This is a genomic window from Mesorhizobium sp. MC2-1-1 (assembly GCF_057597255.1).
In genome coordinates, this window is the sequence record NZ_CP195205.1 from 3792501 (window position 1) to 3848149 (window position 55649).

Annotated in this window: 55 protein-coding genes and 1 tRNA gene (1 of these 56 only partly in view); 27 read left to right on the top strand and 29 right to left on the bottom strand. The window is 63.9% G+C overall.

Annotated elements, in window-relative coordinates:
* A protein-coding gene (locus ACR64R_RS18735) for a M23 family metallopeptidase (protein WP_487357791.1) crosses the window boundary here: on the top strand, positions 1 to 602 show its 3' portion. The gene continues 1378 nt to the left of window position 1, outside the view; only the last 602 of its 1980 coding nucleotides appear in the window; its start codon lies off the left edge, out of view; it ends in the stop codon at positions 600 to 602.
* A gap of 158 nt (positions 603 to 760) precedes the next feature.
* Here ACR64R_RS18735 and ACR64R_RS18740 read toward each other — a convergent pair whose 3' ends face one another.
* The 9 genes from ACR64R_RS18740 to ACR64R_RS18780 all read right to left on the bottom strand — a co-directional run bounded on the left by ACR64R_RS18740 (position 761) and on the right by ACR64R_RS18780 (position 14455).
* The gene (locus ACR64R_RS18740) at positions 761 to 2314 is read right to left on the bottom strand and encodes an MFS transporter (protein WP_487357792.1); all 1554 of its coding nucleotides are present in this window, start codon (positions 2312 to 2314) and stop codon (positions 761 to 763) included.
* Positions 2315 to 2605: 291 nt separating this feature from the next.
* Positions 2606 to 4111 carry a L,D-transpeptidase family protein gene (locus tag ACR64R_RS18745; protein ID WP_487357793.1) on the bottom strand — a complete coding sequence of 502 codons (1506 nt, stop codon included), beginning with the start codon at positions 4109 to 4111 and terminating at the stop codon, positions 2606 to 2608.
* Between the two features lie 133 nt (positions 4112 to 4244).
* The gene (locus ACR64R_RS18750; protein WP_487357794.1) at positions 4245 to 4610 is read right to left on the bottom strand and encodes an MmcQ/YjbR family DNA-binding protein; all 366 of its coding nucleotides are present in this window, start codon (positions 4608 to 4610) and stop codon (positions 4245 to 4247) included.
* Positions 4611 to 4725: 115 nt separating this feature from the next.
* On the bottom strand, positions 4726 to 7332 hold the full coding sequence (clpB, locus tag ACR64R_RS18755; protein WP_487357795.1) for an ATP-dependent chaperone ClpB: 2607 nt from the start codon (positions 7330 to 7332) through the stop codon (positions 4726 to 4728).
* A gap of 224 nt (positions 7333 to 7556) precedes the next feature.
* Entirely contained in the window at positions 7557 to 8555 is a 999-nt protein-coding gene (locus ACR64R_RS18760; protein ID WP_487357796.1) for a DUF4167 domain-containing protein, read from the bottom strand.
* A gap of 332 nt (positions 8556 to 8887) precedes the next feature.
* Positions 8888 to 9766 carry a peptide chain release factor N(5)-glutamine methyltransferase gene (prmC, locus tag ACR64R_RS18765; protein ID WP_487357797.1) on the bottom strand — a complete coding sequence of 293 codons (879 nt, stop codon included), beginning with the start codon at positions 9764 to 9766 and terminating at the stop codon, positions 8888 to 8890.
* The gene (prfA, locus tag ACR64R_RS18770) at positions 9759 to 10838 is read right to left on the bottom strand and encodes a peptide chain release factor 1 (protein WP_487357798.1); all 1080 of its coding nucleotides are present in this window, start codon (positions 10836 to 10838) and stop codon (positions 9759 to 9761) included. The genes prmC and prfA overlap by 8 nt, the downstream gene beginning before the upstream one ends.
* A gap of 9 nt (positions 10839 to 10847) precedes the next feature.
* Positions 10848 to 13118 (bottom strand): phosphoenolpyruvate--protein phosphotransferase, encoded by a 2271-nt coding sequence (ptsP, locus tag ACR64R_RS18775; protein WP_487357799.1) that lies wholly within the window; start codon positions 13116 to 13118, stop codon positions 10848 to 10850.
* Between the two features lie 83 nt (positions 13119 to 13201).
* On the bottom strand, positions 13202 to 14455 hold the full coding sequence (locus ACR64R_RS18780) for an aspartate kinase (RefSeq protein WP_127865825.1): 1254 nt from the start codon (positions 14453 to 14455) through the stop codon (positions 13202 to 13204).
* Positions 14456 to 14666: 211 nt separating this feature from the next.
* Here ACR64R_RS18780 and ACR64R_RS18785 point away from each other — a divergent pair, with 211 nt between their 5' ends.
* Together ACR64R_RS18785 and ubiG are read left to right on the top strand one after the other, a co-directional pair.
* Positions 14667 to 14969, top strand: a complete 303-nt coding sequence (locus ACR64R_RS18785) for an antibiotic biosynthesis monooxygenase family protein (RefSeq protein WP_487357800.1) — start codon at positions 14667 to 14669, stop codon at positions 14967 to 14969.
* Positions 14970 to 15089: 120 nt separating this feature from the next.
* Positions 15090 to 15839: a bifunctional 2-polyprenyl-6-hydroxyphenol methylase/3-demethylubiquinol 3-O-methyltransferase UbiG gene (gene ubiG, locus ACR64R_RS18790; protein ID WP_487357801.1), complete on the top strand. Its 750-nt coding sequence runs from the start codon at positions 15090 to 15092 to the stop codon at positions 15837 to 15839.
* A 25-nt stretch (positions 15840 to 15864) separates the two neighbouring features.
* Here ubiG and ACR64R_RS18795 read toward each other — a convergent pair whose 3' ends face one another.
* Entirely contained in the window at positions 15865 to 16779 is a 915-nt protein-coding gene (locus tag ACR64R_RS18795; protein WP_487357802.1) for a DMT family transporter, read from the bottom strand.
* Positions 16780 to 16886: 107 nt separating this feature from the next.
* On the opposite strand from ACR64R_RS18795, the gene ACR64R_RS18800 reads away from it, so the two are divergent.
* Positions 16887 to 17384, top strand: coding sequence for a MarR family winged helix-turn-helix transcriptional regulator (locus tag ACR64R_RS18800; protein ID WP_487357803.1), 498 nt, complete (start codon positions 16887 to 16889; stop codon positions 17382 to 17384).
* Between the two features lie 243 nt (positions 17385 to 17627).
* On the opposite strand, the gene ACR64R_RS18805 is transcribed toward ACR64R_RS18800, so the two are convergent.
* From ACR64R_RS18805 to ACR64R_RS18820, 4 genes are all read right to left on the bottom strand, one after another.
* On the bottom strand, positions 17628 to 18053 hold the full coding sequence (locus ACR64R_RS18805) for a DUF1178 family protein (protein WP_487357804.1): 426 nt from the start codon (positions 18051 to 18053) through the stop codon (positions 17628 to 17630).
* Complete coding sequence (locus ACR64R_RS18810) at positions 18050 to 18916, bottom strand: carbon-nitrogen hydrolase family protein (RefSeq protein WP_487357805.1); 867 nt, start codon at positions 18914 to 18916, stop codon at positions 18050 to 18052. The genes ACR64R_RS18805 and ACR64R_RS18810 overlap by 4 nt, the downstream gene beginning before the upstream one ends.
* Before the next feature lie 2 nt (positions 18917 to 18918).
* On the bottom strand, positions 18919 to 19182 hold the full coding sequence (gene grxC / locus ACR64R_RS18815; RefSeq protein WP_487357806.1) for a glutaredoxin 3: 264 nt from the start codon (positions 19180 to 19182) through the stop codon (positions 18919 to 18921).
* A 72-nt stretch (positions 19183 to 19254) separates the two neighbouring features.
* Positions 19255 to 20055, bottom strand: a complete 801-nt coding sequence (locus tag ACR64R_RS18820; RefSeq protein WP_487362487.1) for a ComF family protein — start codon at positions 20053 to 20055, stop codon at positions 19255 to 19257.
* 65 nt (positions 20056 to 20120) lie between these two features.
* On the opposite strand from ACR64R_RS18820, the gene ACR64R_RS18825 reads away from it, so the two are divergent.
* Positions 20121 to 21005: a methyltransferase domain-containing protein gene (locus ACR64R_RS18825; protein WP_487357807.1), complete on the top strand. Its 885-nt coding sequence runs from the start codon at positions 20121 to 20123 to the stop codon at positions 21003 to 21005.
* Between the two features lie 9 nt (positions 21006 to 21014).
* On the opposite strand, the gene ACR64R_RS18830 is transcribed toward ACR64R_RS18825, so the two are convergent.
* The 5 genes from ACR64R_RS18830 to argJ form a co-directional block, all read right to left on the bottom strand.
* Complete coding sequence (locus ACR64R_RS18830) at positions 21015 to 21200, bottom strand: Flp family type IVb pilin (protein WP_487357808.1); 186 nt, start codon at positions 21198 to 21200, stop codon at positions 21015 to 21017.
* Positions 21201 to 21292: 92 nt separating this feature from the next.
* Entirely contained in the window at positions 21293 to 21613 is a 321-nt protein-coding gene (locus ACR64R_RS18835) for a hypothetical protein (RefSeq protein WP_487357809.1), read from the bottom strand.
* Positions 21614 to 21770: 157 nt separating this feature from the next.
* Positions 21771 to 22193, bottom strand: coding sequence for a (deoxy)nucleoside triphosphate pyrophosphohydrolase (locus tag ACR64R_RS18840; RefSeq protein WP_487357810.1), 423 nt, complete (start codon positions 22191 to 22193; stop codon positions 21771 to 21773).
* Positions 22190 to 22969, bottom strand: coding sequence for a GNAT family N-acetyltransferase (locus tag ACR64R_RS18845; RefSeq protein WP_487357811.1), 780 nt, complete (start codon positions 22967 to 22969; stop codon positions 22190 to 22192). The genes ACR64R_RS18840 and ACR64R_RS18845 overlap by 4 nt, the downstream gene beginning before the upstream one ends.
* A complete protein-coding gene (gene argJ / locus ACR64R_RS18850) occupies positions 22969 to 24210 on the bottom strand; it encodes a bifunctional glutamate N-acetyltransferase/amino-acid acetyltransferase ArgJ (RefSeq protein ID WP_487357812.1) in 1242 nt (413 codons plus the stop codon). Before argJ ends, ACR64R_RS18845 begins: the two co-directional genes overlap by 1 nt.
* A gap of 185 nt (positions 24211 to 24395) precedes the next feature.
* Here argJ and ACR64R_RS18855 point away from each other — a divergent pair, with 185 nt between their 5' ends.
* Entirely contained in the window at positions 24396 to 24992 is a 597-nt protein-coding gene (locus tag ACR64R_RS18855) for a TetR/AcrR family transcriptional regulator (RefSeq protein ID WP_487357813.1), read from the top strand.
* A 51-nt stretch (positions 24993 to 25043) separates the two neighbouring features.
* Here the strand turns inward: ACR64R_RS18855 and ACR64R_RS18860 are convergent, their stop codons facing one another.
* Complete coding sequence (locus ACR64R_RS18860) at positions 25044 to 25961, bottom strand: peptidylprolyl isomerase (protein WP_487357814.1); 918 nt, start codon at positions 25959 to 25961, stop codon at positions 25044 to 25046.
* 263 nt (positions 25962 to 26224) lie between these two features.
* Here ACR64R_RS18860 and secA point away from each other — a divergent pair, with 263 nt between their 5' ends.
* A complete protein-coding gene (gene secA, locus ACR64R_RS18865) occupies positions 26225 to 28957 on the top strand; it encodes a preprotein translocase subunit SecA (protein WP_487362488.1) in 2733 nt (910 codons plus the stop codon).
* Positions 28958 to 29161: 204 nt separating this feature from the next.
* Here the strand turns inward: secA and ACR64R_RS18870 are convergent, their stop codons facing one another.
* Positions 29162 to 31747, bottom strand: a complete 2586-nt coding sequence (locus tag ACR64R_RS18870; protein ID WP_487357815.1) for a helix-turn-helix transcriptional regulator — start codon at positions 31745 to 31747, stop codon at positions 29162 to 29164.
* A 230-nt stretch (positions 31748 to 31977) separates the two neighbouring features.
* Here ACR64R_RS18870 and ACR64R_RS18875 point away from each other — a divergent pair, with 230 nt between their 5' ends.
* From ACR64R_RS18875 to ACR64R_RS18900, 6 genes are all read left to right on the top strand, one after another.
* Positions 31978 to 32256, top strand: a complete 279-nt coding sequence (locus ACR64R_RS18875; RefSeq protein ID WP_487357816.1) for a DUF4242 domain-containing protein — start codon at positions 31978 to 31980, stop codon at positions 32254 to 32256.
* Between the two features lie 384 nt (positions 32257 to 32640).
* Complete coding sequence (locus ACR64R_RS18880) at positions 32641 to 33147, top strand: hypothetical protein (protein WP_487357817.1); 507 nt, start codon at positions 32641 to 32643, stop codon at positions 33145 to 33147.
* A gap of 229 nt (positions 33148 to 33376) precedes the next feature.
* Positions 33377 to 34780 carry a lipopolysaccharide biosynthesis protein gene (locus ACR64R_RS18885; protein WP_487357818.1) on the top strand — a complete coding sequence of 468 codons (1404 nt, stop codon included), beginning with the start codon at positions 33377 to 33379 and terminating at the stop codon, positions 34778 to 34780.
* Positions 34780 to 36060: a GNAT family N-acetyltransferase gene (locus ACR64R_RS18890; RefSeq protein ID WP_487357819.1), complete on the top strand. Its 1281-nt coding sequence runs from the start codon at positions 34780 to 34782 to the stop codon at positions 36058 to 36060. The genes ACR64R_RS18885 and ACR64R_RS18890 overlap by 1 nt, the downstream gene beginning before the upstream one ends.
* 80 nt (positions 36061 to 36140) lie before the next feature.
* Complete coding sequence (locus tag ACR64R_RS18895; RefSeq protein ID WP_487357820.1) at positions 36141 to 36920, top strand: creatininase family protein; 780 nt, start codon at positions 36141 to 36143, stop codon at positions 36918 to 36920.
* Positions 36917 to 38080, top strand: coding sequence for a YncE family protein (locus tag ACR64R_RS18900; RefSeq protein ID WP_487357821.1), 1164 nt, complete (start codon positions 36917 to 36919; stop codon positions 38078 to 38080). The genes ACR64R_RS18895 and ACR64R_RS18900 overlap by 4 nt, the downstream gene beginning before the upstream one ends.
* Before the next feature lie 44 nt (positions 38081 to 38124).
* Here ACR64R_RS18900 and ACR64R_RS18905 read toward each other — a convergent pair.
* Positions 38125 to 38209: transfer RNA gene (locus ACR64R_RS18905), tRNA-Leu, on the bottom strand.
* Between the two features lie 277 nt (positions 38210 to 38486).
* On the opposite strand from ACR64R_RS18905, the gene ACR64R_RS18910 reads away from it, so the two are divergent.
* Both ACR64R_RS18910 and ACR64R_RS18915 read left to right on the top strand, forming a co-directional pair.
* Complete coding sequence (locus ACR64R_RS18910; protein WP_487357822.1) at positions 38487 to 39077, top strand: YqaA family protein; 591 nt, start codon at positions 38487 to 38489, stop codon at positions 39075 to 39077.
* A gap of 22 nt (positions 39078 to 39099) precedes the next feature.
* The gene (locus tag ACR64R_RS18915; RefSeq protein WP_487357823.1) at positions 39100 to 39618 is read left to right on the top strand and encodes a disulfide bond formation protein B; all 519 of its coding nucleotides are present in this window, start codon (positions 39100 to 39102) and stop codon (positions 39616 to 39618) included.
* Between the two features lie 161 nt (positions 39619 to 39779).
* Here ACR64R_RS18915 and ACR64R_RS18920 read toward each other — a convergent pair whose 3' ends face one another.
* On the bottom strand, positions 39780 to 40337 hold the full coding sequence (locus ACR64R_RS18920) for an HNH endonuclease (protein WP_027167440.1): 558 nt from the start codon (positions 40335 to 40337) through the stop codon (positions 39780 to 39782).
* Positions 40338 to 40448: 111 nt separating this feature from the next.
* Complete coding sequence (locus ACR64R_RS18925; protein ID WP_487357824.1) at positions 40449 to 41108, bottom strand: DNA-3-methyladenine glycosylase family protein; 660 nt, start codon at positions 41106 to 41108, stop codon at positions 40449 to 40451.
* Between the two features lie 89 nt (positions 41109 to 41197).
* On the opposite strand from ACR64R_RS18925, the gene gluQRS reads away from it, so the two are divergent.
* Positions 41198 to 42067 carry a tRNA glutamyl-Q(34) synthetase GluQRS gene (gluQRS, locus tag ACR64R_RS18930; RefSeq protein WP_487357825.1) on the top strand — a complete coding sequence of 290 codons (870 nt, stop codon included), beginning with the start codon at positions 41198 to 41200 and terminating at the stop codon, positions 42065 to 42067.
* Here the strand turns inward: gluQRS and ACR64R_RS18935 are convergent, their stop codons facing one another.
* Entirely contained in the window at positions 42068 to 42355 is a 288-nt protein-coding gene (locus ACR64R_RS18935; protein ID WP_487357826.1) for a hypothetical protein, read from the bottom strand. It abuts the gene before it with no gap.
* A gap of 153 nt (positions 42356 to 42508) precedes the next feature.
* Between ACR64R_RS18935 and ACR64R_RS18940 the strand changes: the two genes are divergently transcribed.
* Positions 42509 to 43399 carry a DMT family transporter gene (locus tag ACR64R_RS18940; protein WP_487357827.1) on the top strand — a complete coding sequence of 297 codons (891 nt, stop codon included), beginning with the start codon at positions 42509 to 42511 and terminating at the stop codon, positions 43397 to 43399.
* Between the two features lie 50 nt (positions 43400 to 43449).
* On the opposite strand, the gene ACR64R_RS18945 is transcribed toward ACR64R_RS18940, so the two are convergent.
* Positions 43450 to 44301, bottom strand: coding sequence for a YihY/virulence factor BrkB family protein (locus tag ACR64R_RS18945; protein WP_487357828.1), 852 nt, complete (start codon positions 44299 to 44301; stop codon positions 43450 to 43452).
* Positions 44302 to 44359: 58 nt separating this feature from the next.
* Between ACR64R_RS18945 and ACR64R_RS18950 the strand changes: the two genes are divergently transcribed.
* The 7 genes from ACR64R_RS18950 (at position 44360) to ACR64R_RS18980 (ending at position 49891) form a co-directional block, all read left to right on the top strand.
* Positions 44360 to 45226, top strand: coding sequence for an SDR family oxidoreductase (locus tag ACR64R_RS18950; protein ID WP_487357829.1), 867 nt, complete (start codon positions 44360 to 44362; stop codon positions 45224 to 45226).
* A gap of 25 nt (positions 45227 to 45251) precedes the next feature.
* Positions 45252 to 45443, top strand: coding sequence for a twin transmembrane helix small protein (locus tag ACR64R_RS18955; RefSeq protein ID WP_487357830.1), 192 nt, complete (start codon positions 45252 to 45254; stop codon positions 45441 to 45443).
* 76 nt (positions 45444 to 45519) lie between these two features.
* On the top strand, positions 45520 to 46101 hold the full coding sequence (locus ACR64R_RS18960) for a cob(I)yrinic acid a,c-diamide adenosyltransferase (RefSeq protein ID WP_487357831.1): 582 nt from the start codon (positions 45520 to 45522) through the stop codon (positions 46099 to 46101).
* Positions 46102 to 46134: 33 nt separating this feature from the next.
* Complete coding sequence (locus ACR64R_RS18965; protein ID WP_487357832.1) at positions 46135 to 46944, top strand: rhomboid family intramembrane serine protease; 810 nt, start codon at positions 46135 to 46137, stop codon at positions 46942 to 46944.
* A gap of 163 nt (positions 46945 to 47107) precedes the next feature.
* Entirely contained in the window at positions 47108 to 47857 is a 750-nt protein-coding gene (locus ACR64R_RS18970; RefSeq protein WP_487357833.1) for an electron transfer flavoprotein subunit beta/FixA family protein, read from the top strand.
* 24 nt (positions 47858 to 47881) lie between these two features.
* Positions 47882 to 48811 (top strand): electron transfer flavoprotein subunit alpha/FixB family protein, encoded by a 930-nt coding sequence (locus tag ACR64R_RS18975; RefSeq protein WP_487357834.1) that lies wholly within the window; start codon positions 47882 to 47884, stop codon positions 48809 to 48811.
* Positions 48812 to 49012: 201 nt separating this feature from the next.
* Positions 49013 to 49891: a 3-hydroxybutyryl-CoA dehydrogenase gene (locus tag ACR64R_RS18980; protein ID WP_487357835.1), complete on the top strand. Its 879-nt coding sequence runs from the start codon at positions 49013 to 49015 to the stop codon at positions 49889 to 49891.
* Between the two features lie 226 nt (positions 49892 to 50117).
* On the opposite strand, the gene ACR64R_RS18985 is transcribed toward ACR64R_RS18980, so the two are convergent.
* From ACR64R_RS18985 to ACR64R_RS18995, 3 genes are all read right to left on the bottom strand, one after another.
* Positions 50118 to 50756, bottom strand: a complete 639-nt coding sequence (locus ACR64R_RS18985; RefSeq protein WP_487357836.1) for an NrsF family protein — start codon at positions 50754 to 50756, stop codon at positions 50118 to 50120.
* Position 50757: 1 nt separating this feature from the next.
* A complete protein-coding gene (locus ACR64R_RS18990; protein ID WP_487357837.1) occupies positions 50758 to 51294 on the bottom strand; it encodes a sigma-70 family RNA polymerase sigma factor in 537 nt (178 codons plus the stop codon).
* Positions 51295 to 51420: 126 nt separating this feature from the next.
* Entirely contained in the window at positions 51421 to 52440 is a 1020-nt protein-coding gene (locus ACR64R_RS18995; protein WP_487357838.1) for a hypothetical protein, read from the bottom strand.
* A 92-nt stretch (positions 52441 to 52532) separates the two neighbouring features.
* Between ACR64R_RS18995 and ACR64R_RS19000 the strand changes: the two genes are divergently transcribed.
* From ACR64R_RS19000 to ACR64R_RS19010, 3 genes are all read left to right on the top strand, one after another.
* The gene (locus ACR64R_RS19000) at positions 52533 to 53186 is read left to right on the top strand and encodes a GNAT family N-acetyltransferase (protein WP_487357839.1); all 654 of its coding nucleotides are present in this window, start codon (positions 52533 to 52535) and stop codon (positions 53184 to 53186) included.
* Positions 53183 to 54400 (top strand): cytochrome P450, encoded by a 1218-nt coding sequence (locus ACR64R_RS19005; RefSeq protein ID WP_487357840.1) that lies wholly within the window; start codon positions 53183 to 53185, stop codon positions 54398 to 54400. Before ACR64R_RS19000 ends, ACR64R_RS19005 begins: the two co-directional genes overlap by 4 nt.
* A 144-nt stretch (positions 54401 to 54544) precedes the next feature.
* Positions 54545 to 55549, top strand: coding sequence for an iron ABC transporter substrate-binding protein (locus tag ACR64R_RS19010; protein ID WP_487357841.1), 1005 nt, complete (start codon positions 54545 to 54547; stop codon positions 55547 to 55549).
* Positions 55550 to 55649 lie beyond the last annotated feature (100 nt).

The following is a 55649-nucleotide window of genomic DNA, read 5'->3' on the forward strand; positions in this document are numbered from 1 at the left end:
ACTTCTACCGTTTCCAGATGCAGGACGGCAGCACCGACTATTTCGATGAGAACGGGTCGAGCGCCAAGCAGTTCCTGCTGCGCAACCCGTTGCCCAACGGTCGCTTCACCTCGGGCTTCGGCGCGCGCCGGCACCCGATCCTGGGTTATGTTCGCATGCATACCGGCACCGACTGGGCCGCGCCGATCGGATCGCCGATCATCGCCGCTGGCAACGGCGTCGTCGAGAAGGCCGGCTGGGCCGGAGGCTACGGCAAGCAGATCATCATCCGTCATGCCAATGGCTACGAGACCTCCTACAACCACCAGAGCGCTTTCGCCAAAGGCATAGAACCTGGCGTTCACGTCCGGCAGGGTCAGGTGATCGGCTATCTCGGCCAGACCGGCCTGTCCACCGGACCGCATCTTCACTACGAGCTGATCGTCAACGGCACCAAGGTCGATTCGATGCGCGTGCGCCTGCCGGTCGGCAAGGTGCTCAAGGGTGACGATCTCGTGGCCTTCAAGAAAGAGCGCGAGCGCATCGACGATCTTCTGAAGCAGGAAGACGGCAACTCGCTGAAGGTTGCCAGCGCCAAGACCGACTCGCAGCTTCCGAACTAGAGCAATTCCAGGAAAAGTGTGAGCGGTTTTCCGTCCGGAATTGCGTGAAAACAAAGAGATAGAGCGGTTCGCCGTTTCTATGAAACGGTGAAACGCTCTAGACTTCGCATCGGAATGGATGCAGGGCCGGGCTGGAGCGCAAATCCGCGCGGCATGCATCAATCACGCGAATCGTTTGATTGCCGCGGCCAGGGCGACGCCTGCCCGGGAACCGTGAACCAGGCGGTGAGTGAAGAGATCACGCAAAGCAGGGTCGTTGTCGCCGCGACAGCGGTGAATGCCGAATTGCTTGCTGCGACCCTGGCCGCGTCGAGACTGGCGGCAAGACCGAGCGCGGGTGGCTCGCCGAACCCGGGCATACCTGGGATATTGCCTGTCATCCGCGCGTAAACCCAGGCCGCCACAGAACCCATCGCCGCCACCGCTATCAGGCCGCCGACGCGCGAGACAGCGTTGTTGATGCCGGACGCCGCCCCGGTATCCTTGTCCTCGACGGAAGTCATGACCGCGGTCGACAGCGGCGACACGACCTGCGCCATGCCAAGCCCCATCAGCGCCATCAGCGGAAAGGTCCCTGTCCAGAAATTGTGGATGCCGAAATGCGTGAGCAAAGCGAGCCCGGCGAAGGCGATGGCCACGACCATGCTGCCGCTGGCGATCGGAAAGCGCGGACCGATCCGATCCGACCACCGGCCGACCGGCCCGGACAGAAGCGCGATCGATGCCGACAGCGGCAGGAAGATGAAACCGGCTTCGGCCTCGCTCAGTCTCCAGCCCGCGATCAGAAGCATCGGCAGGTAGAACAAGTTGGCCGACAATGCGAAATAGAGGAAGAATGTCGCCAGGTTGGCGCCTCCAAAGGCCCTGATCCGGAACAGACCGAGATCGATCATCGGGTCGCGCAGCCTGAACTCATGAAGGACGAAGACGAAAAGCAGGACCGCGCCGGCGACGATCGAGGGACCGGACATCGACGCGGCGCCTTCGGCATTCATTGCCGTCAACCCGTAGGCGAGCAAGCCGAACGCAAGTGTCGCCAGCGCCGCGCCCCCGAGATCGAGGCCGCGCTTTTCGGTTGGCTTGTCGGCCGGCACCTTGGCCAGAAGCAGGTAGATCGAGATCAGCCCGAGCGGCAGGTTGATGGCAAAGATCGCGCGCCAGACGCCGCTGCCGAAGGTGGAGAGCACAAAGCCGCCCAGCACCGGCCCAAGCGCCGTGGTCAGCGCGGAAGCGGCGGCCCAGATGCCTATCGCGCGGCCGCGCTCCTTCTTCGGATAGGCCTTGGCGATGATGGCGAGGCTGCCCGGAACCATGATCGCCGCGCCGACGCCCTGGATGGCGCGGAAGGCGATCAACACTGACGGGTCGGGCGCCACTGCGCAGGCGAGCGATGCCACGACGAACAGCGCGATCCCGGTGACGAAGGCGCGCCGCAGCCCGAACCGGTCACCGGCGGCACCGCCAGCCAGAATCAGCGCCGACAGCGTCAGCGCATAGGCGTTGGAAATCCACTGCGCCTCCGCCAGGCTGGCCCCGAGATCCGCGCGCAACGCCGGCATGGCGATCGCCAGAATCGAACCGTCGATGAAGCCGAGCGCCGAGGCAAGGATGGCCGCGACCAGCACGAATTTTCGCTGTGTCGGAGGACAGAACGTGCCGTTCGCCCGAGCGAACGGACGCGAATCGGCGGCGGTTTCGTTCGCGGACGACATGGATCCCTGCTTAGCCCCCTGGCGCGTGCGCAACAACAAGCCAGACCAGCGCTGTTCTTGAAACCAGACGACACGTGCGCATCATGCTGGAAAGTGCGAAGCGGAACGGGGTGGCATCTTGGAGAAGGGCGTGAAAACGCCGCCGCCCAAGCGCGGCACGCCCTATGAAAACGCATCGTCGAGGCCCAGCCCTGTGGGCAGTTGGCTCGGCGCTTTGCCTGACCAAGCCGCGGCCGAGCATCAGCTTTATGTTGCTGCTGAAACTTGTTTACGGCCGTGGCGCCGCGCAGTTCACTGCTGCGCCACGTAATCGGCTGAAGAACCGCCGACGAACTCCACCGTGACGCCCGGCGAGACCAGTTTGGCAAGCTCGCGCGCATCCCAGTTGGTCAGACGCACGCAGCCATGGCTCTCGGTCTTGCCGATCTTGGAGGGATCGGGCGTCCCGTGGATGCCGTAGGTCGGCTTGTCGAGCGCGATCCACACCGAGCCGACCGGACCGTTCGGTCCCGGCGGGATGGTCAGGATCTTGTCGTTCTGGCCCTGCTTGAAATTGATGTTCGGGTTGTAGGTGTAGTTCGGATCTAGCGCGATGCGCGAGACGGCGTGAATGCCGGTTGGCGACGGCGTGTCGGCCGAGCCGATGGTCGCCGGATAGGCCGCGACCAGCTTGCCGCTCCCATCATAGGCATAGACTTCCTTCTTGGTCTTGTCGGCGACGATGCGCGTCACTGGCGTCGACACCAGCTTGCCGAAATTGGCGACCTTGATAATCGTGCCCGGGCGATTGAAGTCCACGCCCTTGTTGAGCGACTTCAGATAGGTCTCGTCCATGTGGAAGCGTTCGGCCAGCGCCTCTGTAACCGAGGTGTAGCACATGCAGTCGAGCTTGGCCTTCTGGCTATAGTCCTCGGGGATCGAGGCAACGTAAGGGCCGGCCACATCTTCCGGCGTGATCGTGTAGGAAGCGAAGGCGTCGCCGCCTGATTGGGCGAGCGCCGTCTGTATACCGACCGCGTCGGTCGATTTCAAATTGCTGCCGTTTATTTCGTTATACGCGGCCAGCGCCTTGTCGACATTGGAGCCGAAGCGCCCGTCGATCACACCCGGCGAAGCGCCGCCGCGATCGAGCAGCACCTGCAGCGCGGCAACATCCTGGCGCACGCCAAGCGAGAGCGACGGATCGACAGCGGCCTTGCCGCCTGGCGGCAAAGAAGCCTCCGGGTTGGCCTGGATCACTTCGCCCTGATCAGTCTGCTTCGGGTCGATCGAGGCCTCGTTCAGCGGCTGGTGCGTGGGTGAGTTGGACTTCGGTTCCTCCGGATAGGTGGTGGCATAGCCGTCCTCACCGTTTGGCGCCGGCGGATAGGCATCGACGGAATTGTCGCCGTTGGGGTCGTATTCATCGACCGGAGGCGGGATCACCCGGCCGTTCTCCTCCAGTTGCCGACGCCGTAAGCGAGCCATGTCCTCGGGATTGTCGAGATAGTAGCGGTCGTCTTCCTGGGCCGGCGCTCGGCCGAGCTCCTGCATGCGCATCTGCCGGCGAAGCGCACGGCGGTCGAGCCGGCTACCTGGCGGCTGGATGGCGATGACCTTGCCGGTGTCGGCATCGACCAGCACCCGGTTGCCCCTCGCGTCGTAGTAGATATCGATATTGCCTTCCTGGGCCAGTATCAGCGCGCCGCGCTCAGCCCGGCGGGCGCTTTGCGGGCCATCCAGGGTCGGCGCGGCGAACGCACCGGAAGACGCCAGCCCGGCCGCGAGTGCCGAAAGGGAAAAGATCAAACGCAGCATGGGGTCAAAGCTCTCCGGTCGACTCTGGCTACTGGCGGGCGAATCTTTGTCAGCAAACCAGTTACCCAGACTAAGGTTCCAACATGAACCGGGCATGAAGATGGCGGCTTTCCAGTGCCTTGAGGGGCATTGGCTAGCCCGCGGCGAGCCCCAACTGCCTGCGTGCCTGCCTAGTCAGCTTGAGGACGACCAGGCGATGGCTTTCGCGTAGATAGTCCTCCAGCGCCGCATCATCCACGCTTTGGCTTGTCTGACGCTGGATCCATTTCATGCCGCGCGAGGCGAGATAAGGTGCCGGCCGGCAGCCCGGCTGATCCTTCAACACGTCATAGGCGATCTCGGAACATTTGAAGGTGACGGACAACTGGCCGCCATCGTTCCAGCCGCCGATTGCGAACACCTTGCCGCCGACCTTCCAGACATGCGCGCCGCCCCACTGCACGACATGGGTCGTCGCCGGCAGCGAAGCGCAGAAGCCGTTATAGTCGTCGAGGTTCAAGGCTGCCCCTTCTCGTGCGCCAGCACCGACAGCCGGATATGCCGGCTCACCGTCAATGACAAGGCGCGCCGCACCGGTCCGGTGCGACGCGCCAGTTCATTCCAACTGCCCGGGATCAGGCGGCGGCTTCCGTCGTCACCACGGTCGGCTTCGAGCGGAAGTTCAACCGATCGGAGCCAGCCGTGACCTTGACGGTCGAACCGTCGAGTATCTCGCCGAGCAGGATCTTCTCCGCCAGGGGGTCCTGAAGTTCCTTCTGCATCACCCGCTTGAGCGGCCTGGCGCCATAGGCCGGGTCGTAGCCCTTGGACGCCAGCCACTCGATCGCATCGTGATCCAGCGTCAGCGTGATCTTGCGGTCGACGAGCAGGTTCTCCAGCCGCTTGAGCTGGATCTCGACGATGCGGTCCATGTCCTGCCGGCGCAGCCGGTGGAACAGGATCACTTCGTCGACGCGGTTGAGGAATTCCGGCCGGAACGAGGCTTTCACCACGGCCATCACCTCGTCGCGCACGGCATCGACATCCTGGTCGTCGCTGAGACTGACCAGATATTCGGCGCCGAGGTTGGATGTCATGATGATCAGCGTGTTGCGGAAGTCCACCGTGCGGCCCTGGCCATCGGTCAGCCGGCCGTCGTCGAGCACCTGCAGGAGGACGTTGAACACATCGGGATGGGCTTTCTCGATCTCGTCGAAAAGCACGACCTGATAGGGCCGGCGCCGTACCGCTTCGGTCAGCGCTCCGCCTTCTTCGTACCCGACATAGCCGGGAGGCGCGCCGATCAGCCGGGCGACCGAGTGCTTCTCCATGAACTCCGACATGTCGATGCGCACCAGCGCCGTCTCGTCGTCGAACAGGAAGCTCGCCAGCGCCTTGGTTAGCTCGGTCTTGCCGACGCCGGTCGGCCCGAGGAACATGAAAGAGCCGATCGGCCTGTTCGGGTCCTGCAGCCCGGCGCGGGCGCGCCGCACGGCCTTGGACACCGCCTGCACGGCTTCGCCCTGGCCGACGACGCGCTTGCCGATCTCGTCTTCCATGCGCAACAGCTTCTCGCGCTGGCCCTCCAGCATCTTGTCGACCGGGATGCCGGTCCAGCGCGACACGACATGCGCGACGTGGTCAGGCGTGACCACTTCTTCCACCATGCTGGTCTTGCCGTCCTGGGCCTCGGCTTCCTTGAGCTTCTTCTCCAACTCCGGAATCTTGCCATAGGCAAGCTCGCCGGCGCGCTGGAACTCGCCCTTGCGCTGCGCGATAGCCAGTTCGTTGCGCGTTTCGTCGAGCTGCTTCTTCAGGTCGGCGGCCAGGCCGAGCTTCTGCTTTTCGGCCTGCCACTTCGTGGTCAACCCGGTCGATTCCTCCTCGAGGCCGGCGAGTTCCTTCTCCAGTCGGGCAAGCCGGTCCTTCGAGGCCTCGTCCTTCTCGACCTTCAGCGCCTCGCGCTCGATCTTCAACTGCATGATGCGGCGGTCGATCTCGTCCAGCGCCTCGGGCTTGGAGTCGACCTGCATGCGCAGCCTGGAAGCGGCCTCGTCGACCAGGTCGATCGCCTTGTCCGGCAGGAAGCGGTCAGCGATGTAGCGGTTGGAAAGCGTCGCCGCCGACACCAGCGCGGAATCGGAGATGCGCACCTTGTGGTGCTGCTCGTACTTCTCCTTCAGGCCGCGCAGGATCGAAACCGTGTCTTCCACAGTCGGCTCGTCGACGAAGACCGGCTGGAAACGCCGGGCAAGCGCGGCATCCTTTTCGACATGCTTGCGGTATTCGTCGAGCGTGGTCGCGCCGACGCAGTGCAACTCGCCGCGCGCCAGCGCGGGTTTCAACAGGTTGGACGCGTCCATCGCGCCATCCGCCTTGCCGGCGCCGACCAGGGTGTGCATCTCGTCGATGAACAGGATGATGTTACCGCTGGCCGAGGTGACCTCGTTGAGCACGGCCTTCAGCCGCTCCTCGAACTCGCCCCTATACTTGGCGCCGGCAATCAGCGAGCCCATGTCCAGCGCCATCAACTGCTTGTCCTTCAGCGACTCCGGCACGTCGCCGTTGACGATGCGCAGCGCCAGACCCTCTGCGATCGCTGTCTTGCCGACGCCCGGCTCGCCGATAAGCACGGGATTGTTCTTGGTGCGCCGCGACAGCACCTGGATGGTGCGGCGGATCTCGTCGTCGCGGCCGATGACCGGATCGAGCTTGCCCGCGCGGGCATCCGCGGTAAGATCGCGCGCGTATTTCTTGAGCGCGTCATAGCCCTGCTCGGCGCTGGCCGAGTCGGCGGTGCGACCCTTGCGGATGTCGTTGATGGCCTGGTTGAGCGCCTGTGCGGCGACACCCGCCTTGGACAGGATATCGGCGGTCTTGGCGGACTTCTCCATGACAAGCGCCTGCAACAGTCGCTCGACGGTGACGAAGCTGTCCCCGGCCTTCTTGGCCAGGTCCTCGGCGGTGGAAAACACCTTGGCGAGCGGCTGGGCAAGATAGAGTTGGCCGTTGCCGCCCTCGACCTTGGGCATGGCTTCCAGCGCCGCCTCGACGCCGAGCTTGACGTCACGGACATTGCCGCCGGCACGCTCGATCAGGGACGCCGCGAGGCCCTCGTCATCATCGACGAGCACCTTCAGCATATGTTCAGGCGTGAATTGCTGGTGGTTGCGCGAGAGCGCCATGGTCTGCGCGGACTGGATGAAGCCGCGCACGCGCTCCGAGTACTTTTCGAGGTTCATTCCGTGTCTCCTTCCATCACCGGCCCGCTTTGCGGCACCGGATCAGATTGCGGTGACGGGCCCGCCCATAAGAGCCGAACCCTGTTCAGCCGAGATATGGTGTATGGGCCGAAGTCCCTCAAGACGCGTTGATGTTGATCAAAGAAGAATATTCCAGCTACGCACGAACGAAAACGGCGGAGATTGCTCTCCGCCGTCTGCGATGCCCTGGAACGGTGTTTAGATCAGTTGTTCGCGTCGGCGGCCACGGGCTCGCCGGGCGCTTCGCCGGCAACCGGCGCCGGTTCGCGGGCCGCAGGCTGGCCCGCAGGGTTCACCTCCTGGACGGGCTTGGGCGCGACGGCATCGCCGACGGTCGCCGCGTTGCGCTCCACGCCCGGATTTTCGGAGCCTGAGCTTTCGGGGCTCACGGCTTCCGGCTGCCCGCCATTGGTCGCTTGATCCGCGTAACTGCCGCGCGGGCGGCGCGGGCGCCGCGGCCGGCGACCGCCATTGTCCATGGCAGCTTCATTGAGCTCGGCCTGGGCGGCGAGCGCCGCCGGCGAGAAACTGTCGAACTGCGGCGCCTGCTCGGCCTGGGGGCCGGCCTCGCCCGCAGCCTCGGGCTGCGCCTCGTTACGGCGATTCTGGTCGAACTGCTGGCCGGCATGCTCGCCGCGCTGGCCGTTTTCGCCACGCTGACCGTTCTGGCCATACTGGCCGTAGCCGCCGTTGCGGCGGTCACGGTGCCGGTCTCGGCCATTGTTGTCCCGGTTGTCGCGCTGGTTATTGTCGCGCCGGTTGTTGTCGCGGCCGTTTTCCTGGTTGTAGGCGAGTTCCGCCGGCGTACCTTCGATCACGGGCTGCGGCCCGGAGCCATTCGCCGCGGCCGGGGCCTCGGCGCCGGTGTTGCCGACGGCATCGAACTCGTCACGATCTTCATCGAGATCTTCGTCGAAGTCGTCGCGGTTCTGCTGGGCATTCTGGATCGGCATCTGCGCCTGCGCGGCGGCGATGATGCGATTGTAGTGTTCCGCATGCTGGAGATAATTCTCCGCCATCACCCTGTCGCCGGAGCTCTGCGCGTCACGGGCGAGCGTGGCGTATTTTTCGGCGATCTGCTGTGCCGATCCGCGGATCTTCACATCCGGGCCATTGCTCTCGTAGGTGCGGGTGAGGGGATTAGGCCCCTTACGGTTGTTATTGTTGCCACCGCCGCCGCCATTGTTGTTGCGACCGCGCATGCGCCTGTTCTGCTGTTGTGGCCTCATTAGACTCTCTTCATAGTGAATTTTCGAAAAAACTCTTCACGAACGGAGGCGCTCATGCAGCCAGCCGTTTCGTTTCTTCACCGGCGTTCGCCCGCATCAATTGCGTTGGCGCCACGTGCCATCCTGTTCCGGTTACATCACTTGCCGGACGATTCCCGCACGAAGCTTGGGCGTCGTTTGCGCAAGAAGGCAGCTATTTCCAAGGAAAACCGAATCGCTGGGAGCACTGCCTGCTTCGTCTCATCCGGTTGAGCGGGACCCTAACTGCATTCCCTGGTATTGCCAAGCGGTTTTTTCGCACTGGATCAGGGCTTTCGCCGCTCGAACACAAGAACCCTGTCATTATCGGCGAGGTCACGATGTGCGGCGTTTAACGTATAGCCGGCCACCGCGAAAATCCCGATGACCTCGTTTTTCTGCGTGTGGCCGATCTCAACCGCTATCTTGCCTTGCGCTTCCAGAAATCCTGCCGCCTCGGAGGCGATGACCCTATAGGGGTCCAAACCATCCACACCGCCATCAAGGGCCCGATGCGGGTCGAAATCGCGGACTTCGCCCTGCAGATTTCCAATGTCTCCACCGGGTATATAGGGGGGGTTCGAGGCAATTACATGGTAGCGGCCCAAAACTTTTTCGAACCAGTTGGAATGCAAGGCTTTGAAGCGCCCGCCTAGCCCCAGATCCTCGGCGTTACGCATGGCGGTCGCCAGCGCGCCGGGATCAATATCGACCCCGGTCGCGGTCGCCACCGGAACGGCCCTGAGCAGCGCCAGCGCGATGGCGCCGGTTCCGGTGCCGAGATCGAGGACACGGCACTCGCCGAGCCTCTCGGCCGTTGCCATGGCGAAGGGCAGGACCGCGTCGACGAGCGTCTCGGTATCCGGGCGCGGCTCCAGCGTCTCGGGCGAAAGCGACAGGCGCAGCCCATAGAATTCGCGATAACCGAGGATGCGGTGCACCGGTTCGCCTGCGACGCGTCGTCTCAGGGCAGTCTCGATGGCCGAAAGCGCCGCTGCTCCCACCTCCTGTGCCGGCTCGGCAATGGCCTGGGTGCGGGTCGTGTTGGAGAAATGTTCGACGATCAGCCGGGAATCGAGCGCCGGATCGGCGATGCCGGCGGCGGCCAGACGCGTTCGCGCTGCCCTGAGCAGCGGCCCGAGCGCGGCGGGCAGTTGATCAGCCATCGAGGCTCATATCGGCAAGCAGCTTCGACTGATGGTCGGCGATCAGCGCGTCGATCACCTCGTCGAGCTCGCCCATCATCACGCGGTCGAGCTTGTAGAGCGTGAGGTTGATGCGGTGGTCGGTGACGCGCCCTTGCGGGAAATTATAGGTGCGGATGCGTTCCGACCGGTCGCCCGATCCGACCTGCGACTTGCGCGACTCCGAGCGCTCCTCGTCGGCGCGGCTGCGCTCCAGGTCATAAAGACGCGCACGCAGGATCTGCATGGCGCGCGCCCGATTCTGATGCTGCGACTTCTCCGCCTGCACCACCATGATGCCTGTCGGCAGGTGCGTGATGCGCACAGCCGAGTCGGTGGTGTTGACGTGCTGGCCGCCGGAGCCCGACGCGCGCATCGTGTCGATGCGGATGTCCTCGGGCCTTATGTCGATGTCGACTTCCTCCGCCTCCGGCAGCACGGCGACCGTCGCCGCCGAGGTATGGATGCGCCCGCCGGCCTCGGTTGCCGGCACGCGCTGGACGCGATGCACTCCGGATTCGAACTTCAGATGTGCGAAAACTCCCTTGCCCGACACCGAGGCGATGATTTCCTTGTAGCCGCCGACCTCGCCCTCGCTGGCCGAAACGACCTCGAAACGCCAGCCGCGCGAGGCGGCATAGCGCTCATACATCCGGAACAGGTCGCCGGCGAACAACGCCGCCTCGTCGCCGCCGGTGCCGGCGCGGATCTCGAGGATCGCGTTCCTCTCATCGGCCGCGTCCTTGGGCAGGAGCAGGATCTGGATATCCTTCTGCAGCGTCTCGATGCGGCTCTGCACCTGAGGCAGGTCCGCCTCGGCCAGAGCCCGCATCTCGGCGTCGGTCGCTTTGTCGGCGAGCATCGCTTCGAGATCCGCCTGCTCAAGCTCGGCGGCCCGCAACGACCGGATCTTGCCCACCATCTCCTGGATGTCGGCGTATTCGGAAGCCATTTTGACGTATTGATCGGCGGCGGGCCCGGCCGCCATCTGCGCCTCGAGCATATCGAAACGCTTGACGACTTGATCCATACGGTCGCGGGGCAAGTTGATCATGATGGTACGCTATAGCGGTATGGAACGGTCGTCGGCAAAGGCCTGCAGCAGCGCCCGCATAGGCGTCCCCTGGACCGGCGCCATCAGATTGTCCCTGAAGAAGGCCTGCAGCTCCTGCAGCGGCAGTTCGGTCAGCATCGCCTTGACCGGGCCGATCGAGGCCGGCGACATCGAGATCGAGCGGAAGCCGAGGCCGATCAGCGCCATCGCCGAGATAGGCTTGCCGGCAAGCTCGCCGCAAAGCGTCACGGGCGTGTGATTGCGGGCGCCGGCATCGGCGATCGTCTTCAGCACCCGCAGGAACGGCGCCGAAAGCGTGTCGAAGCGGTCGGCAAGTTGCGTGTTGCCGCGGTCGACCGCCATGATGAACTGGAAGAGGTCGTTGGAGCCGACCGAAACGAAATCCACCGCCTTCATCAGCTCGTCCAGCTGGAACAGGAGCGAGGGCACTTCCAGCATAGCGCCGAGCTTGAGGCTGGTGGGCAGGTGGTGCGCAAAGCGCGACAGGTGCCGGACTTCGCGGTCGATGATCTCGCGCGCCTGCGCGATTTCCGACAGCTCGGTCACCATCGGCAGCATCAGCTTCAGCTCGCGGCCGCCGCTGGCCTTCAGCAGCGCCCGGATTTGCGTCCTGAGCAGGCCGGGACGATCGAGCGTCAGGCGGATCGCCCGCCAGCCGAGCGCCGGGTTTTCTTCCTGGATCGCGCCCTTGAAATAGGGCAGCACCTTGTCGCCGCCGATATCGATGGTACGGAAGGTGACCGGCTTGCCGCGCGCGGCGTCGAGCACGTCGCGGTAAAGCCGCTCCTGCGCCTCGGCGCGCGGGAAGGTCGAGGCAACCATGAACTGCAACTCGGTGCGGAACAGGCCAATGCCTGCGGCGCCCGATTCGCTCAACTGCGGCAGGTCGACGGCAAGGCCTGCGTTCATCAGGAGATCGACAGGAACCCCGTCCTTGGTCAGCGACGGCTTCTTGCGCAGCTCGCGGTAGACCTCTTGCCGCCGGGCCCGGAAACGTACCTTTTCGGCATAGGCGGCTTCCAGGTCGGATTGCGGCCGCAGATGAATGGCGCCTTCCTCGCCGTCGACGATGATGGCGTCGCCGTTTTCCGCCATGGAAACGGCGCCCTTCATCTGGCCGGCGACGGGGATGCCCATGGCGCGGGCGACGATCACGACGTGGCTGGTCGCGGCCCCATCCTCCAGCACCAGGCCGCGCAGCTTGTCGCGCGGATAGTCGAGCAGCTCGGCCGCGCCCATCGAGCGGGCGACGATGATGGCGTCCTTGGGCAGCGAGGCCGCGACATCCTCCGGCCCGCGCCCCATCAGCTGGCGCAGCAGGCGGTTGGCAAGATCGTCGAAATCGCTCATCCGCTCGCGCAGATAGGGGTCGGTCATATGCAGCATGCGGGCGCGCATGTCGCTCTGCACCTTCTCGACCGCGGCCTCCGCCGTCAGGCCGTTGCGGATCGCCTCTTCCAGCCGGCGCACCCAGCCACTGTCATTGGCGAACATGCGGTAGGCCTCGAGCACCTCGCGGTGCTCGCCCTCGAAGGCGACCTCGCGACGCTCCAGCATGTCGTCGATAGAGAGCCGCAGGGAGCCGAGCGAGGACTGCAGCCGACGCACCTCTTCCTCGCTGTCCTCGTTGAAAAGGTTGGTGACGACGATGCGCGGCTCGTGCAGCACGACATGGCCGAGCCCGACGCCTTCGTTGAAGGAAAGGCCGGTGAAACTCACCGGGCGGCGCAGGTCGAGTTCCAGTCCCGGCCGGGTGAGGCGCGCCAGATCGCCGGTCGCGATCATTTCGGCGATCACCATCGCCGTCGTTTCAAGCGCCTCGACCTCATCGTCGCGATAGTGGCGCATGGTCTTGTTCTGCACGACCAGGACGCCCAGCGTGCGCCCTGCCCTCAGCACCGGCACGCCAAGGAAGGAATTGTAGATCTCTTCGCCCGTCTCCGGCAGGTAGGCGAAAGCCGGATGCTCCTGCGCATTCGAGAGGTTGAGCGGCCGCGCGCTGGCGGCGATCGTGCCGACGAGGCCCTGCCCGAGCCTCAGTTGCGCCAGGTGGACGGCGTTCGGGTTCAGACCCTCGGTGGCGTAGAGCTCGAGCACCGAGTCGGCGCGCAGCACATAGAGCGAGCAGACCTCGGCGACCATGTTGGAGGCGATGTCGCGCACGATGCGGTCGAGCCGCTCCTGCGGCTCCAGCGGCTCCTGCATGAGCTCGCGAAGCCGTTTGAGCAGAACGCGCGGGCCACTGGCCGTATCACGCATCGCGGCTTGTTCTCCAATGGGCATTTCGCCAGCCGCAGTTTCTCCCGCGGCCGGCGCTCACGCAACAACTGACTCAGTTCTTGCTACTGCTTATCCAGACCGTAGACGGAATGCAAAGTGCGAACCGCGAGTTCCGTATAGGGACCGTCGATCAGTATCGAGATTTTGATCTCGGAGGTCGTGATGGCGCGGATGTTGATCGCCTTGTCGGCCAGCGCCTTGAAGGCGGTGGCGGCGACGCCGGCATGGCTCCTCATGCCGATGCCGATGACCGAGACCTTCGACATGCCGGCTTCCGACTGCACGACGTCGTAGCCGACTTCGGGCTTCAGCTTCTCCAGCACGGCCAGCGCCTTGTCGACGTCGCCGGAAGGCACGGTGAAGGTCATGTCGGTGAATTTACCGTCCTCGGAGATGTTCTGGACGATCATGTCGACATTGATGTTGGCCTCGGCCAACGGACCGAAGATGCCGGCAGCCACGCCTGGACGGTCGCCGACGCGGCGCAGCGAGATCTGCGCTTCGTCCTTGGCGTAGGCAATTCCGGTGACGACCTGCTGTTCCACGATCTCTTCCTCGTCGCAAATGAGCGTTCCGGGGGGATTGAGCAAATCCCCCATTCCGGGCGCATCGGGATCGTCGAAGGACGACCGCACGAAGGTACGCACCCTGTGTACCATGGCAAGCTCGACCGACCGCACCTGCAGCACCTTGGCGCCGAGCGAGGCCATCTCGAGCATTTCCTCGAAGGAAATCTTGGCGAGCCGCCGGGCTTTCGGCTCGATGCGGGGATCTGTCGTATAGACGCCGTCGACATCGGTATAGATGTCGCAGCGGTCGGCCTTGACCGCCGCCGCGATCGCCACGGCGCTCGTGTCAGAACCGCCGCGGCCAAGCGTCGCGATGCGGTTGTCCGGCCCGATACCCTGGAAACCGGCGATGACCGCCACCTGGCCCTCGCCGAAGCGCTTGATCAGGAATGCGCCGTCGATGTCGAGGATGCGCGCCGCGCCATGCGCATTGTCGGTCTTGATCGGGATCTGCCAGCCCTGCCATGAGCGGGCGTGGACCCCCATGCTCTGCAGCGTGATCGCCAACAGTCCGGCGGTGACCTGCTCGCCGGAGGCAACGACCGCGTCGTACTCGCGCGCGTCATGCATCGGCGAGGCCTCGCGCGTCCAGGCGACCAGTTCATTGGTCTTGCCGGCCATCGCCGACACCACGACCGCCACTTCATGGCCGGCGTCGACCTCGCGTTTGACATGGCGCGCCACATTGCGGATGCGGGCGATGTCGGCGACCGAGGTTCCGCCGAATTTCATCACGATACGCGCCATGGAAGCGAAATGCCTTTGACTGAAGCCGGCTCGAGGCCGGAACGGGAGGAAACGCCTGGACGGCCAAGCGCGGAAATGCGCGGCCTCCTTAGCCAAAACAGCGAGGCTTCGCAAGCGAGCGCGACCGTGGCCGGCTCGGCGTAACCTGTCCTGACGGATTCTTGCCGCCCGCCATGCCATAACAGAGCCAAAACCGCCTTTGGAGATTCTCATGGCCGAGACCCTGGAAATCGTCACTTTCCGCCTCAAACCCGGCACCGAAGCCGGCTTCATCGCCAACAACGGGGGTATGACCGACTGGCTTGCCCGGCAGCCTGGCTTTCTCGGCAGGCATCTCGGCAGGCGGGAGGATGGAACCTGGATGGATGTCGTGCGCTGGCAAAGCGTGGAGCAGGCCCGGGCTGCGGCGGCTCGCATCATGGCCGAAATCGGCGACAGCGAAGCCGTGCAGGCGATCGACCCGGCCAGTGTCGAAATGAGCCACGCGACGGTCGCGCCGTCTCGTCAGGCGTGATCCCCGAACTCGCCCCGTGGCGCAGCCGCTTGCCTTCGGCAACGAAAAAACCTGCCTTGACTTTCCCGGCCCGGGACCCGACTTGCTAGCGTCCCCGACTTGTCGTGAGGAGACCCGCCCATGCCAGAGCCCCGCCGATCGACCATCGATGCTGGAGAAGTCGAGCGCTTCTCCGCCCTTGCCGCCGAATGGTGGAATCCGAACGGCAAGTTCCGCCCGCTGCACAAGTTCAATCCGGTGCGGCTCGCCTATATCCGCGACCAGGTGGCGGCGCGTTTCGGCCGCGACCCACGCGCCGCGCGGCCCTTCGAAGGCCTGCGCTTCCTCGACATCGGCTGCGGCGGCGGGCTTTTGTGCGAGCCGATGGCCAGGCTTGGCGCCGATGTCGTGGGCGCGGACGCTTCCGCCACCAACATCGAGGTCGCCAAGCTGCATGCGGCGGAAGCCGGGGTCGGCATCGACTATCGCGCCACCACGGCCGAGGCGCTGGCGGATGCCGGCGAAACCTTCGATGTCATCCTGAACATGGAAGTGGTGGAGCATGTCGCCGATGTCGACCTGTTCATCGCCAAATGCGGCCAGATGGTCCGCCCCGGCGGCATCATGTTCGTCGCCACCATCAACCGCACTCTGAAAGCGTTCGGGCTCGCCATTATCGGCGCCGAATACCTGCTGCGCTGGCTGCCGCGCGGTACGCATCAGTTCGGTAGGCTGGTGCGGCCGGAGGAACTGTCAAAGGCGCTGGGCGCCGCCGGCCTCACCGTGATCGACCGCACCGGCGTCATTTACCATCCGCTCGCCGACCGTTGGCAGAAGTCCAGGGATATGGACGTCAACTACATGGTGCTGGCCGAAAAGGGCTCCGTCTGAACGCTCTGGCGCGGCCTCTCGCAATTCAAGCCGCTTGGCTTTGCAACTTCGCGGCGGCCTGACTCTGCGCCTTGGTCGTGATGAACACGCCGGCGGTGATGATGGCGGCGCCCAGCCAGGTCAGAAGCTGGTAGTGCTCGCCTAGGAAGAGCGTGCCAGCGAACAGGCCGACGGCAGCCGCCACATAGCCGATCTGGCTGAGATAGACCGGGCCGCCAACCGCCTGCAAGCGGAAGAAGAAGGCGAACATCGCCGATGCCGACGCAGTCTGGCTGAGGACCACAAGCGGCACGCTGCCGAGTGGGGCAAAGGCATGCCTGCCCAGGACGCTGAGGATGACGATGAAAAGCAGCGTAGCCGAGGCCAAATGGCTGCCGACGGCAAGCTCGATCGGGCCCGTGCCCTTCGGCCAGTCGACTGTGCGATATATGTTGCCGGCGGCGAGGCTGACCGGGATGAGCAATCCGATCGCCACCCAGAAGTAATCGGCTGGCTGGCCGGCCTCGCCGCGTGTCAGCGCAACCATCGCCGCGCCGACGAATCCGACCGCGATGCCGATGACGCCGAGCAGGTTCGGACGCCTGACGCCGAGCAGAATCGAGAACACCAGAGTGATCACAGGCGAAAGCGTGAACATGATGCCGGTGTAGCCGGCGCCGAGATGCGGGATGGCCGAGAACATTAGAAAATTGGGGATGGCATAGGAAATCGCCGCGGTGACGAAGAAATAGCGCAGCTTGTGCGACGTGAGCCGGATGCGCTCGCCGCGCAGCAGAAGCGCCATTAGCAGCACGCCGCCGGCGCCCAGCGAAATGACGAAGGCCCAGACCATCGCCGGCACGCCGGCGGCGGTGGCGAGTTTGCCGAATGGCAGCGTCATGCCAAGCAGTCCGCCAGTCACCACCAGAAGGCCGACCGCCGAATCCCAGAGAAATCTCATCGGCCTACCCTTCACACCCCTTCTTCACAGCCATCTTGGCCACCGCTCAATCTTCATGTAACATAGCACAAAGATTCTTACCATCAAGATACTTTTCGGTGAGGCACATGGATCGCGCGGCAAGGGCTATCGAGCAGTGGCGAAGGGAACGGCCGGATCTCGACGTATCGCCGATGGGGGTGATCGGACGGCTGAACGAAGCCTCGTCGCTGATCGCGCGCGATCGGCTGGCACCAGTCTTCGCCCGCTTCGGGCTGCAGTCCGGTGAATTCGACGTGCTGGCGACATTGCGTCGTTCCGGCGCGCCTTACGCGCTGACGCCGACCGAGCTCTACGAAGCGACGATGGTGACGTCTGGCGCCATGACGGCCCGCCTAGACCGCCTGGAGAAGGCTGGTCTGGTCCAGCGTGCGCCGCATCCCAGCGACCGGCGCGGCGTTGTCGTGCAACTCACCGCCAACGGTCTCGCGCTGGTGGACGAGGCGCTTGGCGCCCACGTCGCCAACGAGCATGAAATCCTCGCCGGACTGACCGGCGAGGAGCGGGAAACGCTGGCGAAATTGCTGGAGAAACTGATCGGGAGCCTGAGCCAAACCGCAGCCTAGAGCAATCCTGGGGAACACTTTTAGCGGTCCGTCCAGAATGGCGCAAAAACAGCGAGTTAGGGTGGTTCGCCTTCCCTGCAACGGTGAGACGCTCAAGGCAGCCTCCTGTTTGAGCATGCGGCAGGTATGTTGAGAACCAGGTCAGACCGCGCCAAGAATGATGGTTTGCGAGAACGGGCTCGTGATCACCGGAAACGCAGGAAGCGCCATTCGCGGGCCGGCATCCCTGAATACCGCCTCACCTTAGTTCCGGTCGTCCGGAAAGCTCGGGATCGGCATGAACTCGACACCGTCCTCGATGAGGCTTTGCGCCTCTTCCGGCGTCGCTTCTCCATAGATGCCGCGCGGATCGGTTTCGCCGAAATGGATCTTGCGCGCTTCCTCGGCAAACTTGTCGCCGACATAGTCGGCGTTCGCACGCACCTTCTCGGCCAGCGCCTTCAACTGCGCCAGCGCCTGCTTCTGCGCCTCGCCCATGGCGAGTGCCATTGTCTCCTGCTTGCGCGAGGTCGAAACGGCCGGCGCCATCAGCGCCTTCTCGACCTTATGCGAGCCGCAGTTCGGGCAATCGACGAAGCCGCGCTTCTTCTGGGTGTCGAAATCGTCATTGCTGCGGAACCAGGCTTCGAATTCGTGCTCGTGTTCGCAGATCAGGGAAAAACGGATCAAGAGGCAGCCCCCCTGAGACGCGGAGCTTCGCTTGTCCCGGCATTGACGGTGAAATCCCGCGCGTTCTTCAGATTGGGTATCTTGCGGCGCGCGGCCAGCGACTGCGCCGGATCGATTTCGGCGACGATCACGCCTGGCTCGTCATGGGCGGCCTCGGCAATGACGCGCCCCCAGGGATCGACGATCAGCGAGTGGCCGTAAGTCTCGCGGCCGTCCTCATGCAGGCCGCCCTGCGCGGCGGCGATGACATAGGCGCCGTTCTCGATGGCGCGGGCACGAAGCAGCACATGCCAATGTGCCTCTCCGGTCTGGCGCGTGAAGGCGGCAGGCACCGTCAGGACCTCGGCCCCGGCCATCGCCTCGGCGCGGAAAAGTTGAGGGAAGCGCAGGTCGTAGCACACGGCAAAGCCAAGCCTCGTCCCATCGATTTCGGTCACGACCGCTTGCGTTCCCGGCTCGTAGGATGCGGACTCGCGCCAGCTTTCGCCATTGTCGAGGTCGACATCGAACATATGGATCTTGTCGTAGCAGGCGATCAGGGCGCCGACCGGCGAGAACAGGAACGCGCGGTTGGCGAGCTTGCCGTCGGCGCGCAGGATCGCGGTAGAGCCGACATGCAGATAAATGCCGAGCTCCGTCGCCAACCGGCGCGCCGTCGCGACGACTATGTCCTGGTCCTCGGTGGTAAAGGCGGCCGCCCCTGCCTGCTTGTCGCGGATAAGTGCGCCGGTCATTTCCGGCGTCTGGACGTAGGCGGCGCCCTGAGCCGCGGCCTTACGGACAAGGATCTCCATGTCGGCGGCATTGCGCTGCGGGCTCGTGCCCGAACGCATCTGGACGGCGGCGGCCTTGAAGGTGCCCATGATCATCTCCCGTTGGCGAGAATGGCGTCCAGCCGGCCCTGCGACTCCAGGTCGTGGAGGTCGTCGCAGCCGCCGACATGCGTGTCGCCGATGAAAATCTGCGGAAATGTAGTCCGACCATGCGCCCGCGAGATCATTTCCTGGCGCAGTTCCGGCGAAAACGAGGCGTCGTGCTCGGTATAGGCCACGCCCTTGCGGTCGAGCAGCCGCTTGGCCGCGACGCAGTAGCCGCACATCATTCGGGTATAGATCGTCACATCAGCCATCGGCCGGCAATCCTCACGCGTGCCGTCCAATGAGGGTAAGAAAACGACATGCGGCAAAACAACAATTCAAACCTATATAGTCGCGGACTCATCGGGCCGGAAGTCCCCCGGTAGGACGCGGGCGAAAGTGAGGATGTCGATCGCTCCGGCGCCACCCCTCTTCAGCGCCTTGGCGACGGCCCGTACCGTTGCGCCGGTAGTGTAGACATCGTCCACGACCAGAACCCTTCGGCCCGCGATTTCGATTTCGAAGTCCAGCGGAACACGAAAAGCGGCGCGCACATTCTCCTCGCGCTCATGCCGTTCGAGCCCGACCTGCTGGCGCGTCAGCTTCACGCGCCCGACCGCGGATGGCGCGAAAGGCAGTCCGCCGAGCTTCGCAACGGCCCGCCCGAGTTCCGCCGACTGATTGAACTGACGTCGGAAGAAGCGCCGCCAGTGCAAGGGCACCGGCACGACAAGGTCAGCCTCGGCAATCAGTTCCGCGCCGGCGCGGATCATCCAGTTTGCCATCCAAGGCGCGAGATCGGTCCGGTCCTGGTATTTCAGCCCCTGCACCATCTGACGCGCGACACCCGAATACACGACGGCGGCCCGCGCCCGCTCGAAGGGTGGCGGATCGGCGATCGCCTCGGCGGACAAAAACCCCTCGCCCATGTCATGGGTGAAGGGGGTGCCCATCACCGGGCACCAGGGTTTTTCCAGCAGTCTCAGCTTTGGCCAGCAGGCGCCGCACAACACACCGGGCTGCGACACATGGCGTCGGCAGCCGGCGCAAACCGGCGGAAACAACAGCCGGGCCGGCCAGGCCAATGCCTGCCGTGCCATGTCCTGCACCGCACTGGGCTTGATCTTGTGCACCGGATCGGCCACGTGAAAAGGAACCCCGCGCCACCTTAACACGACTCCGGCAGGCGCGGACAACAGGAAGCTTTCCATTGCAGCCCTTGATCGACACCGAGCTCTGGCTCGCGCGCAAGCGCCGGGCTCTCGTCCGCCCCGTCGAAGGCGCCGATTTCCTGATGCGGCGCGCGGCGGAAGACCTTGCCGACCGGCTGGATGCGGTCGAGCGCCGTTTCGCCAGGGCGGCGGCGCTGTTCTGTCAGACATCGGCGGCGGCGGACGTGCTCGCCGGCAGCGGCAAGGTCGGCGAAATCGTTCGCGTCGAGATGGACGGAGCGCTTCTGGCCGGCGCGCCCGGCCTGGTGGCGCCGGCGGAGACCGTGCCGTTCGGGGAAGGCAGCCTCGATCTCGTCGTTTCCCTGCTCTCGCTGCACGCCATGAACGACATTCCCGGCATGCTCGCGCAGATCCGCCGGGCCCTGAAGCCGGATGGGCTTTTCCTTGGAGCGCTCGCCGGTGCAGGCACGTTGGCGGAGTTGCGCGAAAGCATGCTCACCGCCGAGACGGAGCTTTACGGCGGCGCAAGCCCGCGCATCCTTCCTTTCACCGACGTACGCGATGCGGGTGCGCTGTTGCAGCGAGCCGGCCTGGCATTGCCCGTCGCCGATGTTGAAACGGTGACCGTGCGCTACGATACGTTGTTCGACCTCGCCGCCGACCTGCGCGCGATGGGCGAGACCAGCCCGCTTGTCGACCGCAGCCGGCGACCGGGCAGCAGGCGCCTGTTTGCCCGCGCCGCCGAAATCTATGCGGAACGATTCTCGGACCCGGACGGCCGCATCCGCGCAAGTTTCCCGGTCGTGTGGATGTCCGGCTGGACGCCCGACGCGTCGCAGCAAAAACCGCTCAAGCCGGGATCGGCCAAAGTCTCTCTGAAAACTGTTCTGGAGGACCCGCAGAAGCGTAGAGGGGCTGACTGATCGGCGTCGTCAGTGGGAGAAGGCCTGGACCAGTTTGCTGTTGTTGTCGCTGAACAACCACTGGAGCGCATCCGCGGCCTTGCCCACGCCGCCGATGATTGTAAGCGACAGTACAGTAACGATCAGACCATATTCGATGGCCGTCGCTCCCGTCTCATCCCTCGCGAATTGCTGCAACAGGTTCTTCATGGTCATCCATTCCTTATGCAGAAATTCTAATGTGCTACCCGTTAAGAAAGGTTAACGGCAAAAGCTTAACGGCGAGTGAAACGCCATTGTCCCAAAAATCAGCACTCGCCGCTGCGGCTGCCGTCATTACGGATGACACAGATCGAGCTGGGCATTGGCTGCAGCACGCTGCGGCGCACCGTATATGTATTGGTGCGATGACCTATCGATCCGGTCGCGGACATGTCGAGGCCGGTCCCAAGGCCGTCGCGGGCGCCCTGCGATCGGCTCTGATTGTCGAGGAAAGGCGTCGCGAACAGCGCCAGCGCCACGGCGGCCGAGCCGAAGAGAAGCGTGATCCGCAGGATGCCCATGCCGGCGTCCGCCGCGCGAAAACCCCGGTCGGGCCGGATCGAGTCCCAGTCTCTTTCAAGGCTCATGCCGTTGTTTCCCGGTCCATCGACGATGTTCTTGCCGCGCGCAACGGCTCGAGCAATCTCTCACGTCGAGATAAATCTTCCATTAACGCTGACTAAAGCAGCTTCGTAAAATGCCCCCCCCGAAAGCCGTGGTCTTTCGCAAAGGCAGGCAGCGAAACTACAGCAGGTCTATCAGGAACTGGATCAGCGGCGCGTCGGCCGGCGGCATCGGATACTCGCGCATCTGCTTCGGCCTGACCCATTTGAGTCCCTGCCCCTCGCGAGGCTGCGCGATACCGCGAAATCGCCGACAGACATAAAGCGGCATCAGGAGATGGAAATCGTCATAGGAATGGCTGGCGAAGGTAAGCGGAGCCAGGCACGGAATGTCGGTCTCGATGCCGAGCTCCTCGTGCAATTCGCGGACAAGGCACTCCTCCGGCGTCTCGCCCGGCTCGACCTTGCCACCGGGAAACTCCCACAGCCCGGCAAGCTGCTTGCCCTCTGGGCGCTGTGCAAGAAGCACGCGCCGGTCAGTGTCGACCAGCGCGCAGGCAGCGACCAGCAGAAGGCGCTTTCCGGTTGGCTTCACCTCGCTCATGCGCCTGGCGGCCGTCGATAGTGGTAGCGATAGACTTCCTCGAAGCCGAGCGACCGGTAGAGCGAAAGCGCCGGCGCGTTGCCGGCCTCGACCTGCAGCCAGGCCTCGCGCGCGCCGCGCAGGCGCGCCCATTTCAGCGCCGACAGGATGAGGTTGCGGCCATGGCCTTTGTTGCGCGCCGACTTTTCGGTGGCGACTTCGAACAGGCCCGCGAGATCGCCGTCATGGACGCAGATCAGCGTCGCCAGCGGCTCGTTGCCGTCCTCGAGCGCGAACAGCCCCGCCTCCGGCTGTATGGCGCCGATGACCTCCGACAGGCCGGGCCGCAGCGAAGCGTCCGACCCGCTGGTTCTCAGCGATGCACCGATGAAGCGGCTGATGTCCTTGAGCGGGATCTGGTCCATCGCCGCGCCGAGTTCGACCTCTTTCAGCGGCAACCGCATCACCAGGGATTCGTCGAACCGATTCCAGCCGGCCTTGTCGAGATGCGTTGACAGCACCTGCCCAGACAGAGGCGACATGCGAAAGGTGAGCGGCCGGCCATAGGCATCGAACCGCCTTGCGGCGCGACCGATACGCTCTTCGATCGCGTGGGTGTCGCCGGGATCGAGCGGATTGACCGAATTCAGCCGCTTGGCGGGGTGTCCGGCCGTCAGCCGCACCACCCAGGTCCCGTCATAATGGACGGCGGCCGCCGGCCAGGCGCGAAAACCCGCCGCCTCGTAACGGCGCACGACCGCCAGCACGCTTGCCGGATGCCTGGACACCGGCGCCATCAGCTCCGGTAATCGCCATTGATGGCGACATATTCCTTGGTGAGGTCGCAGGTCCACACCGTTGCCTTGCCGCGGCCGATGCCGATATCGGCGCGGATGCGGATATCGTCGCGCTTCATATAGGCCGAAGTCGCTTCCTCCGAATAGGCCGGATCGCGCTCGCCCTCATGAGCGAGGCGATTGTCGCCGAACCAGATCGACAGACGGTCGCGATCGGCGGGCTCGCCGGCCTTGCCGACAGCCATGACGACGCGGCCCCAATTGGCATCCTCGCCGGCGACGGCAGTTTTGACCAGTGGTGAATTGGCGATCGAGAGCGCAATGCGCTTGGCGGAACGCGCCGATTTGGCGCCCGTCACCGTGACCTCGACTTGCTTGCGCGCGCCCTCGCCGTCGCGCACGACCTGGAGCGCCAGCGACTTCAGCACCTTGCCGAGTGCCCGGCGGAACGCGCCGAGCCGCGCGTCCCTGGGATCGCTGATTGCCGGCGCGCCGCGCGCGGCTGCCTTGCCTGTGGCGAAGAAAAGCAGCGTGTCGCTGGTCGAGGTGTCGCTGTCGACGGTCACCGCGTTGAAAGTCTTGGCCGTGCCGCGCGACAACAGGTCCTGCAGCACGGCGGCGGCGATCGGCGCGTCGGTGGCGATGAACGAAAGCATCGTCGCCATGTCGGGCGCGATCATTCCGGCGCCCTTGGCGATACCGTTGATGGTGACGTCCGCGTCGCCGAGCTTGACCGTCGCCGTCGCCACCTTCGGATAGGTATCCGTGGTCATGATGGCCCTGGCCGCATCGGTCCACAGATCCGGCTTGCCGTCCTTGACCAGCCCGGCGAGAAGATGGCTGAATTTGGTGGTGTCGAGCGGCTCGCCGATGACGCCGGTCGAGGCCAGGAAAACCTCGCTCTCCAAGCATCCGGCGGCCTTGGCCGCCGCTTCGCCGGTCAGCGCGGTCGACGCCTTGCCCTTCTTGCCGGTGAAGGCGTTGGCATTGCCGGAGTTGACGACCAGCACGCGCGCCTTGCCGCCGGGCAGGTTCTGGCGGCAGAAATCCACCGGCGCCGAAGGGCATTTCGACCTGGTGAACACGCCGGCGACGGCCGTGCCCGGATCGAAGACCATGGCAAGGAGATCGGTGCGGTTCCGGTATTTTATGCCGGCTTCGGCGGTCGCGATGCGCACCCCCTCGATGACCGGCATCTGTGGGTACTTCTTCGGTGCGAGCGGCGAAATCGTAGCGGACATCATGACCCCGGGCGGCAAGAGCGCGAAAGGAAGGCCGGTTTGCCCGATAGCGCGCGCCGGCGCAAGGGGCGTTCTGGCCGCGATTCGCTGACCTGACCGAGGGTTGTGCAACGGAAAACGCGGCGTTTCGTTTCATCGCCGAAGCCCATATGATGGCGCCAGATTCACCGGCTAAGGAAACCTCGATGGGCGAAGCCGCGGCCCGCGGGCGCAAATCGATCGGCGCGAAACGCAATCCCGAAAGCGCCGACGCCATTGTCGAGGCCGCCGAAGCCGTATTGCGCGAGGCGGGCTATGCCGGCTTCTCGATCGAGGCCGTCGCCCGGCGGGCGCGTGCTGGCAAGCCGACCATCTACCGCTGGTGGCCAAGCAAGGCGGCGCTGCTGATCGAGGTCTACCAGCGGCAGAAGCGCGTCGAAACTCCGGATACGGGGAACGTCGAGGACGACCTGGTCGGCTTTCTCAAGAACCTGTTCGCGCACTGGCGCGACACCCCATCGGGCAATATCTTCCGCTCGCTGGTCGCCGAGGCCCAGTCCGACGAGACTGCCGCCGCTGCGCTTGCCGAATATTCAAAAGGGCGCCGCGTCCACACGGGCGGCATGATCGAACGCGCCAAGGCGCGTGGCGAGGTGGCGGCCGATGTCGATGCCGGGATCGTCGCCGACCTTGTCGCGTCCTTCGCCTGGCGGCATCTGCTGAGCAATCGCCTCGATGAGGACGACGTGGCTATCCGCGCCGCCGTCCGCTATGTCGTGCGGGGCATAAGCAAGGCTTCATGATGCGAAAGGGCGCCCGAAAGCGCCCTTGCAGAACCGTCAGTCGGCGGCAAATCACTTGCCGCTTTCAAGCGTATCCACGTCCTTCTTGAGCTTTTCGTCCGGAATCTCGACCTTGGCGGCGGCCCGCAGGTCCTTGACCATGGCGAAATACTTGTCGCGGATCACCGCCTGCTTGGCCTGGTCCTTGACGTCGTCGAAGGCCGGCGGCTGCTTGGCGCGCTTGTCTTCAAGCTTGATGACATGCCAGCCGAACTGCGTCTGCACCGGCTCCTTCGTGTACTTGCCGACATCGAGCGCGAAGGCCGCCTTGTCGAATTCCGGCACCATCTGCCCCGGACCGAACCAGCCGAGATCGCCGCCATTGGTTTTGCCCGAGGGGTCATTGGTGTGTTCGTTGGCGAGCTTCTGGAAGTCGGCGCCGCCGTCGAGCTGCTTGATGATAGCCTCTGCTTCTTCCTTCGTCTTCACGAGGATGTGACGTGCATGCACTTCATTGACCGGCGGCGTGTTGGCGATCTCCTGGTCGTAGCGGGCACGCACTTCGGCATCCGTCACCTTGTCGACCACCTCCTTCTCGACCACCTCGCCATGCAGCGCGCGCGCCTGCAGGAAAGCCATGCGGCGCTGGAAGTCTGGATCCTTGTCGAGGCCGCTGTCGACGGCCTTTTTCGCCATGACGCGGATTTCGATCGCCGCCGAAAGCGCGGCGGCGCGGCGCTGTTCCGGCGGCATCTGCGCGAACTGCTGGGAAAGTTCGCCTTCGGCGAGCGCAAGATCGGCCTCGGTCAGCTTCTCGCCATTGATGGTGGCGACCACGGCATTGGGATCGACCGGCGCGGCGGTGGGCGCCGCGGCATCCCCCTGGGCAGGCTTGGTTTCCTGCGCCATCAGCGGCGACAGCGAGAAAGCCGAAAGGCCGAAGGCCAAACCGAGGCTGGCGAGCGACGCGCGGCGGAACAACAGGGACATCAAGATAACTCCAATAGGGATTTGCCAATTAGGATCGCGTGAGCGAAGGGGTTCCAGATCAGTCGGATTGTGGCGGAATTTGGCGCTGACCTTAGGGCTAACGCGGCGTTGACATCGATTGAGCCCCCTCTTATCTGTCCATCGACTTGGCGTCCAGAACCGTTTTCCGGGCGCTTTTTGCGTTTGTCCGCATTCACGCGGATTTGATGGGCCCGCCCGGTGTCCGTCGCAGACGCTTGAAATTGCTATCGAAAGGGCCATTGATGGTCAGTCTCGGCGCTCTCGCCCGTAAGGTTTTCGGCTCCTCCAACGACCGCCGCGTCAAGTCGACCCGGCCACGAGTCGAAGCAATCAATGCCATGGAAAACGAGATGCGGGCGCTTTCCGACGCCGAGCTTGCGGGCCGCACGGAGAAATTCCGCCAGGATCTCGCCAACGGCGCCTCGTTGGACGACCTCTTGGTTCCCGCTTTCGCCACGGTACGCGAGGCGGCCCGCCGCGTGCTTGGCATGCGGCCTTTCGACGTCCAGTTGATCGGCGGCATGGTGCTGCACAATGGCGGCATCGCCGAGATGCGCACCGGCGAGGGCAAGACGTTGGTCGCAACCTTGCCGGTCTATCTCAATGCGCTTGCCGGCAAGGGCGTGCATGTCGTTACCGTCAACGACTACCTCGCCAAGCGCGACGCCGAATGGATGGGCCGCGTCTACAAGTTTCTCGGCCTGACCGTCGGCATCATCGTCCATGGCCTATCCGACGACGAGCGCCGCGAGGCCTATGCCAGTGACGTCACCTACGCCACCAACAACGAGCTCGGCTTCGACTATCTGCGCGACAACATGAAGTATGAGCGCTCGCAGATGGTGCAGCGAGGCCATGCCTATGCCATCGTCGACGAGGTCGATTCCATCCTGGTCGACGAGGCGCGCACGCCGCTGATCATTTCCGGTCCGCTCGAGGACCGCTCGGAAATGTACAACACCATCGACACCTTCATGCTTAAGCTCGGCCCGGCCGACTACGAAGTCGACGAGAAGCAGAAGACGACGATCTTCACCGAGGAAGGCACCGAGAAGCTCGAAAACTTGCTGACCGCGGCTGGCCTGCTCAAGGGCGAGTCGCTCTACGACGTCGAGAACGTCGCCATCGTCCATCACGTCAACAATGCGCTCAAGGCGCATCTGTTGTTCCAGAAGGACCGCGATTACATCGTGCGCAACGGCGAGATCGTCATCATCGACGAGTTCACCGGCCGCATGATGCCCGGCCGCCGCTATTCGGAAGGCCTGCATCAGGCCCTCGAAGCCAAGGAGCACGTGCAGATCCAGCCGGAGAACCAGACGCTGGCCTCCGTCACCTTCCAGAACTATTTCCGCCTCTACAAGAAGCTCGCCGGCATGACAGGCACGGCGCTGACCGAAGCTGAGGAATTCGGCAACATCTACGGTCTCGAGGTCACCGAAATCCCGACCAACCTGCCGGTCATCCGCAAGGATGAGGACGACGAGGTCTACCGGACGGTCGAGGAGAAGTACAAGGCGATCGTCAAGGAAATCCGCGAAGCCAGCGCCAAGGGCCAGCCGACTCTGGTCGGCACCACCTCGATCGAGAAGTCCGAGCAGTTGGCCGAGCGCCTGCGTAAGGAAGGCTTCACGGACTTCGAAGTTCTCAACGCCCGGCATCACGAGCGCGAGGCGGCCATCGTGGCCCAGGCCGGCAAGCCGGGCGCCATAACCATCGCCACCAACATGGCCGGCCGCGGCACCGACATCAAGCTTGGCGGCAACGCCGAGATGCGCATCGCCGATGAACTGGGCGACATGCCGGAGGGACCCGAGCGCGAGGCCAGGGAAAAGGAAATCTACGCCGACGTCGAGCGCCTGAAGGAAAAGGCGCTGGCGGCGGGCGGCCTCTATGTTCTGGCCACGGAACGCCACGAATCGCGCCGTATCGACAACCAGTTGCGCGGCCGCTCAGGCCGTCAGGGCGACCCCGGCCGGTCAAAATTCTTCCTGTCGCTGCAGGACGATCTGATGCGCATCTTCGGCTCCGAGCGCATGGATGGCATGCTGCAGAAGCTTGGCCTCAAGGAAGACGAGGCGATCATCCATCCCTGGATCAACAAGGCGCTGGAGAAGGCGCAGAAGAAGGTCGAGGCGCGCAACTTCGATATCCGCAAGAACCTCTTGAAATATGACGACGTCGCCAACGACCAGCGCAAGGTGGTGTTCGAGCAGCGCATCGAGTTGATGGACGGCGAAGGCCTCTCGGAGACGATCGCCGAGATGCGCGAAGGCGTCATCGAGGAGATCGTCGCCAAGAACATACCCGAAAACGCCTATGCCGAGCAGTGGAACGTCACCGGCCTCAAGGAAGAGGTGGCGCAGTACCTCAACCTCGACCTGCCGATCGAGCAATGGGTCAAGGAAGAAGGCATCGCCGAGGACGACATCCGCGAGCGCATTACCGCGGCTGCCGACACCGCCGCCAAGGAGCGCGCCGACCGTTTCGGCCCCGATGTGATGAACTATGTCGAGCGTTCGGTGGTGCTGCAGACGCTCGACCATCTGTGGCGCGAGCACATCGTCAACCTCGACCATCTGCGCTCGGTCGTCGGCTTCCGCGGCTATGCCCAGCGCGACCCGCTGCAGGAATACAAGAGCGAAGCCTTCGAGCTGTTTCAAGCCATGCTCGGCAACCTTCGTCAGGCCGTCACCGCGCAGTTGATGCGCGTCGAATTGGTGCGCCAGGCGGCGGACGCCCCGCCGCCCGAAGCCCCCGAGATGTTTGGCAGCCATATCGACGGCTCCACAGGGGAGGACGATTTCGAGGGCGGCGAGACCGCGCTTCTGGTGCGCCAGGATTCGAACACCGTCGTCGCCCCGGAAAACCGCGATCCGAAGAACCCCTCGACATGGGGCAAGGTCGGCCGCAACGAGCTATGCCCCTGCGGCTCCGGCAAGAAATACAAGCACTGCCACGGCACCTTCGCCTGAGACCCTTTCCTTCTCCCGTTCAACGGGTTGAGGAGTGGTCCGCGCAGCGGAACGAGAAGCCAATTGCTTGGCTTTTCGAACGACGAACGCCCGGAGCGATAGGAAGGGCTGGCAGTGCCCGAAGGGCGTATGAGGGCAGCGCTTGCGCTGGCAATCCCACCAGAACGCCGGACTTGTTTTAAGCTTCCTCGCGGCGCCGCGGCCTCACACCAGCCCCGACGCACGCGCCGCGGCCGCCGCTTCACCACGCGAGACCGCCTCCAGCTTCTCCAGCACCGCCGAGACGTGGTGATCGACCGTCTTGGGCGAGATGGTCAGATGCGCGGCGATCTTCTTGTTGGAGAAGCCTCGCTCGATAAGCTGGAGAACCTCCATCTGGCGCTGCGTGAGCCCCGCCTGGTTGGCGCGCGTAGCCTGCCTCGGTCCCCTGGCGATGCGGTTCACACCGCTTTGCCGCATCACGCCGCGCGCATGCTGCGCCACCGACCTTGCGCCGAGTGCCTCGAGCACATCGAGCGCTTCGCGCTGCGCTGCCTCATCGCCCCTGAGCAGGGCGAGCGCCCGTTCGAACGGGGCGTCCATCTTCGACCAGAGCGCGGCGGCGGCGCGCCAATCGCCAGCCAATTGCAGACGGTGCGGCTCAGCCATGCCGTCGGTCTCGCCGGGTTCGCTTTCAGGCGACAAAAGCTGCCGCCATGTCGCCAGTTCGCCGAACACCGCCCGCGTCGGCGACAGGCTCTCGGCAAGGGCGATCACGCGCAGCGCCTCATCCCTGTCGCCCTCGCCCAACCACGCCAGTTCGGCCATCACCTCGGCGAAGGGCGCGAGGCGTTGCAACTCCATGCCCTTGTCCAGGAACAGCTTCATCTCGTCGAGAACCGGCCCGGCCGATGGATCTCCCCGGCGGATGCGCAACCGTGCCAACGCGATGAGCGACGGATAGCGCACCAACGGCGTGGTCGCCTCGTCGTCGACAACCTCATGCGCCATTGCCGCGGCGTCGTCCCAAAGGCCGAGCCGAACCAAAAGCTGCGCCTGCACCCCGCGCATGTAGTCGCGCCAGGTCGCGAGATCGTTCTCGACGCAATAGCCGATGCCGCGCTCCAGGAACGATGCCGCCTCGCTGAAATTGAGCCTGTTCATCTCGACGCAGGCGCAATTCGTGAAGGCGCGCGCGGCATGCTCCTGGAAGTTGCTGGACAGCGCGATTCCAAGGCTGCGGGCGAGATCATGCCGCCCCTTGGCGAAGTCCAGCCATTGCCCGGCCGCACCCACATTGTTGAGCGCGTGGCAAAGGATGTCGGGCCGGTTGAGCCGCTCCGCCAGCTCTATGGCCTTGCCGCCGAACATGAGCGTGTCGTCGAGCCGCTCGGCCAGCATCGCCAATTGCGAAAGATTGGAATAAGCCATGGCGAGTTCGGGCCCGTCGGGCGCTGCCTCCAGCAGTTCCACGGCCTGTGCTCCGAACCGGTCCGCGTCCTCCCGATCACCGAGCAGATAAGCAAAGCGCGACAGGCATCTGAGGCAGTCGCCCTCCTTGACCCGGTCGCCCAGCGCCTGGCGCAACCGACGTGCCTGTCCTTGCGCCTCCATGGCCGCGTCGACGCGACCGATCAGGTGACACTCGAAGGCATGGCCTTCATAAAGCTCCGCCCGCTTCTCGATCGGCAGGAGATCAGCGTAGCGCAGGGCAACCTCGTAGTAGCCCGCCGCATCGCGATGCGCGCCGACGCGGGACGCCTCGCGCGCGGCGACGGGCGCCAGCTCGCGCACCACGTCCAGGCTTTGCGCTTCCACGGCATGATGCACCAGCCTGGCGGTGGCGACGTGCGGATCTTCCCGCAAGGCTGCCAGAGCGCGCTCGTTGTACTCTCGCCGTTTGCTCGGCGTCAGCGCCATCTCGATTGCCGTGCGGGCGATCTCATGCCGGAAGGCGTAGCCGTCGCCGAAATCCTCCAGGAGGCCATTGGAAACGCACTCGGCAAGTTGGCCGGCGGCGGCGATCCCGCAGAGGCCGCTCAGCGCCCAGGCGTCGGCGCGGCGAGGGAACACCGAGACTGCGTCGAGCATCGAGCGCGCGCCCGGCGACAGTTTTTCGGCGCGCGCCAGCACGGCGTCGCGCACGCTCGCCGGCATCGCGCCATCGCCTTCGGCGGCAAGCAACTCGGTGACGAAGAAGGCGTTGCCTGCGCTTGCCCGATAGATGGCGTCGCCGTCGCGCTCGGCGGCCTCGGCAAGCGACAGGACGGCTGTCTCGCTGAGCAGCGGAACCTCGATACGATGGATGTTGCCGGCCGGAATCGCGCCGAGCGCTCGCCGAACCCGCATCTGGCCCTCGCTGCCGTCGGTCCGCGCGGTGATCACGAGCAGGATACGGGTGTTCGCGATACGCCGGCCGAGGAAGCGCACGAAGTCGAGCGTCGCGTCATCGGCCCAGTGAAGGTCTTCGATGACGAGCACGCTCGGACCCTTCGCCTCGAATACGTCTAGCGCCTCGGAAAACAGCGGCAGTCGCTGCACCTGGCGGTCTTCGAACGCCCGCGGCAGTTCCCACTGCGCCTCGCGGGCCAGATCGTAGAGCGGCCCCAGTGGATCGGGAATGGACAGGTCCTCGCAGGCGCTGCGCAGCATGGTCAGGCCCTTATCCAGCCGACTCGCGAACGCCTCGACCAGCGCCGTCTTGCCAGCGCCGGCTTCGCCGGAGAGCGCCACGACGCGGCCGTGACCTTGCACGGTTCCGGCCAGATCGGCCTCCAGTTGCTTTAGCTGCGTCTGCCTTTCCAGAAGCATCGTCATTCTCGCGAATAGGGAATGTTGGCGCGGCGGATGCCGCTGGATAGTCAGTACGAACGGATGGAAATGTGACCTTCCACACATTTGCGTGCTTACTCCCACTATAACGGCGCCAAGATAGGGAATCGTCCCGTCAAATATGGGGAAAGGCGCCGATGCGCGCTTTCCGCGAAGGTGATTTCTGCTGGGTCGCGCTTAAACCGAGCGCAAATCACCAACGAAAGGAAATGATCGTGCCTCGCTACCTTGTTGAACGCACCTTCCCGGAAGGCCTGAACGTGCCGATGACCGATGCCGGCGCCACGGCCATGAGCGGCGTCATCGCCCGCAATGCCGAAAAAGGCGTAACCTGGGTGCAGTCCTTCGTCTCGCCCGACAAGTCGAAGAGTTTCTGCATCTATGACGCGCCCTCGCCGGAGGCGATCCGCAGCACGGCGCAGAAGAACGCGCTCCCCGTCGACAAGATCACGGAGGTGCGGGTCCTCGACCCCTACTTTTATCGCTGACCGGTCAGATCGTGTCGGGCAGACCATACCCGTCGCCGGCGGACCTGACGCCGTGCCAGGCAGCGAGACTTCATCCGCCGCGGCGGATAACGTCCCGCCACGGCACGGCTACATGCGACGGGCCGTATCGGCGCTGCTTTCACGCTTTCGAAACCGGCGTCGCCTCTTGCCGCCGCAGGACGATCACCTGAGGCGCGATATCGGCCTGCACGAGCGGGAAAACCCGCGCGAATACTGGGAATATTGGTGGCATCACGGCTGATCCCAATTCATCGCGATCAGCATCCATCACCTTTTTGCAGAAAAGGCGCCTCCGGCGTCCGGAGTTGGCCTCGACAGGCCAGCTTCGCCGTTTGCGCGCCGCAACCGTATTGGAGACTTGAAATGACCATTCGCATTTGGACCGAATGCCTTATCGGCGCCTCTGCAGCGATCACCCTGCTGATGGCGGGCGCCGCCACGGCGGAAACCGCCAATCCGCTCGCCGAAAAGGTGCGGGCGCTCGACAGCCGCTTCGAGGACGTCGCGGTGGCAGAAGCCGAAGGCTACGCGCCGATCCCCTGCGCCAGCGGCCTCACCGGCGGCGCGATGGGCATCCATTACGTCAACGCCGCCTATCTGAAGGACGACGCAGTCGATGTCGCGAAGCCCGAGGCGGTGATGTACGAGCCGATGGCCGACGGCACGCTGAAGCTTGTCGCGGTCGAATACATCACCGCGAAGGGCCCGGCTTCGCTCGAAGGTCATCTGTTCAACTTCAACACCGCGCCCAACCGCTACGGCCTCGGCCCGTTCTACGAACTGCATGTCTGGGCCTGGAAGCAGAATCCGACCGGCGCCTTCGCCGACATGAACCCCAACGTGTCGTGCGACGCGATGAAGGGGATGTAGCGCTCTTTGTGGAACATCGGACATCGGGCCACGCCCGGTGTCCCACCTTCCCCTGGCGGGGAGAAGAGGCGAGCAAAGCACCGGCCGGCTCCCCCTGCCTTCGGGCAATCCCCGGGGCTAGCTCGCCTCAGCAATCGCTACGATGGGACGACCACCCCACCCAACCGTTTCTTAAGGTGTTTCGGATAGACCGGAACGCTGGAAAAAGGCGGAAAACGGAGAGTTTTGGGTGCGCTTTTCCGCGGCAACGACTGCCGGGCGGTTCCTGCCGCAGCGCTGGGCGCTGCGCATGCGTCCTTTGCTTGGCCGCATCGATGCCATCCTCTTCACCGCCGACGAACGCGGCGAAGCCGGGCGCATGTCGCTGATCGCCTTTTCCATACGCATCATCAGCGCCGTCATCGCCTTCGTCAGCCAGGTACTCATGGCGCGCTGGATAGGCTCGTTCGAATACGGCATCTCGGTGCTGGTGTGGGTGACGATGGTCATCGTCGGCAACCTCGCCTGCCTTGGCTTCCACACCTCGGTCATCCGCTACATTCCGGAATATCGCGAACGCGGCATGCTGGCCGAGCTGCGCGGCATCGTTCTGGCCAGCCGCCTCTTCGTGCTTGTCGCCTCGACGCTCATCGCGGGCCTCGGCGCGCTCGGCGTGTGGCTCGCCTCGGACTGGATCGAGAGCTACTACGTCATCCCATTCATCCTCGGCGTCATCTGCCTGCCGATGATCGCGCTCGGCGATCTCCTGCAAGGCCTGGCGCGCGCCAATTCCTGGGCGCTGCTGGCGCTGTCGCCCACCTACCTGGTGCGGCCGGTGCTGATCCTGGCGTTCATGGCGCTGCTGCTTGGCCTCCATTACGTGCCCGACGCCAAGACCGCGATCTTCGCCTCGATCGCCGCTACCTACGTCACGACGCTCGGCCAGCTTATGGCCGTCACCTCACGCATGGAGAAAAAGACCCCGGCCGGGCCGATCAAGGTGCATTTCGCCCAGTGGATCCTGGTTTCGCTGCCGATCTTCCTGGTCGAGAGTTTCTTCTTCCTGCTCACCAATGCCGACGTGCTGATGGTGGGCGCCTATCTCCGGCCCAACGACGTCGCCGTCTACTTCGCCACCGTGAAGACGCTGGCGCTTGTGCATTTCGTCTATTTCGCGGTCAAGGCTGGCGTTGCCCAGCGCTACGCGCAGTTCACGCATGGCGAGCCGGCCAGGCTCGCCGCCTTCGCCCGCGAGACGGTGTCCTGGACCTTCTGGCCCTCGCTCTTAATGGCGCTGCTGGTGCTGGCGTTGGGCGAGCCGATGCTGGTGCTGTTCGGGCCCGAATTCACCGCCGGGTATCCGCTGCTTTTCCTGCTAGTGCTTGGCGTAGTGGCGCGCGCCGCCGTCGGCCCTTGCGAAAGCCTGCTCACCATGAGCGGCAACCAGAACATCTGCGCCGCGGTCTATGCCATGACGCTCGCGCTCAACATCGGCCTCAACGTGCTGTTGATCCCGCTGTTCGGACTCTGGGGCGCGGCGATGGCAACGAGCCTCGCCATGGTCTTCGAGGCCAGCGCGCTCTCCTTCACCGTCTGGCGCAAGCTCGGCATCGTGATGGCCATCTTCGTGCCCGCAAGAAAGGAAGTCGCCTGATGGCCGCCGTTCCGTTGCTCGAAGAGACAAGCGGCGGCCCCGCCGGCGCCATGGTCTCCAACCTCGCCGGCCTGGCGCGCGAGGTCGACCCCGCCCATGTCGAGCTCTTCGCCAGCAACAGGCCGGAGCGAAAGCTTGCCATCTACCCGGCCTCGGCCGGCTTCGACCTCGTAGAGGAGCTCGATTTCCTCTGCGCCCGCACGATCGAGCCCAACGTCTTCTTCAACCCGCGCTTCCTGGCGCCTGCAATGCCCCGGCTGGAAGACCGCGAAGTGCGGCTGGCCGTCATCCGGGACGGCGACGAATACCGCAACCGGCTGCGGCTTCTGGTGCCCTTCTCGGTCGAGCGGCCGGCGATCCCGCTCGGGGTCCCGGTGATGCGTACATGGGCGAGCCCGTTCGGCCCGCTCGGCACGCCGCTGGTCGACCGCGACGATCCGGTCTGCGTCATCGAGGATTTCTTCTCCATGCTGTCGAGGCCGCATCTCAAGCTGCCCAAGGTCTTCGTGCTGCCCGATATGCGTCTCGACGGACCGGTGGCGAGCCTGCTCACTTCGTTCGCCGACAGCCGCGGCCTGACCATGGTGACCACCGGCAAGGTCGAGCGGCCGGTGCTCGAAAGCGCTCTCGACGGCGAGGCCTATCTCAAGGCATCGCTTCGTTCGCACCACTACCGCGAATTCCGCCGGCTGAAGCGGCGCCTTGCCGATCTCGGCAGGATCGGGCACATCGTGGCGCGCGGACCCGACGAGATCCGCCACGCCATCGAAAGCTTCCTGACGCTGGAAGCTGCCGGCTGGAAAGGCCGTGAGCGCACCGCCATGGCGATCGACCGCTACCGCGCAGCCTTCGCCCGCGAAGCCGTGCACAGGCTGGCGGAGCAGGACATGTGTCGCATCCATACGCTGACGCTCGAGGGCCGCGCCGTCGCCTGCCTGATCGTATTCGTCGAGGCCGGCGTCGCCTATACCTGGAAGACGGCCTATGACGAAACGCTCGCCGCCTATTCGCCAGGCACGCTTCTGATGATCGAGGTGACCAAGCAGCATCTCGATGACCCCAACATCGTCATGACGGATTCCTGCGCGGTTCCGGACCATCCGGTGATGAGCCGCCTGTGGGCGGAGCGCAAGCCGATGGGCACGCTGGTGATCGGGCTGACGCCGGACGCCGACCGGCTGGCCCGGCAGGCGGCCTCGCAGTTGCACCTCTACCGCGAGACCCGCAACATGGCGCGCATCCTGCGCAACCGCATGCGCAGCCTGCTGAAGCGTCGCTAGGCAATCCCAGGAAAGTGTACCGGCATATGGTCGTCGAGATCGCAAGAAGCGCGCTGCGGCACATCTTGGCTGGAGCCGGGTTGCTGCTGTTCTTGCAGGCGGCGAACGCTGCCAGCGCTTCGGTCTTCCTGGAAGACCAGACCTGGACCGAGTTGCGCGACCTCGTCGCGGCGGGAACGACCACGATCATCGTTCCGATCGGCGGGACCGAGCAGAGCGGCCCGGCGATGGCGCTGGGCAAGCACAACGCGCGAGTGAAGTTTTTCGCCGAAAAGATCGCGGCGAAACTGGGCAACGCGCTGGTCGCGCCGGTCATCGCCTATGTGCCGGAAGGCAATATCGAACCGCCTACCGAGCACATGCGTTTTCCGGGAACCATCACCATCAGCGACAAAGTTTTCGAGCAATTGCTGGAGTCCGCCGCCCGCAGCTTCAGGCATGCCGGCTTCAGGACGATCGTGCTGATCGGCGACCACGGCGGTTATCAGGCCGACGAACGCCAGGTGGCCGACCGGCTCAATGCCGAATGGAAAAAGACCACGATTAGGGTCTTTGCCGCGCTCGATTACTATCGGTTCGCGCAAGGCCCTTACACCGACAAGCTCCTGGCCGCCGGCGCCACCCGCGCGGAGATCGGAACCCATGCGGGCTTGGCCGATACCTCGCTGATGCTCGCCGTCGACCCTTCGCTGGTGCGCAAGGATCGTCTCGCGGGTCCACCCAGGCTCGGCGCCGAGGATGGCGTTTATGGCGGCGATCCGGCAAGGTCTTCCGCACAATTCGGGCAACTCGGTGTGGATCTCATCGTCGACGGGACGACCGATGCGATCCGCGCCTTCATCGCAAGTCAACCAAAATGATCGAGACTTCTCTGCGCTTCATCCGTCTTTGCGTGCCGCTGGCGCTGCTCATCTCGCTGCGGGCAGGCGCGTCGCATGCCGGCTCTTGCCCGGAGGATTGCAGCGATCCGCCTCCCCCGCCGGTCAACATCTACAGCCAGACCACGGCCAGCCACCTCAGCCCCGCCACTGCCGGCGCGCTGCCGCGTGTCTATGTGCCCAACCGCTCATCCAACAGCGTCTCGGTTATCGACACCGTCACCTTGAAGGAGGTCGACAGGTTTTCGGTCGGCAGCAAGCCGCAGCATGTCGTTCCCTCCTGGGACCTCAAGACTCTGTGGGTCGCCAACAACGGCACCGGCAGGAACGGCAGCCTGACGCCGATCGACCCGATGACCGCCAAGCCCGGCCAGCAGATTGCGGTCGACGACCCCTATAATCTGTATTTCATGCCGGACGGCAGCGCGGCCATCGTCGTCGACGAGGCGATGAAGCAGCTCGATTTCCGTGACCCGCATACCATGGTGCTGAAGTCGAGCCTGCCGACGCCGACCTGTCCCGGCATCAACCACGCCGACTTCTCGGCTGACGGCTCCTATGCGATCTTCACCTGCGAGTATGGCGACGGCGGCCTGGCCAAGATCGACCTGAAGAACCAGAAGGTGCTCGGCCACCTCGACCTGTCCAGGATGGGCATGCCGCAGGACATCCGCCTTTCGCCCGACGGCAAGGTCTTCTACGTGGCCGACATGATGAATGACGGCGTGTTCCTGATCGACGGCGACAGCTTCAAGGAAATCGGCTTCATCCCGACCGGCATCGGCACGCACGGCTTCGTCGTCAGCCGCGACGGCAAGCGCCTCTATGTCTCGAACCGTGGCTCGCACAAGATGGAGCAGGGCAAGGCCAAGGGCCCGGGCAGCGTGACGGTGATCGACTTCGCCACCCGCTCAGTGGTCGCGCAATGGCCCATCCCTGGCGGCGGCAGCCCGGACATGGGCAATGTCAGCGCCGACGGAAAGCAGCTCTGGCTCTCCGGCCGCTTCGACAGCGACGTCTATATGATCGATACGACCAGCGGCGCGGTGACCAAGATCCGCGTCGGCGTCGAGCCGCATGGGCTCACGGTTTGGCCGCAGCCGGGGCGCTACTCGCAGGGGCATACGGGGAATATGCGGTAGGTGTTTTTGCGTGGCCTGCCATCGGAAGCTTGCAGAGCGAAGGATGGTGCCCCTAGCCGGGATCGAACCAGCACTCCTTGCGGAACTCGATTTTGAGTCGAGCGCGTCTACCAATTCCGCCATAGGGGCTCAGGCCGGGCGGCCTGGATGGGCGCGGACTATACGGGCGGATGGGTGTTCGTCAACTGTCCTGTTGCGGATTTGCCCGCGCCGCTTCCGCCAGACAGCGCCTTGCGGATTCGTAAGCACCGCCGTCATTGTGCGGCGCATGAAATCTTTCTAGACAGGCCGCGTACCGAATTCCTTCCGCCGTGAGCGTCCACTGCGGCGCTTTGGGTTCTTGTCTTCCCGCCTGTCGTTGCCCAAAACCGGTAAGCGCTTCGGGCGACATGCATTAGGAGAGCCGATGCTTCGCGGACTTTACGACTGGACCATGTCGCTGGCGGCGCGCAAATCCGCCGAATGGTGGCTGGCCTTCATCGCTTTCGTCGAAAGCTCGGTCTTCCTGGTCCCAGCCGATGTGCTCTTCTTGCCGATGGCACTGTCCAAACCCGAACGGGCCTATCGCTACGCGCTGATTGCCACAGTGGCCTCGGTGCTCGGCGGCGTCGCCGGCTGGTTCATCGGCCATTATGCCTATGAGGCCGTGGCCAAACCGGTGCTCGAATTCTACGGCAAATATGACGAGTTCGAGCAAATGCGCACCTCGTCCGGCATCGGCTTCATTATCCTGATGCTGGTCACCTCGGGCGCTGCCCATCTGCCGCCGATCAAGGTGGTGACGATCCTGTCCGGCGTCATCGGCGTCAATCTCCTGCTTTTCATCGGGCTTGCCATCGTGGCGCGCGGCGCGCGTTTCCTGCTGCTTGCCTGGCTCCTGCGCCGCTATGGCGAGCCGATCAGGGAGTTCATCGAAAAGCGTTTGGGATTGATTGTCGGCGCCGGCGCCGCTGCCCTGATTTTGCTCTATATCCTCGTCAGATACGCCCACGGATAGCGACCAGCAACGGACCCCATCGATGACAGCGACCATGAATGCCGACACCGGACGCCAGCGCACGCGCGCGGCGCTGTTTCTCGCCGTCGCCATGGCCGCGACCGTAGGTTCGGCGCTCGCTTTCCAGTATATCGGCGGCTACATCCCCTGCCACCTCTGCCTCCAGCAGCGTACGCCCTATTACATCGGCGTGCCGGTGATGTTGCTGGCGGTGATCGCCTCGATACTGCGCGCGCCGGCCTGGGTGACGCGCGGGCTGCTGGCGATCGGTGGCTTGCTCATGCTCTACGGCCTCTATCTGGGCGTCTACCACTCCGGCGTCGAATGGGCGTGGTGGCAAGGCCCGGCCGACTGCACCGCCGGCGCCGGCCCGGTCGACACCGGCGGCAAGGGCGTGCTCGACGCGCTCGACAAATTCGTGCCGCCCTCCTGCGACAAGGCCGCGCTGCGCATCCTCGGCCTGTCGCTCGCCGGCTGGAACGCCATCGCCAGCCTCATCCTCGCCGCCGTCGCCTTCCGCAGTGCGCTGTCGCGCGACTGACCACGCAAAAGCGCCTGCGCGGGATCGTTCAAAGAATTCGTCAGGCTGAGTCGGATGGAGTGGTTGTCGAGAACCGATGCGCAGCGGACATTCGGGTCCGTGAGCATCGGAAGCGCAGACAATCGCTCCAGACGGCCTGCCTCACGAATTCTCGAACGATCTCAGGGTTCGAGTTCGACATCCCAGTACAGATAATCCATCCAGCTTTCATGCAGATGGTTGGGCGGGAACAGGCGGCCGTTGTTGTGCAGGTCGTGCACTGTCGGCTGGTAGGGTTTTTGCAGCGGCCACATCTTGGCTTGGGCGGGCATCATGCCGCCTTTGCGAAGATTGCAGGGCGAACAAGCGGCGACGACATTCTCCCAGGTCGTCGCCCCGCCCCGATGGCGCGGGATGACGTGGTCGAAGGTCAAATCCTCCGGCGTACCGCAATACTGGCACTGGAAGCGGTCGCGCAGGAACACGTTGAAGCGCGTGAAGGCGGGATGCCTGGACGGCTTCACATAGGCCTTGAGGCTCACCACGCTCGGCAGCTTCATCGAGAAGGTCGGCGAAGAGACGGCGTGCTCGTATTCGGCCACGATATTGACCCGGTCGAGGAACACAGCCTTGATGGCGTCCTGCCATGACCAGAGCGACAGAGGGTAATAGCTGAGCGGGCGGTAGTCCGCATTCAGCACCAGCGCGGGAAGCCCATCCGGAGATACGGCAACCGTCACGTCCTTCGCCTCCTTGCTTCTAGAACCGATCGGCGCGGATACTGTAAGCCCGACATGACAGGGATGTGAAGCGGATTGTCGTGCGACCAGATCCCCAAAAACGCATGATTTTCAGGGTTTTTCGGCCATTTCGACAGGCGGCGCCGCGTCCCTGCCCTTCAGTTCCCTGTAGTAGGCCCAAAAAAGCCGTGACGCGACACCTCGCCAGGGGCTCCATGATTCGGCCAGCCGGATAAGCATTTTTTCCGGCGGACGCGGGTCGATGCCGAGCGCGTGACCGACCGCCGTCTGCAGCGCGATGTCGCGCGCGGGAAAGACGTCCGGGTGGCCGGCGGCAAAAAGCAGATAGCATTCGGCCGTCCATGGGCCGATGCCGGGCACCGCCGTCATCGCCGCGATCGCCTCTCCGGCATCGAGCGTGCAGAGGTGATCGAGATCGAGTCCGGCGGCCACGGCTTGCGCGACGGCGAGCAGCCCGCGCTGTTTGGGCCGCGACAGCCCGGCCTCGCGAAACATGTCCTCGCCGGCGGCAAGGATTGCTTCCGGCGTCAGCGGATCGACCAGCCTGACCAGCCGGCCGAAGATGGCATCGGCGCTCGCGCGGGAAACTTGCTGTGAGACGATGATCGAGGCGAGGCTTTGGAACCCCGGCTGCGACAGCCGGAGCGGCACCTCACCCGCCATGCGGCGCACGCTCTCCAGTCGCGGATCGATCCGGCAGAGCGCGTCGAGCCCTGCCGCAATGTCGTCGAGCGAGGCGATGCGTTGCACGTTCTTGTTCCCAGAGCGCCCGCGAAGTGGCAATGGAGGCTAGATACCAACCGGCCGAAGCGCCTTTCAACCCGAATGCCGCCTCAGAGATGACGCTCCTGACATTCCGCTTCGCCCCGAGTCCCAACGGCGAACTGCATCTCGGCCATGCCTACTCGGCCCTGCTCAACGGCGAAATGGCGACGCAGGCGGGCGGACGTTTACTGCTGCGCATCGAGGATATCGATATCGCTCGCTGCACGCCGCAATTCGAAGCCGGCATCTTCCGGGACCTCGAATGGCTCGGATTGCATTGGGAACGGCCGGTGCGTCGCCAGTCGCAACATTTTGCCGAATACCGGGCCGTGCTCGACCGATTGATCGCCGAGGAACTCGTCTACCCTGCCTTCATGAGCCGGGGTGAGATCCGCGCGTTCATCGCCGAGACCGGCGGCCGCGACTGGCCGCGCGATCCGGACGGCGTGCCGCTCTATCCGCCGCTCGACAAGGCGTTGGCGGCCAGTGAGCGCAAGCGACGGATCGCCGAGAACATGCCCTTCGCCTGGCGGCTCGATGTCGAGGCGGCGGTCGCGCGCGTGCCTGGCGCGCTGTCATGGATGGAGTTCACCGACGAGGCGATGTCCGCGGCGCGAGCGATCGAAGCGCGGCCGCAAGCCTGGGGCGACGTCATCGTCGCCCGCCGCGACATCCCGACCAGCTACCATCTCGCCGTCGTCGTCGACGACGCGCTGCAGGGGGTCAGCCATGTTGTGCGCGGCCAGGATCTCTATTCGGCGACCGCAGTGCACCGCCTGCTGCAAGAGCTTCTCGGCCTGCCGCGGCCGCACTATTTCCATCACCGCCTGATTCTTGGGCCGGACGGCAGGAAACTGTCCAAGAGCTTCAAGGACACCGGCCTCGCAGCGCTTCGGGAAGCGGGTATGTCGCCGCAAGATATCAGGCGATTGGTGGGTTTGTGATCAAAGTCGCGCCATCCCGGCCTTGACCAACGCCAGCACGCTGATGAAGGCAAAGGCGCCGCCGAGCCCACAGGCGATCGCCAGCCTGAGATCGCTCAGGCTGATGCCATGCTTGCTGGCGACCACCACCGCGATGCAAAAGCCGAAGATGAACAGCAGCGTGTTGCCGGTCGGGCCGAATCCGCTCTCTTTCATGATCGCGTCGAGCGCTGTGCCGAAGAAGAAGCCGAAAGCGGCAATGATCGCGAAGGCGAACAGAAGCCAGGTCGTATCGAGATGCAAAAACATGCCTCACCATGGCGCGGCCACGCGCCATGCCCCCTTTTGGCACGGTTCATTGAATTCAACTTAGCTTATGGATCAACTGTTTCGTTTTGCTTGCGGGATTGAACGGCATTAGAGCAATTGCCGTCATCAACCGTTCACCCCGGCAGCCTCCCCATGCAGAACCTCAAGCGGTTCATTCCCGCGTCCTTCGTCGTGCTGTGGGCGACAGGCTTCATCGGCGCGCGCTACGCCATGCCCTGGGCTGAACCCTTCACCTTCCTTGCCATTCGCTTCGTGATAGCCGCGATCCTGTTTGCCGGCCTCGCCGTGCTGCTCGGCTCGGCCAGGGCCACGCGCGAGGAGGCATTGCACGCAACGATGGCCGGCGTCCTCATGCACGGCGTCTATCTCGGCGCCGTCTTCTGGGCGATCCACAGGGGCATGCCCGCCGGCCTCTCGGCGCTGATCGTCGGCCTGCAGCCGCTGATCACGGCCGTGCTTGCCGGAAAATTCCTCGGCGAGGCGATTCTGCCGCGCCACTGGGCCGGTCTTGCGGTCGGGCTGATCGGCGTCGTCATCGTGCTCTGGCCAAAGCTGGGCGCGCTGGGCGGCGGCGTCACGCCGGCAACGCTGACGGCTTCGCTCGTCTCCGTGCTCGGCATGAGCGCCGGCACCATCTGGCAGAAGCGATATGCTTCCGGCGGCGACCTGGTGTCTGCGACCATGTGGCAATATGTCGGCGGCTCCGCCGTGATGATCCTGGGCTCGCTCGCCTTCGAGACGCGCGCCGTCACCGTCAACGGCGAGTTGATCTTCGCCATGGCCTGGCTGGTCCTGGTGCTGTCGGTCGGCGCCATCTTCCTGCTGATGGTGATGATCCGCGACGGCGAGATGTCGAAGGTCGCCTCGCTGTTCTACCTCGTGCCTGCCGTAACCGCGCTCATCGCCTGGGCGCTGTTCGACGAGCGGCTCAACCTGCTGCAGATCGCCGGCATGGCGATCGCCACGATGGGCGTCGCCCTCGCGACGGCGCGGCCCGCAGGAACTCAGCCGGCGAAGGCGTGATCCCGACCGAGGGTCGACGAAGCAAATGCGGGCTTCGGGCAAAACCTGCCTCAACCCACTCGCGCGCGCGCCTCCAGATAGCGGCTGATCGCGGCGTTGAGCTCGCCGCCGAGAATGAAGATCGCCGAGATGATGTAGAGGAAGACGACCGCGATCATGATCGAGGCGAGACCCGCATAGGTCGTCACGTAGGACGAGAAATGGTCGAGATAGGTGGCGAAGATGGTTGAGCCCGCGAGCCAGGCGATCAGCGTGAAGACGATGCCCGGTATGATCGAGACGAAGCGACGCTTGCCGGCCGGCAGCCAGATATGAACCGCGAAAAGCCCGATGACGATGACGGTCGAGGCGACGACGTAGCGCCACAGCGTGATGGTGCCCATGTAAGGCTTGATCCATTCGAGATGCGCCTCCGCCAGCCTCGCCAGCAGCGGGGCGAACACCAGAAGCACGCTGACGGCCAGGAAGCAGGCCGTGGCGATCAGCACGAAAATGATGCTTTGCACCCTGCGGTAGATGATGCCGCGCGTTTCGATGACACGATAGGCCCGGTTGAGCGACGTGCGCAGTGCTTCGATGCCGTTCGACGCGAAATATGCTGCAAGCACGACACCGTAGGTCAAAAGATCGCTTCGCCGGACGGTGAGCACGTTCTGCACCTCGCGCGCGATCGGCTTGGCGATCTGCTCCGGCCAGGTGTCGAAGACGAGATGCACCGCCGTGTCCGAGAACGCCTGCGCGCCGAGAAAGCTTGCCAGCGTCGTGGCGAAGATCAGGAACGGAAACAGCGCCATCAGCGAGGTGATGGCGAGATGGCTGGCCATCGCCCAGCCGTCGTCATTGGTGAAATGGCCGATCGCATCGTAGAGCACGCGTTTGACCGCGACGATATTCCTGAGCAAGGACCCGCGCTCCGCTCGATTGTGTCGACGCCGCGAATATGGGAAGTGAATGCGGCAAATGGCAACCCCAGGTCAGACAACGTCCACCGTCGCGAAAGAGTTGCGCTCCATTATCGTCACCGGAGCCTCCTCCGGCATCGGCGCCTATTGCGCTCGGGCGCTGAAGGCGGAAGGCTGGCGAGTTTTCGCAACGGCGCGCAAGCCGGCCGACATCTCCGCCCTCGAGGCCGACGGCCTGGAGGCCTTCTATCTCGATTATCGCGAGCCCGAATCCATCGCGGCGCTGGTGGAGGCGGTGCTCGAACGCACCGGCGGCACGCTTGACGCGCTGTTCAACAACGGCGCCTACGCCCAGCCCGGCGCCGTCGAGGACCTGCCCGTCGCGGCGCTTCGCGAGCAGTTCGAGGCCAATTTCTTCGGCTGGCACGATCTCACCCGGCGCGTCATGCCGGTCATGCGCCGCCAGGGGCACGGCCGTCTCGTCCATTGCTCCTCGATCCTCGGGCTGGCGCCTGTCCGCTTCCGCGGCGCCTATTCGGCCTCCAAGCACGCCATCGAAGGCCTGATGCTGTGCATGCGCCAGGAACTCGAAGGCAGCGGCATCCATCTTTCCCTCATCGAACCGGGACCGGTCACGTCGAAGATAGCCAGCAATGGCCTCCCCTGGTTCCTCAGGAGTATCGACGTCGAGAATTCCGTCCATCGCGCCGATTACCAGGCGCAGCTCTCCCGGCTTCAGGCGGGCGGCAGCGTGTCGAAACTGAAGCCCGGGCCGGAGGTCGTGCACAAGGCGCTCCGCCACGCGCTTCTGTCACAGCGCCCGCGCCCGCACTATGTGGTAACGGTGCCGGCCAGGATCGGCGCGGCGCTCAAACGCATCCTGCCGGCGTCCCTGCTCTACCGCGTGCTCGCCAGGCGCGCCTGACCGAAACCGAACTGGAGCCAGCCAGATGGTCATCGTCTTCAAGATCCTCGCCGTCATCGCCATGGCCGCCGTGGTGATCGTGCTGGTCCGCGGCCTGATCAACATGATGCGCGGCGGCTCCGGCGTAACCTCGAACAAGCTGATGCAGGCCCGCGTCATGCTGCAGGCCGTTGCCTTGGCGCTGCTGCTGCTGGTGGTTTATTTCACCCGCAAATAGCGCGGGCCCGATATTTCCGGGAGGATGCGGTTTTCCGCCCGCAATTGCGCAAGAAATCGCTGAGAAAGGAGGCGGCGTGGTCAAGCTCAACAAGATCTACACGCGCACCGGCGACGACGGGACGACGGGGCTCGGCACGGGCGAGCGGCGGCTGAAATCCGACCTGCGCGTCGATGCCTATGGCACCGTCGACGAGGCCAATGCCTGCATCGGCATGGCCCGCATCCACACCAGCGCCGGTCATCCCGCGATCGACGCAATGCTGTCGCGCATCCAGAACGACCTGTTCGATCTGGGGGCGGACCTCGCCGTGCCCGACGACGGGAAGCCGCTGGACTACGAGCCGCTGCGTATCGTCGCGGCCCAGACTGGCCGCGTCGAACAGGACATCGACCTGCTCAACAAGGAATTGCAGCCGCTGAAGTCCTTCGTGCTGAACGGCGGCACGCCGGCCGCCGCCGCGCTCCATCTTGCCCGCACCGTGGCGCGCCGCGCCGAGCGCCTCATGGTGGCGCTGGCGCAGGATCCGGCCGAACATGTCAACCGCGAGGCCCTCAAATACATCAACCGCGTTTCGGATTTCCTGTTCGTCGCCGCCCGTGCGCTCAATGACAATGGAAAGGCCGACGTGCTATGGGTTCCCGGCAAGAACCGTTGAATGAACCGCTGAATTCGGGGGCGGGAGGATCCGATGTTCATCCCGCTTTACGACACCAACAGGCTGCGCCACATCCGTCTGCAGTATGTGACGATCGGCCTCATCGTGGTGAATGCGCTGGTCTATCTGGCGACCACGCTTGGCGGTGAAAACTTCACCAATGCGGCGGTTCTCGGCCTGGGCTTCATCCCCTCCGTAGTGCACGACAAGGTCGAGCTGTCGCCCGAATTCGTCGTTATCCCCGAAAGCCTCAGCTACCTCACCTATTCTTTCCTGCATGCCGACATTTTCCATCTCGGCGGCAACATGCTGTTCCTGTGGGTGTTCGGCGACAATGTCGAGGATGCGCTCGGCCATATTCGCTACCTGATCTTCTATCTCGCTTGCGCGGCGGCGGGCGCGTTCTTCCAAGGCTTGGTGGGCTGGGATTTGCAGGTGCCCCTGATCGGCGCTTCCGGCGCTATCGCGGGTGTGGTCGCGGCCTATCTGATCCTCTATCCGAGGGTCAAAGTCTGGGTGCTGGCCTTTGCCCGCATCCCCTTGCGCATCCCGGCCTTCATCCCGTTGATCCTCTGGATCCTGTTCCAGATCGTGATGTTTGCCGCCGGCGGCGAGGACCAGATCTCCTGGGCCTGCCATATCGGCGGCATCATCACCGGATCGGTGCTGGTCCTGGTCCTGCGCAGCCGCGGCGTGCCGCTGCTGGCCGGCGCCGACGGCGAGCCGGACCCGACACCGAACATCCAGCAGGCGCCAGTTCCCGTCGAGCCTGCCGCAAGTGATAGCGACCCGGCGCGGCCGGCGTCGCAATGGGGCCGTGGAGCAGCGACGCCTCGGGACTGAACCGATTTGGGTGGGTCATGGGATATTGACGCGCGGATTTGCCGCCACTACGGAAACGGCACCGCTGGGCGGATATTCCGTCCGTAATGTCGGCTTTCGACAACTCTGACAGGGCGCACGCTGCTATAGCGCCCCCGACTATCTCAGGAGAGGTGACAGGAAAATGAAGATCCTTGTGCCCGTGAAGCGGGTTGTGGACGCCAACGTCAAGGTCCGGGTGAAAGCCGACGGGCTGGGCGTCGAGCTTGCCAATGTCAAGATGGCGATGAACCCGTTCGACGAGATCGCGGTCGAGGAAGCGATCCGGATCAAGGAAGCCGGCAAGGCGGAAGAGATCATCGTCGTTTCGGTCGGCCCGCAACAGGCGCAGGAGACTTTGCGCACCGCGCTGGCCATGGGCGCCGACCGCGCCATCCTGGTCAAGACCGACGAGCAGACAGAACCGCTGGGTGTCGCCAAGGTGCTGAAAGGCGTCGTCGATGCCGAGCAACCCGGCCTCGTCATCCTCGGCAAGCAGGCGATCGACGACGACTCGAACCAGACCGGCCAGATGCTGGCGGCGCTGCTTGGCTGGTCGCAGGGCACCTTTGCCTCCAAGATTGAGCTCGCCGGCGACAAGGCGAAGGTGACGCGCGAGGTCGACGGCGGCCTGCAGACCGTGGAATTGAAGATGCCGGCTATCGTGACTGCGGACCTACGCCTCAACCAGCCACGCTATGCCTCGCTGCCCAACATCATGAAGGCCAAGAAGAAGCCGCTCGACGAGAAGACCCCGGCCGACTTCGGCGCCGACGTCAAGCCGCGCCTCAAGGTGATCAAGACCGAGGAGCCGGGTGGCCGCAAGGCGGGCGTCAAGGTGAAGTCGGTGGCCGAGCTCATCGAGAAGCTCAAGAACGAAGCCGGCGTGCTCTGAAGCGATCGGGAAAGGATCAAGAAAATGGCAATTCTCCTCATCGCCGAACATGACAACGCAACCCTTTCCGACCAGACCGCCAAGGCGCTGTCGGCGGCCCTGCAGATCGGCTCCGATGTCGATGTGCTCGTCGCCGGCAAGGGCGCCAAGGCTGCAGCCGACGCCGCCGCCAAGCTGAAGGGCGTGCGCAAGGTGCTGCTGGCCGAAGCCGACGAGCTTGCCGAGCGTCTCGCCGAGCCGACGGCGGCTCTCGTGGTGTCGCTTGCGGGCGGTTACGACACGATCGTCGCGCCGGCGACCTCCACCGGCAAGAACATCGCGCCGCGCGTGGCGGCACTGCTCGACGTCGCTCAGGTGTCCGAGATCATCGAGGTGGTCTCGCCCGACACATTCAAGCGGCCGATCTATGCCGGCAACGCCATCCAGACCGTGCAATCGACCGACGCCAAGAAGGTCATCACCGTGCGCACCGCTTCCTTCGCGGCTGCACCGGATGGCGGTTCGGCCTCGGTCGAAACGGCCAACGCCGCCGCCAACCCCGGCCTCTCCTCATTCGTTGAGAACAAGCTCTCTGAGAACGACCGTCCGGAACTGACTTCGGCCAAGATCATCATCTCGGGCGGCCGCGCGCTCGGCTCCTCGGAGAAATTCCAGGAAGTCATCCTGCCGGTCGCCGATAAGCTCGGCGCCGCGGTTGGTGCCTCCCGCGCCGCGGTCGACGCCGGCTACGCGCCGAACGACTGGCAGGTCGGCCAGACCGGCAAGGTGGTCGCGCCCGACCTCTACATTGCCGTCGGAATCTCCGGCGCCATCCAGCATCTGGCCGGCATGAAGGACTCCAAGGTCATCGTCGCCATCAACAAGGACGAGGAAGCCCCGATCTTCCAGGTCGCCGACTACGGCCTCGTCGGCGATCTCTTCGTCATCCTGCCGGAGTTGCAAAAGTCGCTTTGACGTCGCCAGTTCCGGCATATTAAAATCCAGAGGGTGGGGTAGACGAAGTCACCCCGCCCTTTTAGTTTGCACTGCACAAAAACCGGGCCATCAAGGCCCGGAGCCAATCCGGCGGTTTCGCATCCGGATTGCGGGAAATAAACAAACAGGAGCGTCCTTGTACTTCAAGCAAGTGCGAGCGTTCCGGACGGGATCGGGGTAATGAGCAAGATCGAGACGATCGGCATTGTCGGCGCGGGTCAGATGGGCGGCGGTATTGCCCATGTCTCGGCGCTGGGTGGCTACAAGGTGCTGATCCACGACGTGTCGGCCGACAGGATCGAGAAGGGCATCGCCACCATCAGCGGCAACATGGCCCGCCAGGTCGGTTCCGGCAAGCTGGAGGAAAAGGCGCGCAACGAGGCGATGGCGCGCATCTCCGCCGCCCCGGCCATGTCCGATCTTGCCGCCGCCGACCTGGTCATCGAAGCAGCGACCGAGGACGAGACGGTCAAGCGCAAGATCTATGCGCAGCTTTGCCCGCAGCTCAATCCGGAAGCTATCCTCGCGACCAACACCTCGTCGATCTCGATAACCCGGCTCGCCGCCCAGACCGACCGTCCCGAGCGCTTCATCGGCATACATTTTATGAATCCGGTACCAGTTATGAAGCTGGTCGAGCTCGTGCGCGGCATCGCCACCGAGGACCAGACCTTCGAGGCGGCCAAGACCTATGTGAAGCACCTCGACAAGACGATCACGGTCTCGGAAGATTTTCCGGCCTTCATCGTCAACCGCATTCTGCTGCCGATGATCAACGAGGCGATCTACACGCTCTATGAGGGCGTCGGAACGGTCGATGCCATCGACACCGCCATGCGGCTCGGCGCCAACCATCCGATGGGACCGCTGCAGCTCGCGGACTTCATCGGTCTCGACACCTGCCTGTCGATCATGCAGGTCCTGCATGACGGCCTGTCGGACTCGAAATACCGCCCCTGCCCGCTGCTGGTGAAATATGTCGAGGCCGGCTGGCTCGGCCGCAAGACCGGGCGCGGCTTCTACGACTATCGCGGCGACCATCCGGTGCCGACGCGCTGATCTTTTGGGTTGAGCGCCTACGACGCCTCGGCGAGCGGTAGATGCGTCGCGCCGTCTTTTGAGATTTCGTCAGCCGAAACCTTATCGGCCGCGTGCGAATGCAGCCCGAGCCGCAACCCTCTCGGATCGGTTTGAGGAACGGTTGTGCAGGCGGTGGTGATCGCTCTGCCAACCGGCAAACAATTGCGGGCACGAGCAAGAGGTCGTGCGAAAATCGCTCGGAGGGCTACCAGCGAACGAACAGCCGGCCGCCGATTGCCCCGAGCAGGGTGAGGAACGCGATCGCGATCGTGTACCAGGTGGCGACGAAAAGCGGTGAATCATCGAAGCAATGCGCGGCGTAAAAGGTCGCCGCGAGCCCGCCGGCGAGCAGGCCGGCGGCGGCGCCCGCGAGCACCGGACGCGTTGGCGCGCCGTAGCGCAGCATGCCGAGGAAGACCGCTAGCGGGCCGATGCCGATCAGCGGGATGAAGCTCATGCAGATCATCATGTTCGAGCCTACGAGCCGCCTGCCCCAATCAGCCTGGGGAACGGCAAAAAGCTCCAGGACCACCGCCAGAACGACCAGAAGCGGGGCCGCAACCATCCAGGCCATCGCCCGGCTGGTCGAAGCCCCAGGCACCGACAGTCGGCGGATCAGCGCGAAAGCGCTGACCGCAAGCACCAGCGTGAACACGAATTTCGACATGAAACGCATCGTATGCATGGCCGGCATGATGTCGGGACGCGGGCCGATTGTCGCGAAGAACACGGCCCCCGCGATCGCTATGGCCACGCCGACCGCCAGCCACCAGGCCTTGGTGATCGGCATGGCTTTGTTGCGGGCATCCGCGTCGAGCGCCTTGATAAGATCCTCTGTCCTCATGTCACTGTCGCCCGAATCGTTTTGCGATCGCGGCAAGGCCGCGATGCAGCGACACGCGCACCGCCGTCTCGCTGATGCCGAGCTTGGCCGCCGTCTCGCCGATCGACTGCCCATCGACGGAGATCGAGGAAACCACCGAGCGTTGCGCGGGCGGCAAGCCCTCGAGCGCGCGGTTGACGTCGCGTTCGCTGACCGTCTCCGTCTCCGGCTCCGCGAAGGTTTCGGCGATCTCGTCGATCTCGACCTCAATGCGGCGCCCTCGCCGGCGAAACGCGTCGATCAGCTTGAAGCGGGCGATCGCATACACCCAGGGCAACACCGGCGCGTCCGGCCGCCAAGTATGGCGTTTCACATGAATGGCCAGCAAGGTTTCCTGCACGACATCCTCGGGATCGACTCCGCCTTGAACGACCTTGCGCCGGACGAAGCCACGAACGAGCGCGGCGATCCGGTGCAGAAAGTCGGCATAAGCCCTTTCGTCTCCCGCGATCGCGGCCCTGAGGAGCCGGGAGAGCTCGGCCTCGTCCTTGCCGGTCACAAGAGTTCACCCCCGATGTTCGCGTCTCGGCCCTGATTTGTTACGTGGCCGGCGAAATAATGTCCAAGCCAAACTACCGCAAAATCACGAAAGTGTGCGGGGGGGATGCCCCCGACGCACAATTGGCTACGCCTTCCCGATCGACAGCGAGTCCTTCAGGAACTTTAATCCCTTTCGTACGGTCAACTTTCGGCGTCTCTTTCGATACCGATGTCTCAACTCCGCCAGTATCTCCACATGGCTCTTGTCGATCTGAGGTACGGAAGTTGAATCGCGAGCCGCGGGAAGCGCAAGCAGGGCATCGGCATGCATGTTGGCGTAAGGCGAAGAATCATAGCTATCGAAAGGCGTTGGCGGATAGCTCAGTACCGTGGGGTTGGTGTTGATCTCGAACACCTGGATACGCCCTTCGACGATCGCGTAGTCGATACGGCCATAAGAAATTCGCGCCATATCAAAGACCTTCAGGAGTTCGGCCGCATGCGGATGAGTTCGAACGAAAAGGTGATGCTCGTCCAGATGCCGACCCGACAAACCACGTCCTGGATCCTTTATGAACCAGTCCCGGCTCGCAAAACAGTGCTGGGGGTAGCTGTTGTCGCCGACCCGGTAGACCGAATATTTGCGGTAGTATCCATCTGCCTCTGGCCTGGAACCAAACTCCACAAGCATGGGACTAGCCCAGTCCAGCATCTGCAACTCGACCAGAGCTGGAGCTAGGTCTGTCATAGATCGCATGAGGTGTGGAGCCTTGTAAGCGGCGCCGACCTCGTCGCGCAGGAACACCGGATACCGCAACGAGTCCGGCAATGACTGGGGTCTGAATACACGGAAATCATTTATCCCCTCGTCGAACAGCATGCGCAGCAAATCGTATCGCCGGAGGCTATCGCAAGGATGGTTGAGCTGCGCGACCTCGGGGCGATCACGGTCAATCTGGTCCCGAACTTCGCCTGCCCTGGCGACTTCGGTCGAATCTAGCCGGTCCATGTCCGACCAGATGACGGTTCCCCGCTCCAATTTCAGGAGCAGATCGATTTCGTCATACGCCACCAGACGAAAAATGCGCTGCAAGTCAGTCCGATAATAAAGAAGCAGACACGCCTGAGTATATGAATGCGATCGCTGACAGACATAGAAAATCATGATTCACCGCCCTGCCCCCAAGGTGCCTCGACGGGTGGCAAAATCAAGGTCTCCACGTTATAAGCTTATGCTCAGGCAACCTAATTCAAAAAATGACGAAAATCGCGTTTCATAGAATTGGAGAGGATGACATTCCCCGTATGGCGGCTATGGAAATGGCAGCCTGGGGCTCGTTGGGTGCGGAAGAGGCGACAATCCGTCATCGCCTGTCGCTCGGTCACACCATGATTGCAGCCGTTCACGACACGGTCATCGCCGGAGCCGTCTGCTTTGTGGAAACCAGTCAGGACCCACGCGACAAGGTAACCTTCCCGGCAACGTTTACCGCTTATTCTTCGCTGGCGCGCTCTCTTCCGCCAACGTCTCTTTATGTCTACAACCTGGGCGTTCGCCCGGAGTTTCGGGGCACAACCCTCTCTCGACGGCTATTGGCACGTCTTGTTGACCACGGCCGGGCGGCAGGGGCGCGCTGGATAGTTGGAGACGGCCGCTGTCCGTCTTATGGCGGAGCTCAAGAAGGTTCTCCGGACAAGGTAGCGATAAATGTCGGTTTCAGATCAACAATTGACGAATGGCACCGTACCGGAATCATGCCGTCGGTGGGCGATTTGACCCAGGATCCTTTGCTCAATTTTTATCACCGGCTTTTGAAATGCGAGTTTCTTCATCTGGCGCCAGCCTTTCTTCCCGAAGACCGTAGTTCCGGCGGGTATCGAGTCATCTTCGCCGTTGATCTTAGGAAATGAGAGAACGTTCAGACCTGTTCGATCCACTGGCCCTCGGCGACGATCCGTTTCCAGCGTTCGCTAGCCGACGCAAGGCGGGCGGAAGTGCTTGGGGTAGACCTCCGTACCCCGAGTTGACCGGGGCTTTGTATGTGTTCAGTCACAAGCTCGTTTCCGAGGCGCTGAAGCATCCTCTCCTTCTCCAGGCCCCGCCGGGAGCATACCAGCAGGTAAGGCAGAAGATCACTTCCAGCGATGCGCTTGGCCTTTTAACTCGATCGATGCTTCTGTCGGATCCGCCCCGTCATCCAAAATTGCGCCGGCCGTTGTCTGGCCAGATGAGCAGTTCGGCCAGCGTTGGCATGATCGCAGGTCTCCGGCGAGACGCGCTAGCTTTGGCCCGCACCGCCGCAACGGGCAATCGGTTCGACGCGATCCGAGAACTCGCAATACCTTTTTCGGTAGGCGCGCTTGCCAGCATCCTTGGAATTATTGTCGAGGACCCATCAAGCGTAGCTGACCTGGCACAACGCATGGCTGATTCGCTAGACATAAGGACAGGCCAGGTGAGCGAGGATGCAAATCAGGCCTGCCGCGAATTGTCGGAATGGGTAAATTGCATCCATAACAGCGGTAGGATCAGCTCCGGCGGCCTGGTTGCCCGCATGCTTTCTGAAGCAGAACTCGGCAATTGGGAGAAGACCGACGTCGTCGCCAATATGGTTTTTCTCCTTTTTGCTGGCCAAGCAACGGTAGTGGACACGTTTGGCAATGCCCTCGTTGCGCTGTCCGCATTCCCTGAGCAGTTGGAACTGCTGGAGAGCCAGAATGTGCCTTGGCAAACCGCTGCCGAGGAACTGCTGCGATACTGCGCTCCTGTGCACTACGCAGGAGCACGTATAGCCGCCGAGAATCTGGAATTTGCCGGCAGATTTATCGAGGCGGGGCAAGCCGTCGTACCCGTATTGGCGAGCGCCAATCGGGATAAGGCAGTCTTTGTCGCCGGAGACAGCTTGGATTTGAGGTCGAGAGTACCGTCTACTCTCACATTCGGCACGGGCCTTCACACTTGCCTCGGACAACATGTCGCGAGGCTGGAATTGAGTGCCCTGCTTGAAGCCCTGTTCACAGTTGCCAACGGTTGGCGACTGGACCTCGAGGCCTGCATCAGACGACCGTCGATCCTCCTGTTCGGCTTGAAAAGCGCGCCGATGTTGGCTCCATCAGCTCCGTGATTGTGTCCAGATGTCTGCGGAGTGGGACACGCGGTACTCTGACCAGAAACGGCGAGCGGCCAATCACAATGTTGACTTTTATAATCAGGTATTGATAGGTGCGATCCGCTTGAACCCCTGTCTCCATATCTGAGGAAGATGCCCATGAAGATTGCGCTTTCCACGCTCGCCGGCGCCGCGCTGGCGCTTGGCCTTGTCGCCGCCCCGGCCATGGCCGAGGATGCAGGCATCATTGTCTACAACGCGCAGCATGAGAGCCTCGCCAAGGAATGGGCCGAGGGTTTCACCAAGGAAACCGGCGTCAAGGTCACGTTGCGCAACGGCGGCGACAGCGATTTCTCCAACCAGATCGTCGCCGAGGGCGCGGCCTCGCCGGCGGATGTTTTCCTGACCGAGAATTCGCCGGCGATGGCGCTGGTCGAAGCCGCCGGCCTGTTCGCACCGGTCGACGCCGACACCCTCGCCCAGGTTCCGCAGGAATATCAGCCGTCGAGCGGCAAGTGGGTCGGCGTCGCCGCCCGCAGCACTGTCTTTGCCTACAACAAAGAAAAGCTGAAGCAAGACCAGTTGCCGAAGTCGCTCGTCGACCTCGCCGATCCGAGCTGGAAGGGCCGCTGGGCCGCCTCGCCGTCGGGCGCCGACTTCCAGGCCATCGTCAGTGCCCTGCTGCAGCTCAAGGGGGAGGCTGCCACCGCCGACTGGCTGAAGGCGATGAAGGACAATTTCACCGCCTACAAGGGCAACAGCACCGTGATGAAGGCGGTCAATGCCGGCGAGATCGATGGCGGCGTGATCTACCACTATTACTACTTCGGCGATCAGGCCAAGACCGGCGAGAACAGCAAGAATGTCGGCCTGCACTATTTCAAGAACCAGGATCCAGGTGCCTTCGTTTCGGTGTCGGGCGGCGGCGTGCTGGCTTCCAGCAAGCATCAGAAGGAAGCCCAGGCATTCCTCAAGTGGGTGACCGGCAAGGGTGGCCAGGACGTGCTGAAGAATGGTACGTCCTACGAATATGCGGTGGGCAAGGGTGCCCAATCCAACCCGAAGCTGGTGCCGCTGGCAGATCTGCAGGCCCCGAAAGTCGATCCGGCGACGCTGAATTCCAAGAAGGTCATCGACCTGATGACGCAAGCCGGCTTGCTTTAGTTCGCGTTCGTCCTAAAAGGGCAAACGACCGTGCTCCCGCGGGACTTCGCTTCCGTGGGAGCGCTTTTGTTTTGGAGATGGCCTCGTCGATGACGATCAT

Bases quoted from the DNA above. Each gene is read 5' to 3' on its own strand.
- ACR64R_RS18740 (WP_487357792.1), bottom strand. From the start codon at position 2,314: ATGTCGTCCGCGAACGAAACCGCCGCCGATTCGCGTCCGTTCGCTCGG.
- ACR64R_RS18745 (WP_487357793.1), bottom strand. From the start codon at position 4,111: ATGCTGCGTTTGATCTTTTCCCTTTCGGCACTCGCGGCCGGGCTGGCG.
- clpB (WP_487357795.1), bottom strand. From the start codon at position 7,332: ATGAACCTCGAAAAGTACTCGGAGCGCGTGCGCGGCTTCATCCAGTCC.
- ACR64R_RS18760 (WP_487357796.1), bottom strand. From the start codon at position 8,555: ATGCGCGGTCGCAACAACAATGGCGGCGGCGGTGGCAACAATAACAAC.
- prmC (WP_487357797.1), bottom strand. From the start codon at position 9,766: ATGGCTGATCAACTGCCCGCCGCGCTCGGGCCGCTGCTCAGGGCAGCG.
- prfA (WP_487357798.1), bottom strand. From the start codon at position 10,838: ATGATCAACTTGCCCCGCGACCGTATGGATCAAGTCGTCAAGCGTTTC.
- ptsP (WP_487357799.1), bottom strand. From the start codon at position 13,118: ATGCGTGATACGGCCAGTGGCCCGCGCGTTCTGCTCAAACGGCTTCGC.
- ACR64R_RS18780 (WP_127865825.1), bottom strand. From the start codon at position 14,455: ATGGCGCGTATCGTGATGAAATTCGGCGGAACCTCGGTCGCCGACATC.
- ACR64R_RS18785 (WP_487357800.1), top strand. From the start codon at position 14,667: ATGGCCGAGACCCTGGAAATCGTCACTTTCCGCCTCAAACCCGGCACC.
- ubiG (WP_487357801.1), top strand. From the start codon at position 15,090: ATGCCAGAGCCCCGCCGATCGACCATCGATGCTGGAGAAGTCGAGCGC.
- ACR64R_RS18795 (WP_487357802.1), bottom strand. From the start codon at position 16,779: ATGAGATTTCTCTGGGATTCGGCGGTCGGCCTTCTGGTGGTGACTGGC.
- ACR64R_RS18800 (WP_487357803.1), top strand. From the start codon at position 16,887: ATGGATCGCGCGGCAAGGGCTATCGAGCAGTGGCGAAGGGAACGGCCG.
- ACR64R_RS18810 (WP_487357805.1), bottom strand. From the start codon at position 18,916: ATGGGCACCTTCAAGGCCGCCGCCGTCCAGATGCGTTCGGGCACGAGC.
- grxC (WP_487357806.1), bottom strand. From the start codon at position 19,182: ATGGCTGATGTGACGATCTATACCCGAATGATGTGCGGCTACTGCGTC.
- ACR64R_RS18830 (WP_487357808.1), bottom strand. From the start codon at position 21,200: ATGACCATGAAGAACCTGTTGCAGCAATTCGCGAGGGATGAGACGGGA.
- ACR64R_RS18835 (WP_487357809.1), bottom strand. From the start codon at position 21,613: ATGAGCCTTGAAAGAGACTGGGACTCGATCCGGCCCGACCGGGGTTTT.
- ACR64R_RS18840 (WP_487357810.1), bottom strand. From the start codon at position 22,193: ATGAGCGAGGTGAAGCCAACCGGAAAGCGCCTTCTGCTGGTCGCTGCC.
- ACR64R_RS18845 (WP_487357811.1), bottom strand. From the start codon at position 22,969: ATGGCGCCGGTGTCCAGGCATCCGGCAAGCGTGCTGGCGGTCGTGCGC.
- argJ (WP_487357812.1), bottom strand. From the start codon at position 24,210: ATGTCCGCTACGATTTCGCCGCTCGCACCGAAGAAGTACCCACAGATG.
- ACR64R_RS18855 (WP_487357813.1), top strand. From the start codon at position 24,396: ATGGGCGAAGCCGCGGCCCGCGGGCGCAAATCGATCGGCGCGAAACGC.
- ACR64R_RS18860 (WP_487357814.1), bottom strand. From the start codon at position 25,961: ATGTCCCTGTTGTTCCGCCGCGCGTCGCTCGCCAGCCTCGGTTTGGCC.
- secA (WP_487362488.1), top strand. From the start codon at position 26,225: ATGGTCAGTCTCGGCGCTCTCGCCCGTAAGGTTTTCGGCTCCTCCAAC.
- ACR64R_RS18870 (WP_487357815.1), bottom strand. From the start codon at position 31,747: ATGCTTCTGGAAAGGCAGACGCAGCTAAAGCAACTGGAGGCCGATCTG.
- ACR64R_RS18875 (WP_487357816.1), top strand. From the start codon at position 31,978: ATGATCGTGCCTCGCTACCTTGTTGAACGCACCTTCCCGGAAGGCCTG.
- ACR64R_RS18880 (WP_487357817.1), top strand. From the start codon at position 32,641: ATGACCATTCGCATTTGGACCGAATGCCTTATCGGCGCCTCTGCAGCG.
- ACR64R_RS18890 (WP_487357819.1), top strand. From the start codon at position 34,780: ATGGCCGCCGTTCCGTTGCTCGAAGAGACAAGCGGCGGCCCCGCCGGC.
- ACR64R_RS18900 (WP_487357821.1), top strand. From the start codon at position 36,917: ATGATCGAGACTTCTCTGCGCTTCATCCGTCTTTGCGTGCCGCTGGCG.
- ACR64R_RS18910 (WP_487357822.1), top strand. From the start codon at position 38,487: ATGCTTCGCGGACTTTACGACTGGACCATGTCGCTGGCGGCGCGCAAA.
- ACR64R_RS18915 (WP_487357823.1), top strand. From the start codon at position 39,100: ATGACAGCGACCATGAATGCCGACACCGGACGCCAGCGCACGCGCGCG.
- gluQRS (WP_487357825.1), top strand. From the start codon at position 41,198: ATGACGCTCCTGACATTCCGCTTCGCCCCGAGTCCCAACGGCGAACTG.
- ACR64R_RS18935 (WP_487357826.1), bottom strand. From the start codon at position 42,355: ATGTTTTTGCATCTCGATACGACCTGGCTTCTGTTCGCCTTCGCGATC.
- ACR64R_RS18940 (WP_487357827.1), top strand. From the start codon at position 42,509: ATGCAGAACCTCAAGCGGTTCATTCCCGCGTCCTTCGTCGTGCTGTGG.
- ACR64R_RS18950 (WP_487357829.1), top strand. From the start codon at position 44,360: ATGGCAACCCCAGGTCAGACAACGTCCACCGTCGCGAAAGAGTTGCGC.
- ACR64R_RS18955 (WP_487357830.1), top strand. From the start codon at position 45,252: ATGGTCATCGTCTTCAAGATCCTCGCCGTCATCGCCATGGCCGCCGTG.
- ACR64R_RS18965 (WP_487357832.1), top strand. From the start codon at position 46,135: ATGTTCATCCCGCTTTACGACACCAACAGGCTGCGCCACATCCGTCTG.
- ACR64R_RS18970 (WP_487357833.1), top strand. From the start codon at position 47,108: ATGAAGATCCTTGTGCCCGTGAAGCGGGTTGTGGACGCCAACGTCAAG.
- ACR64R_RS18975 (WP_487357834.1), top strand. From the start codon at position 47,882: ATGGCAATTCTCCTCATCGCCGAACATGACAACGCAACCCTTTCCGAC.
- ACR64R_RS18980 (WP_487357835.1), top strand. From the start codon at position 49,013: ATGAGCAAGATCGAGACGATCGGCATTGTCGGCGCGGGTCAGATGGGC.
- ACR64R_RS18985 (WP_487357836.1), bottom strand. From the start codon at position 50,756: ATGAGGACAGAGGATCTTATCAAGGCGCTCGACGCGGATGCCCGCAAC.
- ACR64R_RS18995 (WP_487357838.1), bottom strand. From the start codon at position 52,440: ATGATTTTCTATGTCTGTCAGCGATCGCATTCATATACTCAGGCGTGT.
- ACR64R_RS19000 (WP_487357839.1), top strand. From the start codon at position 52,533: ATGACGAAAATCGCGTTTCATAGAATTGGAGAGGATGACATTCCCCGT.
- ACR64R_RS19005 (WP_487357840.1), top strand. From the start codon at position 53,183: ATGAGAGAACGTTCAGACCTGTTCGATCCACTGGCCCTCGGCGACGAT.
- ACR64R_RS19010 (WP_487357841.1), top strand. From the start codon at position 54,545: ATGAAGATTGCGCTTTCCACGCTCGCCGGCGCCGCGCTGGCGCTTGGC.